Source organism: Mesorhizobium sp. M1312 (genome assembly GCF_040318115.1).
Lineage (GTDB): Bacteria > Pseudomonadota > Alphaproteobacteria > Rhizobiales > Rhizobiaceae > Mesorhizobium.
Genome location: NZ_JAMYLQ010000021.1, coordinates 1 through 55,129, shown reverse-complemented (window position 1 = coordinate 55,129; position 55,129 = coordinate 1). Strand labels below are relative to the sequence as shown.

At 60.6% G+C, this 55,129-nt stretch carries 59 protein-coding genes and 1 tRNA gene (1 of these 60 cut by a window edge); 32 read left to right on the top strand and 28 right to left on the bottom strand.

The features are described 5' to 3' along the window. On the bottom strand, nt 1-516 hold the 5' portion of the coding sequence (locus NKH36_RS22405) for a class I SAM-dependent methyltransferase (protein ID WP_352953156.1). The gene continues 261 nt to the left of window position 1, outside the view; 516 of the gene's 777 nt are visible here — the first part of the coding sequence; its start codon is at nt 514-516; the stop codon falls past the left edge of the window. Between the two features lie 351 nt (nt 517-867). Between NKH36_RS22405 and gloB the strand changes: the two genes are divergently transcribed. Both gloB and NKH36_RS22395 read left to right on the top strand, forming a co-directional pair. Further along, nucleotides 868-1,635: a hydroxyacylglutathione hydrolase gene (gloB, locus tag NKH36_RS22400; RefSeq protein ID WP_352964571.1), complete on the top strand. Its 768-nt coding sequence runs from the start codon at nt 868-870 to the stop codon at nt 1,633-1,635. 22 nt (nt 1,636-1,657) lie between these two features. Then, a complete protein-coding gene (locus tag NKH36_RS22395) occupies nt 1,658-2,086 on the top strand; it encodes a cupin domain-containing protein (protein ID WP_352962067.1) in 429 nt (142 codons plus the stop codon). A gap of 141 nt (nt 2,087-2,227) precedes the next feature. Here the strand turns inward: NKH36_RS22395 and NKH36_RS22390 are convergent, their stop codons facing one another. Genes NKH36_RS22390 through NKH36_RS22380 form a run of 3 tightly spaced genes read right to left on the bottom strand, consistent with a single transcriptional unit; the run spans nt 2,228 to nt 4,600 of the window. Beyond that, complete coding sequence (locus NKH36_RS22390) at nt 2,228-2,899, bottom strand: lysoplasmalogenase (RefSeq protein ID WP_352962070.1); 672 nt, start codon at nt 2,897-2,899, stop codon at nt 2,228-2,230. Beyond that, nucleotides 2,896-3,783, bottom strand: a complete 888-nt coding sequence (gene yddG / locus NKH36_RS22385; protein ID WP_352953142.1) for an aromatic amino acid exporter YddG — start codon at nt 3,781-3,783, stop codon at nt 2,896-2,898. Before yddG ends, NKH36_RS22390 begins: the two co-directional genes overlap by 4 nt. A gap of 28 nt (nt 3,784-3,811) precedes the next feature. Continuing rightward, on the bottom strand, nt 3,812-4,600 hold the full coding sequence (locus NKH36_RS22380) for a DUF3108 domain-containing protein (RefSeq protein ID WP_352964567.1): 789 nt from the start codon (nt 4,598-4,600) through the stop codon (nt 3,812-3,814). A gap of 255 nt (nt 4,601-4,855) precedes the next feature. On the opposite strand from NKH36_RS22380, the gene rpmB reads away from it, so the two are divergent. The 3 genes from rpmB to NKH36_RS22365 all read left to right on the top strand — a co-directional run bounded on the left by rpmB (nt 4,856) and on the right by NKH36_RS22365 (nt 6,622). Next, entirely contained in the window at nt 4,856-5,152 is a 297-nt protein-coding gene (rpmB, locus tag NKH36_RS22375; RefSeq protein ID WP_006328411.1) for a 50S ribosomal protein L28, read from the top strand. Nucleotides 5,153-5,236: 84 nt separating this feature from the next. After that, complete coding sequence (locus NKH36_RS22370) at nt 5,237-5,917, top strand: queuosine precursor transporter (RefSeq protein ID WP_352962076.1); 681 nt, start codon at nt 5,237-5,239, stop codon at nt 5,915-5,917. Between the two features lie 3 nt (nt 5,918-5,920). After that, nucleotides 5,921-6,622 (top strand): polyamine aminopropyltransferase, encoded by a 702-nt coding sequence (locus NKH36_RS22365; protein WP_352962078.1) that lies wholly within the window; start codon nt 5,921-5,923, stop codon nt 6,620-6,622. 32 nt (nt 6,623-6,654) lie between these two features. Here NKH36_RS22365 and NKH36_RS22360 read toward each other — a convergent pair whose 3' ends face one another. The 4 genes from NKH36_RS22360 to NKH36_RS22345 all read right to left on the bottom strand — a co-directional run bounded on the left by NKH36_RS22360 (nt 6,655) and on the right by NKH36_RS22345 (nt 11,379). Then, complete coding sequence (locus NKH36_RS22360; protein WP_352962080.1) at nt 6,655-7,686, bottom strand: esterase-like activity of phytase family protein; 1,032 nt, start codon at nt 7,684-7,686, stop codon at nt 6,655-6,657. Beyond that, nucleotides 7,683-9,581 carry a cobaltochelatase subunit CobT gene (cobT, locus tag NKH36_RS22355; RefSeq protein ID WP_352962082.1) on the bottom strand — a complete coding sequence of 633 codons (1,899 nt, stop codon included), beginning with the start codon at nt 9,579-9,581 and terminating at the stop codon, nt 7,683-7,685. Before cobT ends, NKH36_RS22360 begins: the two co-directional genes overlap by 4 nt. 59 nt (nt 9,582-9,640) lie before the next feature. After that, a complete protein-coding gene (cobS, locus tag NKH36_RS22350) occupies nt 9,641-10,627 on the bottom strand; it encodes a cobaltochelatase subunit CobS (protein WP_352953135.1) in 987 nt (328 codons plus the stop codon). Nucleotides 10,628-10,749: 122 nt separating this feature from the next. Further along, nucleotides 10,750-11,379 (bottom strand): J domain-containing protein, encoded by a 630-nt coding sequence (locus NKH36_RS22345; protein WP_095485929.1) that lies wholly within the window; start codon nt 11,377-11,379, stop codon nt 10,750-10,752. A gap of 193 nt (nt 11,380-11,572) precedes the next feature. On the opposite strand from NKH36_RS22345, the gene NKH36_RS22340 reads away from it, so the two are divergent. After that, a complete protein-coding gene (locus tag NKH36_RS22340) occupies nt 11,573-11,875 on the top strand; it encodes a BolA family protein (protein WP_352962085.1) in 303 nt (100 codons plus the stop codon). A gap of 72 nt (nt 11,876-11,947) precedes the next feature. Here the strand turns inward: NKH36_RS22340 and NKH36_RS22335 are convergent, their stop codons facing one another. From NKH36_RS22335 to NKH36_RS22320, 4 genes are all read right to left on the bottom strand, one after another. Next, complete coding sequence (locus tag NKH36_RS22335) at nt 11,948-12,751, bottom strand: alpha/beta hydrolase (protein ID WP_352962088.1); 804 nt, start codon at nt 12,749-12,751, stop codon at nt 11,948-11,950. A 219-nt stretch (nt 12,752-12,970) separates the two neighbouring features. Further along, nucleotides 12,971-13,864 (bottom strand): HlyC/CorC family transporter, encoded by an 894-nt coding sequence (locus NKH36_RS22330; RefSeq protein ID WP_352962091.1) that lies wholly within the window; start codon nt 13,862-13,864, stop codon nt 12,971-12,973. Continuing rightward, nucleotides 13,861-15,039: a 3-dehydroquinate synthase gene (gene aroB, locus NKH36_RS22325; RefSeq protein WP_352962094.1), complete on the bottom strand. Its 1,179-nt coding sequence runs from the start codon at nt 15,037-15,039 to the stop codon at nt 13,861-13,863. The genes NKH36_RS22330 and aroB overlap by 4 nt, the downstream gene beginning before the upstream one ends. Then, the gene (locus tag NKH36_RS22320; protein WP_352962096.1) at nt 15,036-15,641 is read right to left on the bottom strand and encodes a shikimate kinase; all 606 of its coding nucleotides are present in this window, start codon (nt 15,639-15,641) and stop codon (nt 15,036-15,038) included. The genes aroB and NKH36_RS22320 overlap by 4 nt, the downstream gene beginning before the upstream one ends. A 226-nt stretch (nt 15,642-15,867) precedes the next feature. On the opposite strand from NKH36_RS22320, the gene NKH36_RS22315 reads away from it, so the two are divergent. The 5 genes from NKH36_RS22315 (at nt 15,868) to NKH36_RS22295 (ending at nt 19,863) form a co-directional block, all read left to right on the top strand. Next, nucleotides 15,868-16,020, top strand: coding sequence for a hypothetical protein (locus tag NKH36_RS22315; RefSeq protein ID WP_029348640.1), 153 nt, complete (start codon nt 15,868-15,870; stop codon nt 16,018-16,020). Between the two features lie 28 nt (nt 16,021-16,048). Beyond that, entirely contained in the window at nt 16,049-16,966 is a 918-nt protein-coding gene (locus NKH36_RS22310) for a site-specific tyrosine recombinase XerD (RefSeq protein WP_352962099.1), read from the top strand. A gap of 99 nt (nt 16,967-17,065) precedes the next feature. Next, entirely contained in the window at nt 17,066-18,016 is a 951-nt protein-coding gene (locus NKH36_RS22305; RefSeq protein ID WP_352962100.1) for an acetyl-CoA carboxylase carboxyltransferase subunit alpha, read from the top strand. A 306-nt stretch (nt 18,017-18,322) separates the two neighbouring features. After that, nucleotides 18,323-19,615 carry a L,D-transpeptidase family protein gene (locus NKH36_RS22300; RefSeq protein WP_352962102.1) on the top strand — a complete coding sequence of 431 codons (1,293 nt, stop codon included), beginning with the start codon at nt 18,323-18,325 and terminating at the stop codon, nt 19,613-19,615. Between the two features lie 11 nt (nt 19,616-19,626). Continuing rightward, nucleotides 19,627-19,863: a sulfurtransferase TusA family protein gene (locus NKH36_RS22295; RefSeq protein ID WP_352962104.1), complete on the top strand. Its 237-nt coding sequence runs from the start codon at nt 19,627-19,629 to the stop codon at nt 19,861-19,863. Between the two features lie 214 nt (nt 19,864-20,077). On the opposite strand, the gene NKH36_RS22290 is transcribed toward NKH36_RS22295, so the two are convergent. Both NKH36_RS22290 and NKH36_RS22285 read right to left on the bottom strand, forming a co-directional pair. Further along, the gene (locus NKH36_RS22290) at nt 20,078-21,187 is read right to left on the bottom strand and encodes a CobW family GTP-binding protein (RefSeq protein WP_352962106.1); all 1,110 of its coding nucleotides are present in this window, start codon (nt 21,185-21,187) and stop codon (nt 20,078-20,080) included. Nucleotides 21,188-21,191: 4 nt separating this feature from the next. Next, nucleotides 21,192-22,358 (bottom strand): D-alanyl-D-alanine carboxypeptidase family protein, encoded by a 1,167-nt coding sequence (locus NKH36_RS22285; protein ID WP_352962108.1) that lies wholly within the window; start codon nt 22,356-22,358, stop codon nt 21,192-21,194. A gap of 232 nt (nt 22,359-22,590) precedes the next feature. Here NKH36_RS22285 and NKH36_RS22280 point away from each other — a divergent pair, with 232 nt between their 5' ends. Next, nucleotides 22,591-23,754: a M20 aminoacylase family protein gene (locus tag NKH36_RS22280; protein ID WP_352962110.1), complete on the top strand. Its 1,164-nt coding sequence runs from the start codon at nt 22,591-22,593 to the stop codon at nt 23,752-23,754. 11 nt (nt 23,755-23,765) lie between these two features. On the opposite strand, the gene NKH36_RS22275 is transcribed toward NKH36_RS22280, so the two are convergent. Then, nucleotides 23,766-24,059, bottom strand: coding sequence for a hypothetical protein (locus NKH36_RS22275; RefSeq protein WP_352962112.1), 294 nt, complete (start codon nt 24,057-24,059; stop codon nt 23,766-23,768). Between the two features lie 149 nt (nt 24,060-24,208). Between NKH36_RS22275 and NKH36_RS22270 the strand changes: the two genes are divergently transcribed. Further along, nucleotides 24,209-24,285, top strand: a tRNA-Arg gene (locus tag NKH36_RS22270). A gap of 395 nt (nt 24,286-24,680) precedes the next feature. Here NKH36_RS22270 and NKH36_RS22265 read toward each other — a convergent pair. From NKH36_RS22265 to NKH36_RS22255, 3 genes are all read right to left on the bottom strand, one after another. Beyond that, nucleotides 24,681-25,097 (bottom strand): hypothetical protein, encoded by a 417-nt coding sequence (locus NKH36_RS22265; RefSeq protein WP_352962114.1) that lies wholly within the window; start codon nt 25,095-25,097, stop codon nt 24,681-24,683. Beyond that, a complete protein-coding gene (locus NKH36_RS22260; protein WP_352962116.1) occupies nt 25,094-25,387 on the bottom strand; it encodes a DUF6074 family protein in 294 nt (97 codons plus the stop codon). The genes NKH36_RS22265 and NKH36_RS22260 overlap by 4 nt, the downstream gene beginning before the upstream one ends. Before the next feature lie 84 nt (nt 25,388-25,471). Next, nucleotides 25,472-25,996, bottom strand: coding sequence for a prepilin peptidase (locus NKH36_RS22255; RefSeq protein WP_352962118.1), 525 nt, complete (start codon nt 25,994-25,996; stop codon nt 25,472-25,474). A 315-nt stretch (nt 25,997-26,311) separates the two neighbouring features. Here NKH36_RS22255 and NKH36_RS22250 point away from each other — a divergent pair, with 315 nt between their 5' ends. The 3 genes from NKH36_RS22250 (at nt 26,312) to NKH36_RS22240 (ending at nt 28,283) form a co-directional block, all read left to right on the top strand. Continuing rightward, nucleotides 26,312-26,530 (top strand): PIN-like domain-containing protein, encoded by a 219-nt coding sequence (locus NKH36_RS22250; RefSeq protein ID WP_352962120.1) that lies wholly within the window; start codon nt 26,312-26,314, stop codon nt 26,528-26,530. A 525-nt stretch (nt 26,531-27,055) separates the two neighbouring features. Beyond that, nucleotides 27,056-27,589, top strand: a complete 534-nt coding sequence (locus NKH36_RS22245) for a DnaJ domain-containing protein (protein WP_352962123.1) — start codon at nt 27,056-27,058, stop codon at nt 27,587-27,589. 247 nt (nt 27,590-27,836) lie between these two features. Further along, nucleotides 27,837-28,283: a hypothetical protein gene (locus NKH36_RS22240; protein ID WP_352962126.1), complete on the top strand. Its 447-nt coding sequence runs from the start codon at nt 27,837-27,839 to the stop codon at nt 28,281-28,283. A 503-nt stretch (nt 28,284-28,786) separates the two neighbouring features. On the opposite strand, the gene NKH36_RS22235 is transcribed toward NKH36_RS22240, so the two are convergent. The 8 genes from NKH36_RS22235 to NKH36_RS22200 form a co-directional block, all read right to left on the bottom strand. Then, on the bottom strand, nt 28,787-29,776 hold the full coding sequence (locus NKH36_RS22235) for a phosphatase PAP2 family protein (RefSeq protein ID WP_352962129.1): 990 nt from the start codon (nt 29,774-29,776) through the stop codon (nt 28,787-28,789). A 63-nt stretch (nt 29,777-29,839) separates the two neighbouring features. Beyond that, a complete protein-coding gene (locus tag NKH36_RS22230; RefSeq protein ID WP_352962132.1) occupies nt 29,840-30,529 on the bottom strand; it encodes a methyltransferase family protein in 690 nt (229 codons plus the stop codon). Next, the gene (locus NKH36_RS22225) at nt 30,501-31,298 is read right to left on the bottom strand and encodes a sterol desaturase family protein (RefSeq protein WP_352962135.1); all 798 of its coding nucleotides are present in this window, start codon (nt 31,296-31,298) and stop codon (nt 30,501-30,503) included. The genes NKH36_RS22230 and NKH36_RS22225 overlap by 29 nt, the downstream gene beginning before the upstream one ends. A 105-nt stretch (nt 31,299-31,403) precedes the next feature. After that, nucleotides 31,404-31,928 carry a prepilin peptidase gene (locus NKH36_RS22220; RefSeq protein WP_352962137.1) on the bottom strand — a complete coding sequence of 175 codons (525 nt, stop codon included), beginning with the start codon at nt 31,926-31,928 and terminating at the stop codon, nt 31,404-31,406. A 9-nt stretch (nt 31,929-31,937) separates the two neighbouring features. Beyond that, nucleotides 31,938-32,480: a tetratricopeptide repeat protein gene (locus NKH36_RS22215; RefSeq protein ID WP_473633885.1), complete on the bottom strand. Its 543-nt coding sequence runs from the start codon at nt 32,478-32,480 to the stop codon at nt 31,938-31,940. Between the two features lie 71 nt (nt 32,481-32,551). Beyond that, the gene (locus NKH36_RS22210; RefSeq protein ID WP_352962195.1) at nt 32,552-33,502 is read right to left on the bottom strand and encodes a type II secretion system F family protein; all 951 of its coding nucleotides are present in this window, start codon (nt 33,500-33,502) and stop codon (nt 32,552-32,554) included. A gap of 18 nt (nt 33,503-33,520) precedes the next feature. Further along, a complete protein-coding gene (locus NKH36_RS22205) occupies nt 33,521-34,492 on the bottom strand; it encodes a type II secretion system F family protein (protein WP_352962141.1) in 972 nt (323 codons plus the stop codon). After that, a complete protein-coding gene (locus NKH36_RS22200) occupies nt 34,492-35,880 on the bottom strand; it encodes a TadA family conjugal transfer-associated ATPase (protein WP_352962144.1) in 1,389 nt (462 codons plus the stop codon). The genes NKH36_RS22205 and NKH36_RS22200 overlap by 1 nt, the downstream gene beginning before the upstream one ends. 532 nt (nt 35,881-36,412) lie before the next feature. Here NKH36_RS22200 and NKH36_RS22195 point away from each other — a divergent pair. The 11 genes from NKH36_RS22195 (at nt 36,413) to NKH36_RS22145 (ending at nt 44,837) form a co-directional block, all read left to right on the top strand. After that, nucleotides 36,413-36,586: a Flp family type IVb pilin gene (locus NKH36_RS22195; protein WP_352953116.1), complete on the top strand. Its 174-nt coding sequence runs from the start codon at nt 36,413-36,415 to the stop codon at nt 36,584-36,586. Between the two features lie 141 nt (nt 36,587-36,727). Continuing rightward, entirely contained in the window at nt 36,728-36,901 is a 174-nt protein-coding gene (locus NKH36_RS22190) for a Flp family type IVb pilin (protein ID WP_352953115.1), read from the top strand. 97 nt (nt 36,902-36,998) lie between these two features. Beyond that, nucleotides 36,999-38,039: a Flp pilus assembly protein CpaB gene (gene cpaB / locus NKH36_RS22185; protein ID WP_352962147.1), complete on the top strand. Its 1,041-nt coding sequence runs from the start codon at nt 36,999-37,001 to the stop codon at nt 38,037-38,039. A gap of 43 nt (nt 38,040-38,082) precedes the next feature. Next, nucleotides 38,083-39,522, top strand: a complete 1,440-nt coding sequence (locus NKH36_RS22180; protein WP_352962149.1) for a type II and III secretion system protein family protein — start codon at nt 38,083-38,085, stop codon at nt 39,520-39,522. Beyond that, entirely contained in the window at nt 39,509-39,790 is a 282-nt protein-coding gene (locus NKH36_RS22175) for a hypothetical protein (protein ID WP_352962151.1), read from the top strand. Before NKH36_RS22180 ends, NKH36_RS22175 begins: the two co-directional genes overlap by 14 nt. A gap of 64 nt (nt 39,791-39,854) precedes the next feature. Beyond that, a complete protein-coding gene (locus NKH36_RS22170; protein WP_352962153.1) occupies nt 39,855-41,339 on the top strand; it encodes a TadE/TadG family type IV pilus assembly protein in 1,485 nt (494 codons plus the stop codon). Beyond that, nucleotides 41,339-41,890, top strand: coding sequence for a TadE/TadG family type IV pilus assembly protein (locus NKH36_RS22165; RefSeq protein ID WP_352964551.1), 552 nt, complete (start codon nt 41,339-41,341; stop codon nt 41,888-41,890). Before NKH36_RS22170 ends, NKH36_RS22165 begins: the two co-directional genes overlap by 1 nt. 2 nt (nt 41,891-41,892) lie before the next feature. Next, a complete protein-coding gene (locus NKH36_RS22160; RefSeq protein ID WP_352962156.1) occupies nt 41,893-42,519 on the top strand; it encodes a TadE/TadG family type IV pilus assembly protein in 627 nt (208 codons plus the stop codon). Beyond that, nucleotides 42,516-43,679, top strand: coding sequence for a CpaE/TadZ family protein (locus NKH36_RS22155; RefSeq protein WP_352962158.1), 1,164 nt, complete (start codon nt 42,516-42,518; stop codon nt 43,677-43,679). Before NKH36_RS22160 ends, NKH36_RS22155 begins: the two co-directional genes overlap by 4 nt. Further along, nucleotides 43,663-44,253: a L,D-transpeptidase gene (locus NKH36_RS22150; protein ID WP_352962161.1), complete on the top strand. Its 591-nt coding sequence runs from the start codon at nt 43,663-43,665 to the stop codon at nt 44,251-44,253. The genes NKH36_RS22155 and NKH36_RS22150 overlap by 17 nt, the downstream gene beginning before the upstream one ends. Further along, the gene (locus NKH36_RS22145) at nt 44,250-44,837 is read left to right on the top strand and encodes a hypothetical protein (protein WP_352962164.1); all 588 of its coding nucleotides are present in this window, start codon (nt 44,250-44,252) and stop codon (nt 44,835-44,837) included. The genes NKH36_RS22150 and NKH36_RS22145 overlap by 4 nt, the downstream gene beginning before the upstream one ends. Before the next feature lie 454 nt (nt 44,838-45,291). Here the strand turns inward: NKH36_RS22145 and NKH36_RS22140 are convergent, their stop codons facing one another. Then, nucleotides 45,292-45,831 (bottom strand): hypothetical protein, encoded by a 540-nt coding sequence (locus tag NKH36_RS22140; RefSeq protein ID WP_352962166.1) that lies wholly within the window; start codon nt 45,829-45,831, stop codon nt 45,292-45,294. Nucleotides 45,832-46,172: 341 nt separating this feature from the next. Here NKH36_RS22140 and NKH36_RS22135 point away from each other — a divergent pair, with 341 nt between their 5' ends. The 4 genes from NKH36_RS22135 to NKH36_RS22120 are packed head-to-tail and all read left to right on the top strand — an operon-like array spanning nt 46,173 to nt 51,758. Continuing rightward, on the top strand, nt 46,173-47,621 hold the full coding sequence (locus NKH36_RS22135) for a TolC family protein (RefSeq protein ID WP_352962169.1): 1,449 nt from the start codon (nt 46,173-46,175) through the stop codon (nt 47,619-47,621). Between the two features lie 40 nt (nt 47,622-47,661). Then, the gene (locus NKH36_RS22130) at nt 47,662-49,791 is read left to right on the top strand and encodes a type I secretion system permease/ATPase (protein ID WP_352962172.1); all 2,130 of its coding nucleotides are present in this window, start codon (nt 47,662-47,664) and stop codon (nt 49,789-49,791) included. Between the two features lie 49 nt (nt 49,792-49,840). Continuing rightward, nucleotides 49,841-51,130 (top strand): HlyD family type I secretion periplasmic adaptor subunit, encoded by a 1,290-nt coding sequence (locus NKH36_RS22125; protein WP_352962175.1) that lies wholly within the window; start codon nt 49,841-49,843, stop codon nt 51,128-51,130. After that, a complete protein-coding gene (locus NKH36_RS22120) occupies nt 51,120-51,758 on the top strand; it encodes a ribbon-helix-helix domain-containing protein (RefSeq protein WP_352962178.1) in 639 nt (212 codons plus the stop codon). Before NKH36_RS22125 ends, NKH36_RS22120 begins: the two co-directional genes overlap by 11 nt. A gap of 197 nt (nt 51,759-51,955) precedes the next feature. On the opposite strand, the gene NKH36_RS22115 is transcribed toward NKH36_RS22120, so the two are convergent. Beyond that, nucleotides 51,956-52,906 carry a transglutaminase-like cysteine peptidase gene (locus tag NKH36_RS22115; protein WP_352962180.1) on the bottom strand — a complete coding sequence of 317 codons (951 nt, stop codon included), beginning with the start codon at nt 52,904-52,906 and terminating at the stop codon, nt 51,956-51,958. A gap of 322 nt (nt 52,907-53,228) precedes the next feature. Between NKH36_RS22115 and NKH36_RS22110 the strand changes: the two genes are divergently transcribed. Then, the coding region (locus tag NKH36_RS22110) for an Ig-like domain-containing protein (protein WP_352962183.1) at nt 53,229-55,129 on the top strand (1,901 nt) is incomplete at its 3' end.

Here is a 55,129-nt window from a genome sequence, read left to right as displayed (position 1 = left end):
CCACGCCGCGGGCGTGAAATTCGCTTCGCGCAGCAATTCGGTGAGCTGGCCGCGCGAGAAAGGCCGGCCGCTGCCGAAAGGCGTATGCTCGAAACGGGCCCAGACACCGCGCCGGTTGGGCACGACGATGACGACGCGGCCGGCAGGCGACAGCACCCGCCAGATTTCGTTCAGCGTCTCGCGAGGGTTCTCGGCATGTTCGAGCGAATGGACGAGCAGCATGCGATCGATGGAGGCATCGACCAGCGGCAATTCCTCGTCGAAGACCAGTGCGGTCGCGGTCGGCCCCGTAGCCGGCCAGACCACCGCGCCTTGCGTCGCCGGCATGAAGGCAAAGACACGCTCCGCGTCGGTGCCGAATCGCTCCAGCCACGGCAAGGTGTAACCGAGGCCGACCAGCCGCTCATTGGGCACGACAGCCCAAATCGAGGACAACGCCATAGTGATCGAGCGTTCGGCCAAGCGCCCGAGCGTGGTCGAATAGAAGGAGCGAATGTCGACGATATCGGAATGCATGCGCGGGACGGTATCTTCGATGCTGTCCAAGTTCAACAAAGGCGCCAAGTTCTACAAAGGCGCCAAGTTCTACAAAGGCGGATGACATCCGTGGGCAAGCGCCCTATGTCTGCGGCGACTACTGCATCGATTTCGATTTCGGAAAGCACGATGCAGCAGATAAAAAGTGTTAGAGCGTCCTTTGTGCGTCCAACTGGACGTGCGGCGCTCTAGAGCAATTCCAAGAAAAGTGTGAAACGGTTTTCCCGGGAAAAGCGCGTAGCACTTTCCCTAGGGAATTGCGCAAAAACAAAGAGACAAAGCGGTTCGGCGTTTCCGTGAAACGACGAACCGCTCAAGTGGAGAGACGCCATGCCGGTTGAAATCGAACAGTTCATGTGCCGCAGCGACAATTTCGGCGTGCTGGTGCATGACCCGAAAAGCGGCCAGACCGCAATCATCGACGCGCCCGAGGAGGCGCCGATCCTGGCCGCGATCGAGCGTACCGGCTGGACGCCGACGATGATCCTGACCACCCATCACCATGTCGACCATGTCGAGGCCAATCTGGCGCTGAAAGAGCGCTTCAAGCTGCGCATCGTCGGACCGGAGGCGGAAAAGGCCAAAATCCCCGGCATCGACGAAACCGTCGAGCAAGGTTCGGTCATCCACCTCGGCGACGAGAGGATCGACGTGATCGCCACGCCCGGCCACACGGCGGGCCATGTTTCCTATCATCTGCCGGCATCGAGAGTGGCGTTCACCGCCGACACGCTGTTCGCGCTCGGCTGCGGCCGGCTGTTCGAATGCAAGCCGCCGGTGATGTACGATTCGCTGAAAAAGCTCGCGGCACTTCCGGCCGAGACGGTCGTTTATTGCGGCCATGAATACACGCTTTCCAACGCCCGCTTCGCGCTGACTGTCGACCCGACCAATTCGGCGTTGAAGGAGCGCGCTGCGAAAATCGAGGCGCTGCGCGCCGACGGCAAGCCGACGCTGCCGACCACGATCGGCGAAGAACTGTCGACCAATCCGTTCCTGCGCTGGCACGACCCGGCAATCCGCAAGCATCTCGGCATGGAGAACGCCTCCGACGCCGAAGTGTTCGCCGAAATTCGCAAGCGCAAGGACAATTTCTGAGCACCATGACGTGCTGGAAATCATGACCACTTCCGCCGAAATCATCGCGACGCTCGGCCTGAAACCGCATCCGGAAGGCGGCTGGTATGCCGAAACCTTTCGTGATGGCGCGGAAGGCGCGCGCAGCCATTCGACCGCGATCTATTTCCTTTTGGAGCGGAAGCAAGTGTCGGCCTGGCACCGCGTCAAGGACGCGGCCGAGGTCTGGCATTTCTATGCCGGCGCGCCGCTGGCGCTGTCGATACATCGGGAAAACGGGCCGGTGTTCGAGCAGGTGCTCGGCACGGCATTAGCGGCAGGCGAGCGGCCGCAGATCGTCGTGCCGGCAGGCTGGTGGCAGTCGGCGCGCAGCCTCGGCGAGTGGACGCTGGTCGGCTGCACCGTGGCGCCGGGTTTCGACTTCGCCGCCTTCGAGCTGGCCGAACCGGGCTGGCAGCCGGGCACGCCCTAGGTATGTTGAGATTCAGGTCACGCCGAGCCGAAAATGGTGGATTCCGAGAACCGGAACGGAGCGTACGTTTGGGTACGTGAGTACCGGAAGCGCAAGGAAACCGCCCGTTTGCAGGCCGGCATCACCTGAATATCGACATACCTAGCCCAGTAGGAAACCCATCGTGATCGCCAGCTGGGCGGCGTAATACAGCACCCAGACCGCGTGGCGCATCCAGACGCGGTGCGGCGAGATGGCGGTCATCAGGAACTTTTCCGAGGCGAGCAGCCCGTCGGACGTCATGAACAGCACGGCGCCGCCGACGACCCAGATATTGCTCAGCGTCAGGGCTGAAATCGCCATGGCGAGGATTGCCGCGATATAGACGCTGACCGGAAGGCGCAAGGCGGGGCCGACACGTCGCCAGAGCGCAAAAAGCATGGCGAGCGCCAACACGGCCATTGCCAGGGCAATCGCCGCGCGCCACGGCTCGGCCGAGAGCAGCCCGATCCCACCGCCGGAACGCAGGAACAGCGCGATATAAAGCCCATGCGCAACGAGAAAACTGGCCAGCCCGCCGAGAAAACCTTTTTCACCCTCGCGCGACAGCAACGCATCGCCGATGGCGCTGAACGCCAGCGCCGCGACGAGCAGCCACGGACCGCCCTGCAGCGAGGCCAGCCCGGCAAGCATTGCCACGGCCAGCGTCTTGACCGCTGAGCGCGCAAGCTTCGGCGGCATGTCGATGATGAAGGCGTAGATCACCGCCGCCACCAGCGAAAACAGCAGCGTCGCATTGGCGTTGGCGTCGATGCCGCCGGGAAACGGCATCATGCCTCGGCCTCGCTCGTTGCCCTCTTGCGCAAGAACAGCGATTTCGCCGCAAGCGCTGCCCCGCCGGTGATCAGCACGCAGGCGGCGAGGATGCGCAGGGACGGCTCGGCGAAACCGGCCGATATCAGCACCAGCGTCGACAGCAGTGGGGCGGCATAGCTCGCCGCGCCCAGCACCTGGATATTGCCGCGCTTGACCCCGATATCCCAGGCGTAGAAGGCCGCGCCCACCGGCATCAGGCCGAGGCCGAGCACGGCCAGCCACTGGCCGGCGCCGACAGGCAGCACCGTCTCTTCCAGCATGAGATGGCAGATAAGGGAAAGCGCTGCCGTGGCCGCACAGAACCAGGTGACAATGCTGGTCGGCACCGACGGGAAGCGCCGCGACAACAGCGAATAGCAGGACCATAGCACGGCGCAAACGCCGGCCATCGCATAGCCGAAGGCATAATTTGCGTCAAAGGCAATCCCGCCGCCCTTGGTGACGATCAGGACAGTGCCGGCAAGGCCGAGCAGCGCGCCGACGACATGGTTCCAGGCCAGCCGCTCGCCCGGCATCAGCGCCGATCCGAGCACGATCAGCAGCGGCCAGAGATAGGCGATGAGGCTCGCCTCGACCGCCGGCGCGTTGCGCAGCGCGGTGAAGTAGAAAAAGTGATAACCGAACAGGCCGGCAATACCGATCACCCACACTTGCGGCGGTATCTTCTCGCTGCTGGCGGCGGCCGGCATGAACAGCCGCGCGACGAGCCCGACGCCGGTGCCGATCGTGAAGGTGATCGCCGAAAGCAGGAATGGCGGCACCGCACCGGAAGCGTCCGTAAGCAGCGCCAGCAGCGCCCACATGGCGATCGCCGAGAAGCCGATCAATGTTGCGCGCCCCATGTCCGTCTCCGGCGGCGCGCCATCGCGCCTATTCTGTTGCTTCGAACCGCTCCGCGCTGACGGTGAGAGTGCCGATTTTCGTACTGATCGTAGCGTGGATCGGCGCATATACGCCGGTTTGGCCGACCGGTGCAAACGTCACCATGATGCGGCTGCGATTCTTCAGGTAATCCAAGGCTTTGCGGTTCTTGCGGTAACCCGCCACCGGCTCGAAACCCAGCCTGCAAGTGACGGTATCGCCCTTGTAGCCGCGCACCGAGGTCGAGCCTTTCGAATCGTAGGTCAGCCTCAGATTGGCGCGCATCTCGCCATCATAGAGTTTCACCGTGCGCCCACAGACCTTGTCGAGGCTATCGGCATGGATGACGGTGGCGGCCATCGGATCAAGTACCGACGCGAGGTGGCTCGCGCCCAGCGGTATCCAATTCTTGGGATTGCGCTTCTTCGGCGCAGGCACGATCTTCGTCGCCGTAACAGTGCCATTGGCGAACCGGATATCGATCATCGACGCCTTGTCGCCCGACTTGTAGTCGGCGCGGAACGCTTGCGGCTGCAATTGCTTGCCGGAAATCTTGCCTTTTGACGAGATCGTGCCACGTGTGTCGTCGAAGATTGTGGCGAGGCCGGCGCTGGAGACGCTGCCGTCTATAGAATAGGTATCGCCTTCGTAACTGCTGGAAAAGGTGGCCTTCGCCACCGAGAGCCCGAGGATCGATACCGTATACTCACCCTTGAAGGATTGTGGCGTGGCGGCAGACGTTGCCGTCGGCAGCGCAACGGCAAGCGAGGCAAAGAGAGCATGAGACGAACGAAGCATGGCGGGATCGATCCTCGATTTTTAGCGGAAGCGGACAACTCCGGCCTGGCATCTCCTGGTGCGACCGCTTATAGGCTGAATTCCGGCCTTTATGTGAAAGGCGTCGTCACACCCGCGCGCAAGCCGGAGCTTGACGCATCGGCGAAATGCAACTATGGAACGCCAACTTTTTCCATAAGGCCGCCTGACCGAAACCGCGCGCCACCCGGCGCGGGTCGAATGTTTGGCCAGACCGAGAACTGAAGGTTTAGAACCATGTCCCGCACCTGCGAACTCACTGCCAAGGCAGTCATGTCCGGCAACAATGTGAGCCACGCCAACAACAAGACCAAGCGTCGCTTCCTGCCCAATCTCGTCAATGTGACGCTGATCTCGGAAGCGCTGAACCAGAATGTGCGCCTGCGCATCTCGGCCAACGCGCTGCGTTCGGTCGAGCACCGCGGCGGCCTCGATGCGTTCCTGGCCAAGGCCGACGCCAAGGAGCTGTCGCAGCGCGCGCGCCTGCTGAAGAAGCAGATCGCCAAGAAGCTTGCCGAACAGCCGGCCGCTTAATTTTTTTTCAGGCAACCGCCTTCCAAGGAGTGTCGTCCGAACTCGGCATGACACCCCGCTGGTTCCATTACCCAGGATAAAAAAATGAGTTTTTTCTCCCGATATCTGCCCTTTGTTGCGGCCATGGCGCTTGTCGTGGTGGCGTCGAACATCCTTGTGCAGTTCCCGCTGCAAGGTACGATCGGCGGCCTGTCTCTGGCCGACATTCTGACCTGGGGCGCCTTCACCTATCCCTTCTCTTTCCTGGTCACCGACCTTGCCAACCGCCGCTACGGCCCGGCCGTGGCGCGCCGGATCGTGTTTGTCGGCTTCACAGCGGCGGTGATCTGCTCGGTCGTCATCCCGCCCTTGCTGTTCCGCTACGGCCTGATCGAGTTCGAAACGGCCGCCGACCGGCTGGTGCGCATTGCGGCGGCTTCCGGCACCGCGTTCCTGATCGCGCAACTGCTCGACGTGACCGTGTTCAACCGGCTGCGCCGGCAGAGCTGGTGGCGGGCGCCGATCGTCGGCACGCTGGTCGGCTCGGTGTTCGACACCGCCGTGTTCTTCACCGTCGCCTTTTCAGCGGCCTTCGCCTTCGCTGGCCCGAACGATGGCTTCGCGCTCGAAGCCGCGCCGCTGATGGGCGTGCTGCCGGTCCAGACCATGCGCTGGGTGTCCTGGGCGCTCGGCGACCTCGGCGTGAAGCTGATCATCGCCGTAGTGGCGCTGATCCCCTACCGGCTGCTTGCAGCTCGCTGGAGCCAGCCTGCACTGGCGGCATAGAGTATGACCCCATGGGTCCAGATCGATACCGCGAAAACGCCTGACGGCGACCACGAGCTTCGCCTGAAACAACGCGGCGCCGAATTCTCGATCATGCTCGGCTCGAACGAACTGATGAACAGCCGCCTCAGCGGCTCCGAGGAAGCGCTGGCCAGGCTGTCCTGCCAAAGGATTGCCGGCCGCCGGCAGCCGAAAATCCTGATCGGCGGGCTGGGCATGGGTTTTACGCTGCGTGCCGCCCTTACCGAGCTTGGCGCCGATGCCGGTGTCGTTGTCGCCGAGTTGATGCCCGCCGTCGTGGCGTGGGCAGGCGGCCCGATGGCGGCCGTGTTCGGTGGCTGTCTCGACGATCCGCGCGTGACTATTCGCGAGATGGATGTTGGGCAGCTCATACGATCCGAAGCCTCGGTCTGGGATGCCATCCTGCTCGATGTCGACAACGGGCCGGAAGGGATCGTCCACAAGGCCAACGATGCTCTTTACAGTACAGCCGGGCTGATCAGCGCAAGAGCGGCACTCAAGCCCGGCGGCGTGCTGGCGGTCTGGTCGCAGGGACCCGACAGTGGCTTTACTCGCAGGCTCAAACAGACGGGCTTCGCGGTCGAGGAGGCCAAGGTCCGCGCCAATGGCAAGCGCGGGGCACGCCACGTCATCTGGATCGCGACCAACGGACCCCACCCTGCAGAAACCGGCGCGAAGCAGTAGACTTGTTATCAGCCGTCCCTTGCCGACGCCTCTCAATCCTCGTGCAGGATGAATTCCAGATAGAGATTACGCTGTAGCACCGAGTGGTTGTCGTCCGAGATCAGCGACACCATCCGCGCGCCGTCGTCGCGGGTCCAGACGTCTAGGCCTTCCATGTTGTCGATCTGGTAGGCCATGTCGGCTTCCATCAGCACCGGCCCGTCGGCAACGGCGCCCTTCTCAACGCTTTCCCCATAGATGCGCCGCAGCCGCATCTTGACGCCGCCGGCCATCGAAAAGCTGCGCTCCAAAAGCAAGAGGTCCCCGTCCGGCAGGAAGGCGCCGTCGGTGATGTCGAAATTGCCGTTGCGCTTGACGGTGAAGACGCCCTTGTGCGGCCCTTCGATAACAGCCGCATAGATGTTGCCGGCCTGGTCGAGGCTCTTTTCCGACACCACGACCAGCCCGCCTTCGTGCTGGCCGTTAGGATTTGCGTGGGTGACGGTCTCAAAGCCGCGATTCCGGCGAAGCTCCCAGGCTGGAATCAGGAAGTCCAATTGCTTGAACGGCGGCTCCATATCGTGCGGGTCGATCTTGAATTGGGAAACGCGGTGGTTGCGCTCGAAGCCGACCGTGGCAATGCCGTCCTTGACCGCAAGGCCTTCGGCATCGACCTCCCATTTCTCGTCGATCAGCTGGCCCGCCTCGTCGACCATCTGCTGCATGCGGAAATTCCGCATGCCCGATGGGCGCTTGTCGGCATCATGGGTAACGGTGCCGAAGAACCAGAAACCGGTGTCGGCAACGCCGATGAAATCACTGCCGGGCTTGAGGAAGCGAAACGCCGACAGCGCGCCGAAATCGCGTGACGGCGAGGTCATTTCCAGCCCGCCGACAAATTCGAGCGGGCCGAACCGCTTTTCGTCACGGCCGATGTGAAACCGGTCTAACAGCCGTGCCGAGATTTCGATCGGCTCGACCGAACCGCTGCCGGCGGCGATGCAAGGCGACAAGGCGATGCCGGCAACGAACAGCGCTGTGGCGGCGAAAAGCGTCTGCCGAAAGCCGCCCCGCGAAAAAATCATCCGGCGCGCCGCATGCCGCCGCGTCGCGTGTCCCGCGTATTTTCCTCGCCGAACAGCGAGGCCAGTTGCTCGGTCATGGCGCCGGCCAGTTCCTCGGCATCGACGATGGTGACGGCGCGGCGATAGTAGCGGGTAACGTCGTGACCGATGCCGATGGCCAAAAGCTCGACCGGCGAGCGCGTCTCGATCAGTTCGATCACCGCGCGCAGATGCCGTTCGAGATAGTTGCCCGGATTGACCGACAGTGTCGAATCGTCGACCGGCGCGCCATCCGAGATCATCATCAGGATCTTGCGCTGCTCCGGCCGGGCGATCAAGCGGTTGTGCGCCCACAGCAGCGCCTCGCCGTCGATGTTTTCCTTGAGCAGGCCCTCGCGCATCATCAGGCCGAGATTGCGACGCGCCCGCCGCCACGGATGGTCGGCGGACTTGTAGATGATGTGGCGCAGATCGTTGAGCCGCCCGGGATTCGGCGGCTTGCCTTCCTTCAGCCATTTCTCGCGTGCCTGCCCGCCCTTCCAGGCGCGGGTGGTGAAGCCGAGTATCTCGACCGAGACGCCGCAGCGTTCCAGCGTGCGCGCCAGAATGTCAGCGCAGGTGGCGGCGACCGTGATCGGCCGGCCGCGCATCGAGCCCGAATTGTCGAGCACCAGCGTCACCACCGTGTCGCGGAATTTGGTGTCACGTTCCTGCTTGAAGGAAAGCGGCTGCATCGGATCGATGACGACGCGCACCAGCCGCGCCGGATCGAGATAACCCTCTTCGAGATCGAAATCCCAGGACCGGTTCTGCTGCGCCATCAGGCGCCGCTGCAGCCGGTTGGCCAGCCGGCCGACGACGCCGGACAGGTTGGCAAGCTGCTTGTCGAGGAAGGCGCGCAGCCGATCTAATTCCTCTTCCTCGCACAGGTCCTCCGCACCCACCGTCTCGTCGAAGGCGGTGGTGAAGACCTTGTAGTCGATCTCCTTCGACAGATTGGTGAAGGGATTGTCGTTGCGGCGCGCCTCGCCGGGCGTCTCGGCATCGGCGTCGTCATCATCGGACAGGTCGTCGGCGGTGGCATCGGATGCCTCCGTCTCGGCCGACTGCTCGTCGTCGGACGACGCCTCGGTATCATCGGACTGCGACTGCTCGGAGCCGGAATCGTCCTCGCCGCCCTCCTCGCTCTGTTCCTCGCCTTGCGGCTGGTTGTCGTCATTGTCCTCGCTATCTTCCGTCTCCTGGTCGTCGCCGAGTTCCTCGGCCATTTCCATGGAAGCCAGCATCTCGCGCACGACGCGGGCGAAGGCCTGCTGGTCGTCGAGCTTTGCCGACAGCCCGTCGAGATCGGCACTTGCCTTCTCCTCGACCCACGGGCGCCAGAGGTCGACCAGCCGCTCGCCGCTCTTCGGCACGGCGCGGCCGGTCAGCTTTTCGCGCACCATCAGGGCCAGCGCTTCCTCGATGGGCGCATCCGCCTTGTCCTTGACGTCGATGAGGTTGGCCCTGGCGTATTTGTCCTCGAGCATCGAGCCGATGTTGTCGGCGACGCCCTGCATGGCTCGGGAGCCGATCGCCTCGACGCGGGCCTGCTCGACCGCATCGTAGATGGCGCGGGCCTGTTTGCCCTCCGGCGCCAGCCTGGTGTGGATGCGCGTGTCGTGGCAGGCGCGCTTCAACGCCATGGAATCGCCGAGGCCGCGGGTGATGGCGATATCGGCCTTCGAAGCTTTTTTCGGCAGTTCAGGGAGCCGGGCGCGGCTGCCGGCGAGCGCCGGCCGATCCTTGGCGAAACCGACTTCGAGGTCCTTGTCGCCGGCAATCGCGCGCATGCAGACGGTGACGGCGCGCTTGAAGCTGTCGGCTTCAGAACCCGTCTTCGACTTGTTGCGCGTGTTGTCGCCCGGACCCGCCATCGATCATCCCTTGACGCACGACCTTATCCGAAAAGCGTTGCGACTTTTCAGAGCCATGCTTAGCCCAGAACTACGTTTGCGGCCGATTCGGGCAGATCCTGGCCGAAGGCGCGCTGGTAGAACTCGGCCACGAGCGAGCGTTCCAGCTCGTCGCACTTGTTGAGGAAGGTCAGCCTGAATGCCATGCCGATATCGCCGAAGATCTCGGCATTCTCGGCCCAGGTGATGACCGTGCGCGGGCTCATGACGGTCGACAGATCGCCATTGATGAAGGCCGAACGCGTCATGTCGGCGACGCGCACCATCTTGTTGACAATCTCCTTGCCCTTGACGTCGCGATAGTGCTTGGCCTTGGCCAGCACGATGTTCACCTCATTGTCGTGCGGCAGATAGTTCAGCGTGGTGACAATCGACCAGCGGTCCATCTGCGCCTGGTTGATCTGCTGGGTGCCGTGATAGAGGCCGGTGGTGTCGCCGAGGCCGACGGTGTTGGCGGTCGAAAACAGCCGGAACGCCGGATGCGGGCGGATGACCCGGCTCTGGTCGAGCAGCGTCAGCCGGCCGGACGATTCCAGCACGCGCTGGATGACGAACATCACGTCCGGACGGCCGGCATCGTACTCGTCGAAGCACAGCGCGACATTGTGCTGGTACGCCCAGGGCAGGATGCCGTCGCGGAATTCGGTGATCTGCAGCCCTTCCTTGACGACGATGGCGTCTTTGCCCACGAGGTCGATGCGGCTGACATGACTGTCGAGATTGACGCGCACCATAGGCCAGTTGAGGCGGGCGGCGACCTGCTCGATATGCGTCGACTTGCCGGTGCCGTGATAGCCCGACACCATGACGCGGCGGTTGTAGGCAAAGCCGGCGAGGATCGCCATCGTCGTGTTCTTGTCAAACAGATAGTCGGGATCGATGTCGGGCACATGCTCGCTCGTCACCGAATAGGCCGGCACCACCATCTTGGACTCGAAGCCGAATTTCTCCTTCACCGACACGGTGCTGTCGGGCAGGTTGGCGATGTCGCGATCGACCTTGTTCATCTTTATCAACGTCTCCACGGGCGAACGCCGCGTTTCGCCGGCAATCGATTTTGTTCGGGGGCGGTCTTAAAGCCTTTTCCAACCTTATGAAAGTTGGAAAACGACACCGACCGTAAGGTCGCTCAGCACAATCCTGCCTGCTTGAGCACGCGATAGGCCTGGAGCACATCGCGGAACCGGTCTTCCGAACCTCTGTCGCCGCCATTCGCATCCGGATGGTGGCGTTTCACCAGTTCCTTATAACGCGCCTTGATATCCTTGCCAGTCGCCTTTGTATCAAGGCCAAGCGTTTCCAGCGCCTTGGCCTCAAGCGGCTTGGCCTTGCGCTCACGCACTTCGCGCGGATCCTTCGGACCTTTGAACAGGTCGAACGGATCGCGCATACGGTTGTAGTAGCCGGCGCGGCCGGAACGCTGCTGGGCGAAATCGGGCGAGGAGCGCGTCGAGGCGCCGTTGACGCCCATCTTCCAGGTTGGCCGGTGGCCGGTCATCGCTTCCTTCTGGAAGCGGGCGATCTCGGTATCCGGCACACCGGAGAAATAGTTGAAGCCCTTATTGTACTCGCGCACATGATCGAAGCAGAACTGAAAATACTCGCCCTCCTTCATGCGTCCGACCGGCGCGCGATGGGTGCCGGCCTCCTTGCAACCGTCCCACTGGCAGATCGGCGAACGCGACTTCAGTTCCGCATCCTTCTCCGGGCGGATGCGAATTTTTTCGAAATATTTGGGGTACGGTTTCATCTCACCCATTTATGGGCTGTTCGCTGGTGCGAAACAAGAATTGACATTTTCGCAATGATCGCCCTAACCGCTGAATCGCGGCATAAAGCGGGCGATCGGCGAATTTTGTCGCGTCGGCGCCCTTGGCGCGTCCTCCTGGACGCGCCAAGGGCACCGATTTTCGGGGTCATGCGCCCGCCATATGTGGTGAAGGGAAGTACGAATGTCCATACAGTCAACGATGGAAGGCAAGTTGAAGAAGGCGTTCTCGCCGGAGCGGCTGGTCATCATTAACGAAAGCCATCTGCATGCCGGCCATCATCATCAGGACTCCGATCATCACGGCACCTATGACGGCACCGGTGAGACGCATTTCCGCGTCCGCATCGTCTCCTCAGCCTTTGCCGGCATGAGCCGCATCGAACGCCACCGCGCGGTCAACGCATTGCTGGCCGACGAATTGAAGGCTGTTGTCCATGCGCTGGCGATCGAGCCGGCCGCGCCGGATGAAAAGACCAGGTGGTAGGCCTCAGAGCAATTCCAGGAAAAGTGCAAAGAGATAGAGCGGTTCGGCGTTTCCGTGAAACGATGAACCACTCTATCCGAGCGCTGCCTTCAGGAAAGTCATCACCGCACGGGTCAAGGCGTCGCCTTCATCACCGAAATCGCGATTGATCGACATGTGCGAATAGGCGCTGCCGTCGAACAGTGTCACCTCCGTTCCGGTCGCCCGCAGGCGCTCGGCGAAGGCCCGTGAGGCTGCCGCACGACCCGCTGCGCGCGAATAGGCGATGAAGGTCGGCGGATGTTTGCGGCTCCCGACATGGGTGGCCGGTGACAGCCCGCGCCACTGCGCCGGGTCGGGAAAGGCCCGGGCATAGGCCGGTGTCATGCCGCCGCTTCTCGCAAGCGCCTCCAGATCATAGGCCCTGGTATCGTTCAGAACCAGCGCCGCGACGCCGGGCAGACCGCCGCGCAGCCCGGTCAGTGCGGCGAGATGGCTGCCGGCCGAATGGCCCATCACCGCTATCCGGTTCGGATCGCCGCCGTATCTGGCGATGTTGGCGCGCACGTAACGATATGCCCGCTCGACATCGTCGGCCTGGGTGGCGACATCAGCCTCAGGCAGCATCCGATAGTCGATCGAGACGAAGCAGAAGCCATTGGCGAGCAGGAAGCGCGGCTTGACGTCGACGTGGGTGCGATTGCCGGCTCGCCAGGCACCGCCATGGATGAAAAAGACCACAGGCAAGGAGCCTGCGCCATCGCGCGCGTAGATGTCGAGCCTGGCCGGTCCGTAGTCGAAGGTTCGCGGAGACGGCGAACGCCGAGACGATGCCGCCGAAGCGCTGGCCGGCAACAAAGCCACCGACATCAAAAGCAGGGTTCGCCGATCGATCACTGTCATCTCCAGACAGCCCAGTCGAAAGTGCACGCCGGCGCGGCGAGCGTCCAGTCAAGGATTGGTCAGCCGGGACAGAACCTACCAGAACTATTGCATGTCGCCCAAAAGCATGCCCTCGGGCCTGACCCGAGGGTGCGCAGCGGTTTTGGGACACCGACATGCATAAAAACAAAAATTTAAAGCGCGTTGCGTGAATCTTGTCAGGCGCCACGCGCTTTAAATGTCGCCGGCCGGCCTGATCCTCAGCCTTGCGATCCGGTTCTTATCGCGCTTCATTACGACGAAGCGCTTGCCGTGAAAGGTGAAAGCCTGCTTCTCGTCCGGGATCAATTGTGTCTCGTGGATGACGAGACCGGCAATGGTGGTGGCTTCTTCGTCCGGCAGGTTCCAGTCGAGCGCCCGGTTCAGGTCGCGGATGGACACAGTGCCGTCGACGACGACGGAGCCGTCGGCTTCCTGCTTGACGCCCTGCACGTCGATATCGTGCTCGTCGGCGATCTCGCCGACGATCTCCTCGATGATGTCCTCCAGCGTCACCAGCCCCTCGACCTCGCCATACTCGTCGACGACGATAGCGAAATGCGCCTTGCGGCGCAGGAAGGCGTTGAGCTGTTCCTGCAGTGTCGTGGTATCGGGCACGAACCACGGTTTTGAAGCGATCTTCATCACGTCGATCTTGGAAAAGTCGTTGCCGACGTCGTTCAGCGCGCGCAGCAGGTCCTTGGCATGCAGCACGCCGACGATGTTGTCGAGCGAGCCCTTCCACAGGGGCATGCGGGTATGCGGGCTCTGCAGGATCTCGCGCACCACCGCTTCCGGCGGATTGTCGGCATTGACTGAGCGCATGTTGGTGCGGTGGACCATGACGTCGGACACTTCGAGCTCGTCGAGATCGGACAGGCGACCGAGGCGGGCGCGATCCTCGCGCACCACCTGGCCATCGCGTCGAAAATCATCGACGGCGCCGCGCGCTTCATCATGGTTCGAATGCTTCGGCCCGATGCGCTGCAGTTCATAGCCGAAGGCGGCGAGCAGGCGCGCGCGCAATGCGAAAGCGAGCAGGCCGAACCCGGCAAGGACAGCAGCGGCAATCCAGCCGGCCTCGTTCATCCCGGGCGGCCTTTCGGCTGACCCGGGCTGCCTTTCGGCTGACCCGGGCGGCTTTGCTGACCCGGATGGTTATCCCTCAGAAACGACAGCACTTCCGACGCCGGCACATCCCTGGCGATGAAGGCCTGGCCGATGCCGCGCGTCAGGATGAAGGTCAGCGCGCCGCGCGACACCTTCTTGTCCTGGGTGATGAAGGCGAGCAGCGCTTCGGCATCAGGCAATTCACCCGGAATATCGGCCATGCACCAGGGCAGGCCAACAGCGCGAAGATGCGCCTCGACGCGCGCCGCATCGTCGGGACTTGCCAGATTGAGGCGTGACGAAAAGCGGTAAGCCAGCGCCATACCGATGGCGACCCCCTCGCCGTGGACGAGTCGGGCGCCGTCATAATGGGTGGCGGCCTCCAGCGCATGGCCGAACGTATGGCCGAGATTGAGCAGCGCGCGGTCGCCGGTCTCGAACTCGTCGCGGGCGACGACATCGGCCTTGGCGCGGCAGGCCTCGGCGATGGCCTCGGCCCGCTCGGGGCCGCCGGCGAACACTTGGCCCCAGTTTTCCTCAAGCCAGGCGAAGAAGTCGGGGCGGTCGATGAGCCCGTATTTGGCGAGTTCGGCGTAACCCGCCCGGAATTCCCGGATCGGCAGCGTGTCGAGCACTTCGGTGTCGGCCAGCACCAGTTTCGGCTGATGGAAGACGCCGACGAGGTTCTTGCCGCGCGCACTGTTGATGCCGGTCTTGCCGCCGACCGAGGAATCGACCTGCGCCAGCAGCGAAGTCGGGATCTGCACGAAATTCATGCCGCGGCGCACGACGCCGGCGGCAAAGCCGGCCAGATCGCCGACGACACCGCCGCCGAGCGCGATGACGACATCGCCGCGCTCAAGCCTGGCTGCGAGCACGCCGTCCACCACCTCCTCGAGATGCGCAAAACTCTTGGTCTTTTCCCCAGCCGGCAGCGTGATGACGGCAGGCTGGATGCCGCCCTTTTCGAGGCCGGCCTTCAAAGTATCGAGGTGTGCTGCGGCGACATTGACGTCGGTGACCACCGCGGCGCGTGTGCCGGGCAGGCGGCGCGAAATCTCGCTGCCGGCGCGCAAAAGCAGGCCGGAGCCGATCAATATGTCATAGGCACGATCGCCGAGCCCGACTTCGACGGTGACTGTCGCATTGCTCACGAGCGCACCTCGCCTGTCGCGGCCGCAACGCCGAAATACCCGCAAAGCGCATTCACCACCTCGGCGGCGATGACCTCCTTGCGATCGTCGCGGGTCGGCACGGTGACATCGGCGGCTGCGTAGACCGGATAGCGCTCAGCCATCAACCGCTCGATCACGGCGCGGGGATCGGCGCTTTTCAGGAGCGGCCGGTTCTGCTTCTTGGAAACGCGGTCCATCAAGAGGTCGATCTCGGCCTTCAGCCATACCGACACGCCATGGCCGGCAATGGCCTCCCGCGTCTGCGCACTCATGAAGGCGCCGCCGCCCGTCGACAGCACCTGCGGGCCATGTTCCAGCACGCGCAGGATGACGCGCTGCTCCAGCGCCCGGAACTCGGGCTCGCCATAGCGTTCGAACAGTTCCGGGACGCTCATGCGCGACACGCTTTCGATCTCCTGGTCGCTGTCGATGAAAGGCAGCCCCAGGAACCCCGCCACCTTGCGGCCGATCGCCGTCTTGCCGGCGCCCATAAGGCCGACAAAGACGATGGAACGGCTGCCCAGCCGGCCGAGCAGCGCGGCATGGCTCTCATCGGGAGGATTTGCTGGTAGTGCGTTCATGACACCATGATGTTTCTAAGCAGGTTCCGCAAAGTGTCCCACGTTTTGCGACAAAACCTGCGACAAGCCAAAGAATCTAGCAGGCACTCTTTGCCGGCGTATCGACATCAAAAGCCTGATTGCGTCAAGCGCGGCGGCGCCGAGCTTCGCCCTTGAATTGGCCGGATTGGCGTCTCATAAGGGCACAGGGTTTGGAAACGCAGAACAAGAAGACGGGCGAAAATTGATGCCGACACTATTCCGCTTTGTCGTGACGCTCACGATACTGGCCGGCATTGTCTATGGCACGATGTTCGCTCTGGCGATGTTCGTCGAGCCGAGAAAGACCGAAATGAGCGTACGCATTCCTCCCGAAAAGCTGAACCCCAAGAAAAACTGACCCAAAAGAGAAAAACTGACCCAAAGAAATGAATAGCGCGGCCCGCATCGAAGCCTTTCTGGAAATGATGAGTGCCGAGCGCGGCGCTGCCGAAAACACGCTTTCCAGCTATCGCCGCGACCTCGAAGACGCTTCGGCCGAGATCGACGGCGGGCTCGCGGGTGCCGCCGCCGCCGATATCCGCGCCTATCTCGACGAGATCGCCGCGCGTGGCTTTGCCGCCACCTCGCAGGCACGCAAACTGTCGGCGATCCGCCAGTTCTTCAAGTTCCTCTATGCTGAAGGCCTGCGCGGCGACGACCCGACCGGAACCTTGGACAGTCCGAGGAAAGGCCGGCCGCTGCCGAAGACGATGAGCGAGGCCGACACCGGCCGTCTGATCGACCGTGCGGCGCAAGAGGCAGCTGACGCCTCGCTGAACGATGGCGACAACCTCGCGGCGCTGCGCCTGCACGCGCTGGTCGAGGTGCTCTACGCCACCGGCCTGCGCGTTTCCGAACTGGTCGGCCTGCCGGTAACGGTGGCGCTGCGCGACGATCGTTTCTTCATGGTGCGCGGCAAGGGCGACAACGAACGTATGGTTCCGCTGTCGGCAAAGGCGCGCACGGCGATGCGGGTCTGGCTCGCTGCCCGGGCAACGGTGCCGGCTTTCGCAGATAACCCATTCCTGTTTCCGGCAGCAAGCGACAGCGGCTATCTCTCCAGGCAGGTCTTCGCCCGTGACCTGAAGGGCCTTGCCGCGCGCGCCGGCATCGCATCGGCGAAAATATCGCCGCATGTGCTGCGCCATGCTTTCGCCAGCCATCTCCTGCAGAACGGCGCCGATCTCAGGGCGGTGCAGCAGTTGCTTGGCCATGCCGATATTTCAACGACGCAGATTTACACGCATGTGCTGGAGGAGCGGCTGGTGCGGCTGGTCAACGATCATCACCCGCTTGCCGACTAGACGTCATATCGCTATGTGAGGACGACGTTCCACCGCCCGGAGCCTCTATTTCCCAGGTTCCGTCAGTCATTGCCTCCCGGCTTATCGGTCCGCTCAAGAATGTACAATTACCTCGATTTCGAAAAGCCGGTTGCCGATCTCGAAGGCAAGATTGTCGAGTTGAAGAAGCTCGCCGAGAATGGCGAGGCGGTCGATGTCGGCGATGAGATCAGCCGTCTCGAGAAACGCGTGCGCGACGCATTGCGCGACACTTATAGGGCGCTGACCCCGTGGCAGAAGGTGCAGGTGGCGCGCCATCCGGACAGGCCGCATTGCGTCGACTACATCAAGGGCCTGTTCAACGATTTCACGCCGCTTGCCGGCGACCGCAATTTCGGGGAGGACCAGGCGATCGTCGGCGGCTTCGCCCGCTTCCGCGGCGAGCCGGTGGCGATCATCGGCCAGGAAAAGGGCTCAGACACGGCCAGCCGGCTGAAGCATAATTTCGGCTCGGTGCGGCCGGAGGGCTACCGCAAGGCGGTGCGGCTGATGGAACTCGCCGACCGCTTCAACATCCCGTTGCTGACGCTGGTCGACACGGCCGGCGCCTATCCCGGCGTCAATGCCGAGGAGCGCGGCCAGGCGGAGGCCATCGCCCGCTCGACCTCGGCCTGTCTCGGTCTGAAGGTGCCGTCGATCTCGGTGGTCATCGGCGAAGGCGGCTCAGGCGGTGCGATCGCGATCGCCACCGCCAACCGCGTCTACATGCTCGAGCATGCCATCTATTCGGTGATCTCGCCGGAGGGCGCCGCCTCGATCCTGTGGCGCGACACCACCCGCTCGAAGGATGCGGCGACCAACATGAAAATCACCGCCCAGGATCTGCTGGAGTTGAAGATCATCGACGCCATCATTCCCGAACCGCTCGGCGGCGCCCATCGTGGCCCGGAAGCGGTGATTGCCGCCACCGGCGACCTCATCGCGAAGACGATGAAGGAGTTCTCCGGCGCCAACACCGATTTTCGCGAGCAACGCCGCGAGAAATACCTGGCCATGGGGCGAAACCTCTAGACCATGACCCCGAACCGAAGGTCAGCGTAGCAAAAAGTGGGAACCGGTTTTCGGAAAAGATCATGGTCACACAAGAGGATTCAGGCCGTCCGATTCAATCGGACGGACCGCGAGATGGGTGTCCGCGCCGCAATGTGGCAAGATTGAGCGCTTCCGCCACAAAAATGCCGCGGCATTCGGTTCAATCAAATTGCTGTAAGGGGATGCGTCCGGCGCTTGCGGTAAGGAATTTTCAAGGTTAACGAGCTTAGGGTTGGCCCTGACGGCGCTGATGCCTGCGGTCCGAAAGAAAAGACATAGCCATCCATGTTTGCCAAGCTTGCCCGCACCGGACTTCTGATTGCCGCGATAGGCGTCGCCGGCTGCAATGATTCTTCAATGAAGGATTTTGCCCCCCACGCCAATAAGCCGCTGCCCGACAAGATCCTGGCCAGCATGAAGGCCAAGGGCATGACCCGCACCTCACCGGTGATGGCCCGCATCTTCAAGGAAGAGGGCAAGCTCGAAATCTGGAAGGCCAAGACCAACGGCCGCTACGACCTGGTCGCCAGCTACGATATCTGCAAATGGTCGGGCAAGCTGGGTCCCAAATTCACCGAAGGCGACCGCCAGGCGCCGGAAGGCTTCTATACGGTCCGACCGGCGCAGATGAATCCGCGGTCGAGCTACCACCTTGCCTTCAACATCGGCTATCCCAACGCCTACGACCGCGCCAATGGCCGCACCGGTTCCCACCTGATGGTCCATGGCGCCTGCTCGTCGTCGGGCTGCTATTCGATGACCGACGCACAGATCGAGCAAATCTATGCCTTCGGCCGCGACGCTTTCCAGGGTGGCCAGACCGAATTCCAGATCCAGGCCTTTCCGTTCCGCATGACCGCCGCCAACATGGCGCGCTATCGCAAAGATCCGAACTACGAATTCTGGAAGATGCTGAAGGTCGGCTACGACAATTTCGAGATCACCAAAGTGCCGCCGAAGGTCAACGTCTGCGAGAAGCGCTATGTCTTCAACCAGGTCGCGCCCGACGGCGCGACCTTCGATCCGACCGGCGCCTGCCCCGCGACCACGCAGCCGGATTCGCTGAAGAGCGCCTTCAATGCCTATCAGAGCACCTACGAATCGGCTTTTAACGGCGCGGTTAAGGCTAGCGTGCCGGCGCCCAAACCGACCATCGCCGGGATCAAGGAAGCCAGCATCGTCTCCGAGTGGTCGAAGAAGCGCGCCCGTGGCGAACGCGTGCCGATCGAGCCGCCCTCGCTCAACGCCGATGGCTCGTTGACGGCGACGGCGCGCATGGGCCGCATCGATTCGCCGGCGGGCCGCAAGATGGCCGCGCTCGACGCCGAGAAAGCCGCCAAGCAGAAGGCCGAGGAGCAAAAGCTTGCCGCCATAGAAGCAGCCAAGGTCGAGAAAGAGGCGGCTAAGGCGCAAGCACTGGCGGAGAAGGAAGCTGCCAAGGTCGCCGCAGAAACGCCTGTCGTCACCGCCACCGTAGCGCCATCGGAGGCCGCCGCGGCAGTCGAAACGCAGGCGGCGGATGCCGAAAGCACGGCGACAAGGTTGAAGAAGAAGCTGCTCGGCATGTTCGGCGGCTGAGGTTCTCAGCCTTGGCCAGGCGCGTTGCTACTTACGATCTCAAGGGGCTGAACTGTCCCCTGCCGGTGCTCAAGGCGAAGAAACGGCTGGCGGCGATGCAGCCTGGCAACCGGCTTTGGCTGGAAACCACCGACCCGCTCGCCGTCATCGACATTCCCGCTTTTTGTGCCGAGAGCGGCCATCAGTTGCTTGAAACTTCGGCGATGTCCGGTGGCCATCGTTTCCTGGTCGAGCGGGGCGGCATCTGAGAGCAATTCCGCTCTGTCTGAGCTGCCCCTCATCTGCCTGCCGGCACCTTCTCCCCGTAGAACGGGGAGAAGGGAACTGGCCGCAAGCTTGGCGCTGTTTCTGCAACGTTGCTGATTGGCGAAAGCATCGGTGAGGGCGCCCTTCTCCCCGTCACTATACAGGGGAAGATGCCGGCAGGCAGATGAGGGACTGTGCGGCGTTCGGAAATTGAAGCTACCGCCCGGCGATGGCCAGCGGGTTGTTTTCCAGCGCTGCGCGGTCCGGTGTGTCGATCGACGGCCGGTTGGTGAAGGCGGCAAACAGCCGGCGGACGTATTCTTCCGGCATATCCAGCGTGATCAGCACCAGCCTTGTGCCGCGTTGACCGTCCGGCCAGGACGGCAGCCGGACCGGCGGGTGCAGGATCTTCTGTACGCCGTGGACGACCAGCGGCCGCGACGGGTCTTCCAGCAATTCGATGACGCCCTTCATGCGCAACAGGCGCTCGCCATGCGCCGATCGCAACAGGTCGAGGAACATCTCGATGGCCGAAAACGGCACCGGCCCTTCATGAACCAACGAGTAGGAGCGCACGCGGGAATCGTGCCGATGGTCGTGATCGTGGTCATGGTCGCCGTGGTCATGATCGCCATGGTGGTGATCATGGGCGGCTTCCTCGCCCAGCCAGCGCCGCACGTCGGCGGACTTGGTGGCCGGGTTGTAGAGGCCGCAATCGAACAGCGCCGCTACATCGGTCCTTCCGTCACCCGCATCGAGCAGCTCGGCACCCGGATTGATCTGCCGCAGCCGGGCCTGCAGGGCCTCGACGTCGCGCGGATCGGTGGCCAGATCGGCTTTCGTCAGCACGATGCGATCGGCGACAGCCACCTGCTTCACCGCCTCGACATGGGCGTCGAGCGTCGCATTGCCGTTGACCGCGTCGACCAGCGTGATGACGCCGTCGAGCCGGAAGGCATGGACCAGCGCCGGATGCGCCATGATCGACTGCAGCACCGGCGCCGGATCGGCGAGGCCGGTGGTTTCGATGACGACACGGGCAAGCCGGGCGATGCGGCCGGTCTGCAGCCGGTCGACGAGATCGGCCAGCGTGTCGACCAGTTCGCCGCGCACCGTGCAGCAGAGGCAGCCTTCGGAAAGCTGGATGATGCCGTCGGAGGCCTGTTCGACCAGGAGGTGGTCGATCGCCACCTCGCCGAACTCGTTGATGATGACCGCGGTGTCGGCGAGCGCGGGATCCCTGAGCAGCCGGTTGAGCAGCGTCGTCTTGCCGGCGCCGAGAAAGCCGGTCAGCACCGAGACGGCGATGGGAAAGCCGCTGCTCATCAGGCTAGTTCACGGCCTTGGCCGGCTCCCGGGCCGCGGTGGCGGAACCGATCACTGTCGGCTCGGCGCCGGGCGGCGGCGGCAGGTCGGGCCGCCAGCTCGGCAGCGGCACGTCGGCATATTCCCGGCCCGATGCATCGAGCATCGCCTTCGGCTTCGGCCCGGTGGCGCCGCCAAGGCCGACGGCGACCAATGTCGGCACATGGTCGAGCTTTTCCCGATAAGGAGATTTTGGCGCATTCTTATCGCCGACGGGGACGGCAGCTTCCGACTGCTCCTTAGCCGGCTTCTTCCTGCAAATCTCGTCATTGAGGTTGTTGACCGATGTGGTGTCGCCATAGGAAGGCAGCGCCGCCACCGTCAACCAGCCCGGTGTCGGCGTGGCAAAGCCGTGGTCGAGCAGCCTGGCGACAGTCTCGGCGCGGGTGACGGCCGACTTCTCGCCAAGCACCACCGCCACCAGCGTGCGCCCGTCGCGTGTTGCCGAGCCGATCATGTTGAACCCCGAGGGGCAGACGAAACCGGTTTTCATGCCGTCGGCGCCGGGATAGCGGCCGATCAGAAGATTGTAGTTCGGGATCTGCTTCTTGCCGACGGCCAGGCCCTCGATCGAGAACCAAGGGGCATATTGCGGAAATTCCGTGCGGATCGCCATCACCAGTAAGCCGAGGTCGCGCGCCGTCGTATACTGGTCCGGCGAAAAGAGCCCGTTCGGGTTGACGAAATGCGTTCCGGTCATGCCGAGCCGGCGCGCCTCGGTGTTCATGCGTTCGGCGAAAGCGGCCTGCGAACCGCCGATGTTCTCGCCGACGGCCATGGCGACGTCGTTGGCCGATTTGACCAGCATCATCTTCAGCGCGTTGTCGAGCCGCATGACCGAGCCCGGCTTGAAGCCCATTTTGCTCGGCGGTTCGCCGGCGGAACGTTTCGTGACCTTGATCGGAGAATCGAGCTGGACCTCGCCCGCGGCAATCGCACGAAACGCCACATAGGCGGTCATCAGCTTGGTCAGCGAGGCAGGATACCAGCGCTTGAAAGCCTCCTGGTGCTGGAGGATCTTGCCATTCCCCAGTTCGAACACGATCGTCGGATTGGCGAGAGCCGGTCCGGCCAGCGCCGGAAGCGCCACGGTGCCCGCCAGCAATAGTTTGAGGAAACGCCTGTACCGCATGGTGGAATCCGAAATCGCCTCTTGCCGCAGTCGCCTCTGGCTCCGTAAGATTTGTTACGCGATCGCCAGCATGGTGATCCGGTCCCTCTATCCGGATCGCAATCTTGCGGTGCTATTTAGCCTATGTGACGTCAAGATGGCAAAGTGCCTGAATGACAATTGTAAAACAGCAGGCACAATTTGCAAAGCAGCAGGCAGAGCCCGTCTGCTCCAACAGCGAGATTTAACCATCATGCCGATCCTGAACCGCGCCGCCGAAATGCAAGACGAGGTCGCCGGCTGGCGCCGCCATCTGCACCAGACGCCAGAGCTGAATTTCGACGTCTTCAAGACCGCCGCCTTCGTCACCGACAAGCTGAACGCCTTCGGTTGCGACGACGTGGTGACCGGCCTCGGCAAGACCGGTGTCGTCGGCATCATCCGCGGCCGCCTGGGCGAAGGCACGACCATCGGCCTGCGCGCCGACATGGACGCGCTGCCGCTCAATGAGATCCCCGGAAAACCCTACGCCTCAACCGTTCCGGGCAAGATGCACGCCTGCGGCCATGATGGCCACACCGCGATGCTGCTGGGTGCTGCCAAATATCTTGCCGAGACGCGCAATTTCGCCGGCTCCGTTGCTGTGATCTTCCAGCCGGCCGAAGAAGGCGGCGGCGGCGGCAACGAGATGGTCAAGGACGGCATGATGGAGCGCTTCGGCATCTCGAAGGTATTCGGCATGCACAACATGCCGGGCCTGCCGGTCGGGCAATTCGCCATCAAACCGGGCCCGATCATGGCGGCGACCGCTGAATTCACCATCACCGTCAAGGGCCGGGGCGGGCATGCGGCCATGCCGCACGGCACGATCGACCCGATCGTCATCACCAGCCAGCTCGTCGGCGCTTTGCAGACGATCGCCTCGCGCAGCACCGATCCGGTCGAAGCTGTCGTGGTGTCGGTGACGAAATTCCACGCCGGCGACGCCTACAACGTCATTCCAGAAAGCGCAGAGATCGCCGGCACCGTGCGCACGCTGAAGGGGGAGGTCGCCAGGAAGGCCGAGCAGCGTGTGCGCGCCATCTGCGAGGGCGTGGGCGCGGCCTTCGGCGCAACGATCGAGGTCGACTACAACGCCAACTATCCCGTCACCTTCAACCATCCGGAGGAGACGGCCTTTGCCAGCGACGTCGCGGCTGATGTCGCCGGCGAGGCCCATGTGCATCGCGCCATCCAGCCGGTGATGGGCGGCGAGGATTTCTCCTATATGCTGGAGGCGCGGCCCGGCGCCTTCATCTTCATCGGCAATGGCGACACCGCCGGTCTCCACAATCCGGCCTACGACTTCAACGACGAGGTCATCCCGCACGGCATGAGCTATTGGGTGAAGCTGGCGGAGGCGGCGCTGGCAGCCTGATTGCCGGACCGCTACGGTCCGCTCTTCGGGTCGTCGATCTCCAGCGCCTCCATGACGGGCGCCAGATCACTCTCTTCGGCCGTAGCCTGCGGCTCTTCGCCTGCCCTGGCCTTGCTCAGGGCTTCCGCAATAGCCTCTTCAATGTCGCCGATCTCGTCTTCGCGCACCTCGTGACCATAGCCGGCGGCGTCGGCATCTTGTTCGAATTGCTGAGCCAGCACCGCCACGCTCACCTCGCTTTCAGCGGGCATGTTACCGACGTTCTCCTGGAGCCAGGTTTCAAAGAACTCTTTCGTAGCACTCATGCGGCATCTCCTTCGGCACACTAAAGCGCGGCGGGGGTCCGAAGTTCCGCGATCCCCAGCTCATCTTTGCGATCCACTCGCAACCGGCCGATTGCATCGAGCCGGCCTCTTGGCGAAATGGTCCGAAGCGGTTATGTGTCGGGCCGCGTGGTCCCGTAGCTCAGTAGGATAGAGCGGCAGATTCCTAATCTGTAGGTCACAGGTTCGATTCCTGTCGGGATCACCAACATTTCTGACCAGCAACGAAACGCGCTGTTAACGCCGTTCGCGGGTGACAGGATGTAGGCCGCAGTTCGAAAGTGTAGTCTGCATTTCGCTGTCAGCCGCGGAGGCGGAAATGAAGTTGCTTCGGATTGCGCTCCTGTGCACGGCCATGATCGGCCTTGGAATGCCGCCCGTTCGAGCTGAGGATCAGCCGGCTCCGCCGAACAGCGAAGCGGCAACAGAGCAGCCGCCAGTTCATTGCGAGGGGCAAAACTGTCTCCCGCTGGCGGATAACCCTGTGCAGGAATGCACCGGACAAGACTGCATGCCAGCTCCGCCGACTGAACCGGGTCCGGAGATTGAGCAGGTCGAGTGAGCAGCATCAGCCGACGATCTCTCTTTTGGCAGGGATACGGCTCATTGGTTCCCGCCCTTCCGGCCAGCAGCGCCACCACTGGCGTTCCAGACTGTACCAACCAAATCGACGCCTAGGCTGCACGTTCGCGAACAGCCGGAACCAACGGCGACGACAAGCGGTTTACCAATCGAAGGGACTACAATGGATGCAGGATAATGGAATTTCTGGATTTGGAATTGGCGAGGGCCCGACAGCGGCTCAGCCGAGCGGAGCTCTCCCTTAGGCGTGCGAATGAAATGCTGGATGAAGACTGCGGTGTCGGCATCAATATTGCGTTGTGCAGCAGGATACGGGCTGCGCAACGTCGCGTGGCCGAGGCCAGATCGCGGTTGATGAAGATCGATCCAACCAGGGCTGACGGTTTTCGCGCGGATTGAACCATCCCGCCCGTCGACGCCGCGATAGGTCGGGGTCAAGCGGCATTACCTCCTGGCCGCTGCCCGTGCCCACTTCGCAAGCAAAGCTCGCGCTGAACAGCGTCATGAAACGCTCGCAGTTCGCGGTTGATGGTGTCACGATCGAACCCGGCACGTTGCGTCTGTCCGTCCAAGGTCGCAACCACCTGCTTCCAGCAGTTCGTCGCAGCGGCGCCGCGCTTGACCGAAAGCACCTCGGCAACATGTTGGACTTTGCCGACACGCTTCGCCATCGGGAAGGCGATCACCAGACAGGACGGGTTCCAATCCAGAAGTTCGAGCTGCTTCATGCAACCCTCCTCTTGGCTCGCGCGTAAGCGCCTAGTTCTTCACCTTCATCGCCTGCCCCCGCAAGGGTCCAAAGCCGCCCTCCGTCAAACCGATAGCCCGGCTTGAACCATCATGTTGGTATAAATCTGAAACACTGTCGTGCAGATCGCTGCGAGCGAGATCGGCACGCCAAACGGCACGACGCCTTTGCGGTCCAGGTGCTGGACGTAGAGGCGGAAAGCGCCCGCGGGCAGCATGAACGGATTTTTGACGACCATCGCTGTGGCGAGAACGAAAACCAGCAGCAGCACTGAAAATACGACGAGGCCGCTGCCGCCGATCAGCAACGGCACCACCGCAATCAGCTTGACATCGCCGGCCCCGATCTTGCGCATGGCCCAGAACGGAAAGAGCGCAACAAACAGCAAAAGGCCGGCAAGCGCGCTCAGGCCCATGTCCCACCACGACCCGGATTGCACCGACAGGAGCTGCAGCGAGCCCAAACCCAGGCAAAGCAGCAGCAGCACATTCTGGTTGGATATCTTCTGGGTGGTGAAGTCGAGCCAGGCGATCCTTACCAGCAAAGGAATGGCTAGTCCCTTCAGCAGCACCGATGCGGCGAGCAACATGCTACCGCCTTACCGCTCGAGATTCTTCACGCTGGACGACAGGAGTTGCAGATTGTTGGCCACGGTCGGATCGTTGGGCGCCAGCTCATATGACCCTGCTGTCAGGATGTCACCGTTCCCAGAGTTTCCGAACGTGATAATTGATCCGCGGTATGCAATGGGACGTCCCGTAGTCGATCGCGGCTACATCCCGACCGAAACTCTCGCGTCGGCCTACTTGGCAGAGGGGGACTTGGAAGACGTGGCGTCGTGGTATGAAACCGACGCAGCTTTGGTGTCACAAGCGATCGGCTTCGAGACGAGGCTTGCCGCTGCTTGAAGATCAAGTTCGACGCCAACATCTCACCCAAGATTGTGAGGGCAGTTCGAGCCTTGGAAGACGATCCGCCAATCGAAATCGGATCGGTGCACGAGGACTACCAGGCGGGCGTCAGTGATCCTGACTGGATGTTTAAGTTCAGCGCCGACGGCGGCGCAGCCATGATCTCCGGTGACCACAACATCCTTCACAAGCCAGAGAACTTGGTCCCCTAAATCGAGTCCGGCTTGGTATCGGTATGGCCTTCAGCTGGGTGGCCGGACCTCAGACGGTTCGGCCAAGCCGCATTGTTATTCGATGGTGGATCACAACGAAGGAACGCATCTCGATCTCTGGCAAAGGCGACCGCTGGCGACTGCCGATGATCTGGACGCCAGGAGTTGAGAAGTTCACGCCGATCAAAGACCCGCGGGTCGACAGTTAATAGGGAATAGCCGTTGGGCTGGCATTGGCGGGCTGATCCCGGCCTCACTTCAGCAGAATGATCGCCGACGTATATCGGCGGATGATCGGAATGAGGGCAGCCCTTTGCAGGGGCGAAGCTTGCGCGCTAGTATCTGCAAAACGGGAGGGGGACTAATGCCACGAATTGAGCGGTAGAAACCCGCAAGCGCGGATTTCTGGCCTTCAACGTGTTGATGGGCATCCTCGAGCGCACCATCGACTAACTATGACCGCAAGACACTCCGGCGACGTTCTCTCGACTGTGTGCGCAATAGCGATGTTGTGGGAGCACCACTTTGTTCATTGACTACTACGAGCTCCTGGAAATCAGCCCGAACGCCAATTCGGAAACGATAGAACGGGTATTTCGTTATTTTGCTATGCGCTACCATCCCGACAATCAGGATACTGGCGATGCATCACGCTTCAGTGAAATCGCGGAGGCCCATAATACCCTTAAAGATTTGGTGAAGCGAGCGCAGTACGACATTCAGTATAAAGACCATTTGAAACTTCGTCGCGGGTTGATTGAGGAAACCAGCAATAATAGCATCGAACGTGACGTCGTCATTCAGGCTAAATTGCTCTCGCTCCTTTATGTAAAACGCCGACAGGACGTCAACAATCCTGGCATTGGTGATTCCGAGCTCGAACGCTTATCAGGTTGTCCGCGTGAACATCTGGAGTTTCATCTTTGGTATCTAAAAGCAAAAGGCTGGATAGGAAGGGTTGAAAACGGGATGTTCGCGATCACCGTAGAAGGCATCGATCGCGCCAATACTGAACATCGTCGTGACACCACCACCAGACTACTGGACGACAGAGGCTGAGGCGCGAGCAGCCGGTTGGAGGAAGGGCGAAAAGATGAAAGGAAAGGCCACAACCGCTACAGATATGGCCGAAGCGGTACGCATCGAACCCAAGGCATTTCGGCGAGCTCTCAGGGCTGAGCATTTCGATTGGCACAGCCGATATTCTGCCTGGGAGGTGGACGTCAAAAGCCCGCAGCATCTAGCGATGCAAAAGGTGCTAGTGGCTCTTCTGACCAACAAGGCTCCGAACTAAGGAAATGCGGCTTTGACCGGCGAGCCCGTGAAGAAGAAGCTGATTCCCGGAGTGGGCGTGACCCCTTTTGGCATCTATCAGATGGCGCAGTGCTATCGTGCGAATGCCGATGCGCTTGAAGCCGCTGCCATACACATTCTTACGCGCTTTTCGGACCATCCGAGAAGGCTGCTCTACTTCCAGGCGTTGGAGCATTTTCTCCGGAGCTTCCTCCGGCTCAATAGCCTCGACCCAGGACAGATTCGTGACTACCAACACAAATTCGCCGCCATGCTTGATTGCGGCAAGGGCTACGGCCTACGGATCTCCGACGAGGCTGAGGCATTCATCCGATCGACCACGCTGCGAAACGCCTACGTGCGAATCCGTTATGACTTTCGTCTTGAGGACGACGACTGGACCTCTAAATTCAATGGGACCTCGACCCTGAAGACCTTAAGCGGGCATCTATGTCCCTGAAGAAAGCGGTCTTCGAACTCGAAATGGCCGCTGGTCTGGCACTACAGGCCGCAGGGCGAGAGGTTATGCTGCCGAAGACCACGTCAGATGCGACACCGGTATGAAGACGATGCGGTGCCCACTGATGATCGCGCTGCGCTGCTTTCAGTGATCTGCTATATCCCCCGGCGACGTAATCGTTGCGTCCACAGCAAGCCACCATCGGTCGCCGCTCTCTTGAAGATGACCGTGCCCGCCCGTTCGAAGATCGCGATCGAATAAGGCTCGCAGGTTGCGGGGGCGATGTCGCGAACGCCAGCCGTGGAATCGGCACTGGTCTTCCGAAACGTCTTCGATGGAGTGACCAACACCGTGGTCACAACGGACAACGCGACGCTGCCATCACGGCGTCGATCTGGTCAAGGATCCGGACGCGCTGCTCGACCCGGTGGTCGGCATCAGGGCGGCAATCGCGTTCTGGAGCAAAAGCGGCTGCAACAAGCCGGCAACGCCCCGTGGCCGACTCAGCGGCCCGCTTCCGATCCCACCGCTGATCTCGCGACGCTGTCGACCTTTCCGCGCTCATAAGCGCCAATCATTCTTACGGCAAAGATCGAAGCCACGCCAACCATTGCGCCAGCAAGCACATCAATCAGGTGATGCCCACCCTCGGGAAGGGTGGCGATGATCATCAGAGCATTCAAAACAGTTATCGGCCACATCAGCCAGCGATAGTCGCGAAGCGCATAGACGACTATTATACCGAGAGCTGTATGGTAGGACGGGAAGGTAACCAGTCCGTTGCTTCTGGTCATGATCAGATCGAACGGTTCGCCGGATCGCAGTGCCATCAAAGTCTCGTGATGCCACATGCCTGCCTGGGCGGTGAAATGGTTGAACTGTTCTGCAGTTGGCTTGAAGTACGCATAGGCCCCTTCAGCCGGCACGAGCGCCATTATTGCTCCAGCGAGCACCGATGAGACGGCTAGCATCGCGATGAACTGCAAGCTCCTGTCATTTCTGTTTGTGGCTATATTCAACAATAGGACAAACGGCACCTGTGGTCCGAGCGCATGGTAGGCAAAGATCAGCACAGGAGCTACCAGCTGGTTATTTGTGACGGAGAGGAACCAAAGCCAATCGAAGCCCATTCGCGCATCGATAGCGGCGAGCACCGGGTCGGCAAGGGGGCGCCCAGTGGCGCTGGCCACATGCATTAAAACAGTCGTGCAGATCAGCAGTGGGACAAAGGCTGCCGCGACAAGCACCAAGCTTCCAAGGAAATCGGATGCCCGGCGAACAAATTGGCCTGCCCGCGAGCAATCATCCCGTAGGCGCCGCGTGACAAGCCACGAAACCAAACCAGCCAAGCAGATGCATAGTGCCACTGCTCTAATGTCATGCCAGTTAAGTGGCGAAAAGCGGACGGTCGAATAGGGCAGCCACAGCAGGTCAACAGCCCCAAGCAGGCCTGAAGTGATCAACGTCGCGTAAAGGTAGTTTCTTGCGCCCATAATCCTCACCGCAGTATTGGATGAATTTACCCGCCTTGGGCGTGTTTTGAGATGCGACATATTCTATCGCGGGTCAGGCGCCGGCAAAGATGCGCCAGCGAAACGAGGCAAGAGCATCGGAACGCGTTGGGCGTATTCATGATATTCGGAAAACGTCGCTCGCAAGACCCTCTCCTCGTTGATTATCCGCCGATATTGAAAAGCGAGGGCGATCGCGCAGATTGCGATCGTCGCCCACGTCGGATTACCGAGAAGAATGCCAAGCAGGACGATCGCTTCGCAGGCGTAGAGAGGGTGCCGCACGATTTGATAGGGGCCTGCGGTGACGAGCCGTCTGGCCTGAGCAGAGATGCTGAACGATCTGCCGAGCCACCATAGGCACCAAACGCAAAGCGCGAAGCCGATGATGGTAATCAGGTTGGCAGTGAGCTCAATCTGCGGAAGTATCTCGACTCGAGGGACAGCAATCAAAGTTACGGTGGCAAAGCATCCGATCAGCGCCGAGATTCGGGGTTCAAGCCCCTGCGCTGTCTTCAGCGGCGGAAGACGCGCCACTGTCGTTGCAACAACGAGAACGAGGAAGCCGAGAGCGGCAACGTCCGCTACGACCCCGATAATTCGCGCTATTGGCCATTCTGCGCCGCGAAGAGCTATAACCAATGCTCCGGCCTTCAAAGTCGCGCAGACCGTGAAGTAGAGTATCATCGTCGCGCGCCCGATGAAATCACGCGTCGCTGCTGGTGGGAGCTTCATGGATTTTGCCCTTCGGAATAAACGGATAGGCGAGTTGCTCGACGTAAGTTGGTGGAATGGGATCATCGACGCCATAGCGCTCCGGCACAGCTTTGCCAGGCAGGTGCATCGTTCCAAACAGCGCATCGATGAATGAAAGTTGGCCAGCGAAATTCTTGTCATATGCAGCGCGCTCGTGAGCGTGATGCCAGTGATGGAACTGAGGTGAGGCGATCAGCCATCGAAGCGGCCCGATGTTCAGCTTGACGTTGGCGTGAAGCAACAGCGCGTGGGCGTGAAAAACGAACGCGAAAAGGGCGATCGACTGACTGCTAAAGCCCAACAAATACACAGGCACAAAGGAAGCGCTCTTCGTCAGAATTTGATCAACAGGATGGATCCTGTGCCCTGCCAACCAATCAAGCTCTTCTATGCTGTGATGGATTGAATGAAAGCGCCACAGAAACGGGACAGCGTGAAAAGCACGGTGCGCGAAGTAAAAGCCAATGTCCGCGATGACTATGATTTCTATAACCTGCAGCCAAACCGGCTGCGATGACACTGCTCTGCCGACATACTCCGGCACCAGCCGCCCAACCGTGCTCGTTGCCAGTGTAACAGCCGCAATCAGGCCAAGCATTATCGGTACGCCATTGAATACGGCATAGATCAGGTCGTTGAAGAAGGCTTTCCTGAAAATCTTCTGGCTAGGTCGAAGGCCAAATAGGCGTTCGATCGGCACGAAGATCAGAGCCGTAATCAATAGCGCTTTGAGATTTAAAACGTCCATACGGCACCCCGCCGACAAGACCCAATGCAAGCACTTCATCGGTTTTAGCGCAAGCTAATGGTTTCCAGAAGGTTAATCTCGACTCTGGCAGCCCGGAGTTCGGCGCTAAAGCGGTGGCGCACCGAGAGCGTCGAGGCTGTATGCGATCTGGAATACTATCGTGCAAATCGCCGCTGCTGAAATAGGCACGCCAAACGGCACCACGCCTTTCCTATCCAGATGCTGGACGTAAACGCGAAAGGCGCCTGCCGGCAGCAGGAATGGATTCTTGACAAGCAGTGCCGCGACTAGCGCAAAAACCAGCAGCAGCACGGAAAACACGGCTAGGCCGCTGCCGCCGATCAGCAACGGCACCACCGCCATCAGCTTGACATCGCCGGCCCCGATCTTGCGCATGGCCCAGAACGGAAAGAGCGCGACAAACAGCAAAAGACCGGCAAGCCCGCTCAGGCCCATGTCCCACCACGACCCGGATTGCACCGACAGGAGCTGCAGCGAGCCCAGACCCAGGCAAAGCAGCAGCAGCACATTCTGGTTGGATATCTTCTGGGTGGTGAAGTCGAGCCAGGCGATCCTTACCAGCAAAGGAATGGCTAGTCCCTTCAGCAGCACCGATGCGGCGAGCAACATGCTACCGCCTTACCGCTCGAGATTCTTCACGCTGGACGACAGGAGTTGCAGATTGTTGGCCACGGTCGGATCGTTGGGCGCCAGCTCGTAAGCCTTGAGGAAATTGCTGCGCGCGTCCTGCAGCTTGCCGCGCAGCAGATAGGAATAGCCGACATTGTTGTAATATTCGGGTGTCCCGCCGACCAGCCGGAAGGCTTGGCGATAGGCCAGGTCGGAGAGGTCGAAGCGGCGGATGCGATCGCTAGAGGCGGCCAGGCCCATCCAGGCACCACCATCATTGGGCGCAAGTTGCGTCGCCTTGTAGAACAGGGCGCCGGCATTGCCATAGTTTTCCGCGCGGAACTGGTTCTTGGCTTCGGCGACGGCCTGGTCCGAGGCATAGTATTCGACGTCGCTGACCGTCTTCAGCCCGTCGAAGGCATCGCCAAAGGCTGTGACGTCACCTTTCGAGGGCTCGTTGGTGCGGACGACGCCGCTATCAGCCGTCTGACAGCCGGAAAGCACGATAAGCAGCAGGCTGGCTATGGCTGCGAGGCGCATTGGCCCTGTCATTGCGTCGGCCCTGTCATTATCGTCCCCCTAGAGTCCTCCGACTCTGTATTTCGACCAAAGCATATACCTGCCTAGAAGAAAATGCCCTTCATTCGGATAATAACAGGCAGCATGACAACCATCATCACCACTGGAAAGATGCACAGCCCCAATGGGATCATCATCTTGACGGGCAAAGCATTGGCGCGTTCCTCGGCGCGAAGGATTCTCTGTCCACGCATTTCGTCGCTGTAGACGCGCAGGGCTTCGGTCAAACTTGTACCGAGCTCCTCGGATTGCCGGAACAGAACCGCCAGCGCCCGCGCCTCCTCAAGCCCGATACGATCAGACAGTTCGCGCAGCGCCTCGCGCAGCGGCTTGCCGGCGCGCAACTGCAGAGTCATGATCGAAAGCTGGATACCGAGCCATTTATGGGTGCCGGCCAGTTCGTTGCTGACGCGCTCGACGGCTGCCTCGAGGCTCATGCCCGCATCGGCGCAGGTGATCATCATATCCATGAAATCCGGAAAGCCGCGACGATAGATCTGCTTTTGTCCATTCTCGAACCGATCGAGCGCGATACTTGGAATCACGATACATCCCAACCCAAGCAAGGCTGAACCTCCAAAGGCGACAAGGCTGGGTAATTGGGGCGGCAAAATCCTGGACAAGAGTGCATACGTCACAACAAAGCCGACGCAGACTGCGCCGAGCCGCGACAGAGTATAAATCAGCGGCGCACCTGACTGGTAGAAGCCGGCGCGAAAGAGCTTCGCGTCCAGGGCGCTGGGCTCGTCCCGCTCCTTCTCGATCGATCGAAAATACGCCTCGACCGGCCGCTGCGCTGAAATCCTGGCCCGTTCTTCCTGTCCTACAAGTGAGCGGCGGTTGGGAATACCCTGTGCCATTAGGCTTTGCGCAACCAACCTCCGCGTCTGCAGTGCCGGCATGATGACAAGCGCGCCTAAGAGGAATAGCGCCACCGCCGCAAGGAAAACCGCAATGGAGACCAGAAGGCTCAGATCCTGGGTAGTCGAAAACAGGTTTATGGCTGGCTCCCGTCAAAAATCAAAATTGACCATGCGATACATGATGAAGTCACCCAGTAGGGCCCATAGCCCGAAAATCAGGAACACAGGCATGATCAGCGGGCTATTCCAGACATCGCCATAGTAGCTCGGGGCGAGGCCCGTGAGGATGGCGAGCATCAACAGCGGAAACAGGGAAATGATCCACGCGGACATTCGCCCCTCGGCCGAGAGCGCCTTGATCTTCAATCTGAGTTTCTGCCTTTCGCGCAGCACCGATGCGAGGTTCGACAGGATCTCGGTCAAATTGCCACCGGTCTTGGCCTGAATCGACAGCGACACAGACAGCAGTTGAAGGCCCTCGAAGCCGACGCGTTGCGAGAGTTTCCGCACCGCGTTTTCAAGGCTAAGGCCGAAGGTGATTTCGTCGGAAACGATGCCGAACTCGGTGCCGAGCGGATCAGGCATTTCACGGGCGACAAGACCTATCGCCACGGAAGTCGGATGACCGGCGCGCAGCGAACGCACGATCATGTCAAGTGCATCCGGCAATTGTTTCGCGAATTTCTGGATTCGCTTGGCGCGCGCGCGGCGGAGAACCAGAAACGGCAGGACGAATCCGATGAGAAGAAAGACGATACACGAAACCACCGCGGAGAAGTGCAGCAGGAAAGCCAATACCAGTGCCAGTACCAGTCCTGCGAGAATAAATGTTGCGACAAACGACAGCGGATTCCCGGTAATACCCGATTGGGTGTATAGCCTGTTCAGCCCGACCGCATTGAAAAGAAAATCGCCCGAGCCGGTAAGCCCACGTTCTCGCAGCAATCCCTGCAAGGTCTGTTCGGCCGGAACCTCGTCAGCGAGCCGCTTCAGCCGACGGTTGATCGTGCTGACCGTTGAGCGGCGCTTGGCGTAGGTCACGTACAGAGCCTCGGCCGCGAGAATGACCGACGCCGCCACCATCACATAGATGAGGTAAAGCAATGTCTGGCCCGACGGCATCAAAGCGGAACCTGCGGATTGAAGGCATCCTTGGCGAAGTGGTGGCCGAGCGTCGCCGCTTCCTGGGCAAAGCGCGGACGGATGCCGGTGGCGCGAAATTCACCGACGATCTGACCCTCCGCACTCACATCTCGGCGAACGAAATGGTAAAGTTCCTGAAGCTGGACGACATTACCTTCCATACCGGTCAGTTCCGATATGGAAACAACCCTCCTTCCCCCGTCGGAGAGGCGTTGCGTCTGCACGATGATGTCGATCGCCGACGCGATTTGCGCCCGGATTGAATCATGGCTCATCGGCATGCCCGCCATGCCGACCATCTGTTCCAATCGCGATATCGCGTCCCGCGGCGTGTTGGCATGGATCGTGGTCATCGAACCTTCATGGCCGGTGTTCATCGCCTGCAGCATGTCAAAAGCTTCCTCCCCACGCACCTCGCCGACGATGATGCGGTCGGGCCGCATGCGCAACGCGTTCTTGAGCAGTTCGCGCTGGCGGACCTCGCCCTTGCCCTCGACATTCGGGGGGCGCGTCTCCAGCCGGCCGACATGCGGCTGCTGCAACTGCAGTTCCGCGGCGTCTTCGATGGTGATCAGGCGCTCCCGAGACGGGATGTAGCTCGACAGCGCGTTGAGCAGCGTCGTCTTGCCGCTGCCGGTGCCGCCTGAAACCAGGATCGACTTGCGTGCCTGCACGGCGATCCGCAGAAGGTCGATCATCGGCTGTCGGATCGAATTGAACGCCATCAGGCGCTCGAGCGAATAGGGATTCTTGGAGAATTTGCGGATCGATACCAGCGGGCCATCCACCGAGATCGGCCGCACCGCGATGTTGACACGCGACCCATCTTCCAGCCGCGCATCGACCATCGGCGCGGATTCATCGACGCGTCGGCCGATGGCCGAGACGATCTTGTTGATGACACGCAGCAGATGCGCCTCGTCGCGGAAACGGATCGAGGTCTCCTCGATCACGCCGCGCCGCTCTATGAAAACGCGATTGTGCGTGTTGATCAGTATGTCGGAAATTGAATCGTCTTTCAGCAGCGGCTCGATCGGCCCCAGGCCGAGCATCTCGTCGGCGGTGTCGCTGGTCAATTGATCGAGCTCGCGAGCATTCAGCGGCACGTTGCGAGCGCGGACAAATTCCCGCACGATCGGCCGGATCTCATTCAGGATTTCATCCTTGGACGCGTTTTCAAGGGCGGTCAGGTTGAAGCGATCAATGAGGTGGCGGTGGAGCTCGACTTTGAGCGACAGGAAATCGTCACCATGCGGTTGGAAGTCGACAACAGGAGAAAGCGCCGGGGCAGCGGGCAAAACCGCCATCGGCTCGAGCTTTGGCTCGACTCGCACGTCGCTTGGCCCTTTGGTGAACCGCCCCAGCATATCGCGTTATACTCCCCCGTAAAATCCGTCGCCACGGAAACTAAACGTTAACCACGCAGGGCACAAGCGCCAGTCGCGCACCATGCAATTTAATACTTCAGACATAGTTAAGATCAAGCGTCAGAAAACGCGACGTTTATTTGGTCAGCGGCGTTGTCCTAATGGAACGCGAGGACTCGCTTTTCAATGCAAGTGCCTTTTTTTGCTACAAAGCCGTCATGGAGCGCACCTAAGGCCTTAGATATAAAGGAATATGCACTATCGCTAATACCGCCCCACTTCCGCCTTACCCACGGCCAAATTGTGAACGAATGGTTAAGATGGGTTGAAAAACGAGCCGAATCAATGCTTTGGTCCGCCTGAGATCGGCAGTATTCTTGCCAGATCATGTATAGGAAAGTTAAGAAACCCTTAATCCCGTTTGACTCTGATTTTCGTCGGGACTTAGATCGAGATGACGGGGGATGCTTGGGTATGGATTTCATCCTTGGCTCGTCTCGTCGGGTTCAAACCTCCAAGGGGAGAAATTGGCATGAAGAAGCTCATGACGATGACCCGGCAGTTCCGCGACGACGAAAACGGCGCTGCCATGGTCGAATACACTATTTTGCTCGGCATCATCACCGTAGCTGTGATTGCATCGATCATAGTCGTCGGCGCCTGGGTCGGCACTCGGTGGACGACGCTGTCGGCAGCGTTGCCGTGATATCTTGACGCTGTCATCGACGCCGGAGACACCTGCGGCGTCGATGGACTAAGGTTTCGATTAAAGATGACGGGGGATGCTACGGTATGGATTTCATCCTTGGCTCGTCTCGTCGGGTTCAGACTCTAAGGGAGAATTGGCATGAACAAGCTCATGACGAGGACCCGGCAGTTCCGCGATGACGAAAACGGCGCTGCGATGGTCGAATATACCATCTTGCTCGGCATCATTACCGTAGCTGTGATCGCATCGATCATAATCGTCGGCGCATGGGTCGGCACCCAGTGGACGACGCTGTCGGGAGCGTTGCCGTGATATCGTGACGCTGATCATCGACGCCGCGACTATCTGCGGCGTCGATGATCAAGAATAATACAGCAAGCTGTGCAAACGCAGTCGGGTGGGGCAAGAAATGCGCGCAAACAGTGTCATCATGATCGTTCTCGCCGGCGTGTTCGGCGTGGTGGCGGTGGTGCTCGCCAATATTTGGCTGGCTAGCCAGCGCAGTGCAATGGCGCGGACGGATGATGTCCAGCGCGACACGGTCGTGGTGGCCGCGATGCCGTTGAAGTTCGGCGACACGCTGACGGCAGACAAGCTGCGCGAAGTCGCCTGGCCGGCAGGTGCGGTCCCGACCGGGGCGTTCAAGACAACGAAAGAAATGCTGGAGGGAGAAGGCGCCAAGCAGGCATTGCAGGCGATCGGTGTCAACGAGCCTGTTCTCGCCACCAAGATCACTGGCCCCGGCCAACGCGCCACACTTTCGGCGATACTCGGCGAAGGCATGAAGGCCGTTTCTATCAGGGTCAACGACGTGCTCGGCGTCGCCGGATTTGTCTTTCCGGGCGACCGGGTCGATGTGCTGCTGACGCGCAAGGTGCGCACCGCTCAGGGGGCGGACCAGAGTTTTGTCGACGTGCTTTTGCAGAGCATGAAGGTGCTCGCCGTCGATCAAGTCGCCGATGAAAGCACCGAAAACCCGACGGTCGTGAAGGCGGTCACGCTCGAGGTCAGCACCAGGGACGCCCAGAAGCTTACTCTCGCCGCCGACGCCGGCCAACTGTCGCTGGCGCTTCGCCAAGCCGCCGCCAGCGATGGCGAAACGATCGAACGCATTACGCTTTCAGACTTGACTGGTGATACGCCGGACGATGTCGCCGCCAGGCAGGCCGAACTCGCCAAGCAGGCACTAGCCGAGGCTGAAGCGGCAGTCGAGCGCAAGCGCGCGGACGACAAGATCAATGGGCTGACCCAGGCTGTGGAACGAGTAGGAAGCAGGCTCGACCTGTTGAGCAGCGCAAAACCTGTTCCGGCAGTGGCCTCAGCACCCCACGTGCAAGAAGTGGTTAAGGAAGTGGTCAAATATGTGCAGCCGGAGCCGCCGTCGCGTGCGACGATCGGCGTCTTCAGGGGTGTGAAGCTCGAATCTTACGACGTGCCGCGACAAAAATAATGCTAGAGTATTGCCGAACGGATCGGCAAGGGGGGTAGTCTAGATGCGTATGTTCCGGGGACCACTGGCGGCTGCCGCGCTGGCGTGTTCGGTCATGTCATTGCCGATCGATCTTGCTGCTCATGCAGCCGACCGCAGGATCGATGTATCGAACCCCAGCGTCCACCGTATTTTCTTGCCCATGTCGCAGTCGGTGACGATCCAGGTGAACGCCACGCTTGGCGACATCGTCGTCGGCGACGAAAAGATCGCCGACGCCCAGCCAATGACCGACCGGACGCTCTATGTCATTGGCAAGAGCGCCGGCACCACCACCGTCAACCTCTTTTCAGAAGACAAGCGCTCACTTGGCGTGATCCAGATCGAGGTTGGCGTCGACGTGAGCGACATGGCGCAAGCGATCCGGCAGGTGGCGCCCAGGTCGCGCATCGATATCGGTTCGATCAACGGCAAGGTCAGGCTTGGCGGCCACGTCAAGGACGGCGCCACGCTGGCGGCGATCATGCAGGTTGCCCAGCAATATGGCCCCGACGCGATCATAAACGCAGTGACCGTCGACGACAGCCAGCAGGTTAACCTGGAAGTTCGCGTACTGGAGGCCAAGCGCAATGCCGGCCGCGATCTTGGGGTCTCGATCAGAAGCAACAGCGGCTCGACCCGAACCGCAACCGGAATTGCCGCCGTCGACGAGGATGGTGTCGTGCTGGGGCCGGGCAATCTGCTTACCGGCCTTCTTTCGAACACCAGCCCGTTCGCGGCGCTGATCACCCGCGTCATCGACAGCAACATCAAGGTCGACCTGATCATTGAGGCGCTCGAGGCCAAGGGCGTGGTGCGCACGCTTGCCGAACCCAACCTCACCACTCTTTCCGGTGAGGTTGCCAGCTTCAATGCCGGCGGCGAAGTACCTATCCGCGTCGACGACGGTGATGGCGAGATCAGCATCGAATACAAGCAGTTCGGCGTCAATCTGCTGTTCACGCCGGTCGTCCTCGAAGACGACAAGATCAACATCAGGCTGGCGCCGGAAGTCAGCGACTTGACCGGTTTCACCACCGCCGGAGACCCGATCTTCACCAACCGCAAGCTGTCTACCGTCGTCGAGTTGCGCGACGGCCAGAGCTTCGCGGTCGGCGGGCTTTTGTCCAGCAAGAACACCAAGATCCAGAGGCAGGTGCCGTGGCTCGGCCAGGTGCCGATCGTCGGGACGCTGTTCCGGAATTCGAGCAACCAGAAGGAAGAGACCGAACTGGTCGTGATCGTAACGCCGCGTATCGTGCGGCCGGTAAAGCCTGGCGAGCAGCTGGCGACGCCGTTCGACAAGACGCGGCCCGCCAACGACCCGGAGTTCTTCATCCTCGGTCAGCTCGAAGTGACCAAGGACATGGTTCGCAAATATGAACTGGGCCAAGGCGTGGTCGGCCCCTACGGCCACATGCTCGACCTGAAATCCAAGGACAAGATGATCTATGTCAAGAAATAGCGCGTTGATCATCATCCTGTGTGCCGCCCCGCTGACTGGCTGCGCCGATTATCTTAACCGCTACGAAACGGTAACACTGGCTGCCGGCGACACGCAGAAATACAATTCTCTGCTGCAGACGGTCGATCCGCTCAATCCCGCGTCGAAGAACACAACGATCGAGGGCGATGGCGCGCGCGCTGCCGCTGTTGCCCAGAATTACAAATTTCCACCACCACCGCCGCCTCCGCCGGCCATAACGGTCAATGTCGGCGACACCGGGGATTAAACAGAAGGATGCGGGTTCAGCGTCAGGCAAAGTGACTGGCGTCAGGGGAGCTAAGAGTAAGACCATGCTGCGGATTGTTCGCGCGTTCTGGCACGATCAACGGGGAATAGCGCTGATACTGGTCAGCATCATGCTGCCGGCAATCATCGGTTTTTCCCTGCTGGCGATCGATATGAGCCGGGTCAACAACCTTCACAACGATCTTCAGAAGGGGGCGGATGCGTTTGCTCTAGCAGGCGCGGCTGAGCTGGATGGGACGTCGGGCGCTATCATCCGTGCTGACAGGGCGATCGCTACGCTGGTAAGCAATCGATATACCTTCTCGACCTCCGGCCCCCCTCAAACGCTAGCCGCCGCCGGAGTAACACGCCGCTATCTTCGCTCGTTGCCGGCCACCGACGATCTCCCGATCGTGGCCGCCAATGTGATCACCGACGAACTGAACGACGCCAGACTTGCCCGTTTTGTGGAAGTCACGGTAACCCCGGTCGGATTTGCCGCGATCTTTCCGGCTTCCTTCTTGTCATCCGGCGCCAGCAACAGTTTCAATGTCGGGGCAGTCGCCGTGGCGGGCTTCACCTCCGGCGTCTGCGATTTTACACCTGTCTTTATGTGCAATCCCTATGAGATGGTGAACGGGACAAACAATGCCGGGGGTTATACGCTTGAGCAGGCTGTTTCCAATCCGGCTGTCCATCGTCGGTTGATCGAACTGCGGAAAGTTGGAAATGGGGCTGCTGCTGGTCCAGGTAATTTCGGCTTCCTCGAGCCTCCGCCAAGTGTGGGAAATGGTGCTCAAGCGCTGGCTCAGACGATCGCGACATCAAGGCCGATTGGCTGCTATAACTCCGCGAACGTTACCACCAAGACCGGTCAGAACGCCGGCCCGGTGCAGGATGCCTTCAACGTTCGTTTCGGAATTGGAGCCAACGGTAACCACTTCGATAGTCCTGAATACGGCCCAGCCGCCAATGTCCGAAAAGGGGCTATACGGACCACAGGTAGCGTCAATCAATGCGCTGCGATGAACCAGCTTTCATTCACCGAAGCCGGAACGATGGGCCTTCCGCGCGATGCGACAACGCCGTATCAGGGCGGCAGGATGGGCGACGGAGATTGGAATTTTTCCGGATATTGGAGCACCAACTTCGGTTCCGCTTCCTATCCATCGTCATGGGATACGACCAAGCCGACGCGCTATGAGGTCTACCGCTACGAGATATCGGCCGGGTTGGTGAGCACCGCATCGACAGGTGGAGAGATCGGAACGCCGTCGGCAGCTTGCCAGCCGCCGGTCACCTCAGTCGATCGTCGGTTGATTTATGGCGCGATCCTGAACTGCACTGCACTCGAAGCTGCGGGCAACGGCCTGTCCGGCCACAGCACCAATCTGCCGGTCGAAGCCTTCGGCAGCTTCTTCCTCACTGAACCGGTTGCGTCACCATCGGATGATGCGTCGGTGATGGTTGAACTTGTCGACATTACCGGTCGCGGCGGCCAGGGAACACTCGACAACTTCCTTCGCGACGAAGCCCAGCTTTATCGGTGATGGCGATGATCAGAACGCTATGCCGCCACCTCGACAGATTTCGACGCGACAGCCGTGGTGCGGTCCTCGTCGAAATGACGCTGATCACGCCGCTGATGCTGATCTTGTCGGCAGGTGTGTTCGAGTTCGGCAATCTGATCCACAAAAAGCTGCTGATGGAGGCCGGTCTGTCGGACGCGGCACGCTTTGCCGCGCGCTGCAACAGCCAACTATATACTAGCTACCCTGGGTTCACGGCGATCAACTGCGCCGATATCGCAGCAAACATCGCGGTGTTCGGCAATGTGGCAATGACAGGCAGTCCGCGCATCAGCGACTGGGAGAAATCGGGGGGGGCATCCAATAATGCGACGGTGACCATCGCCGCCCCCGCTTCCTGTCGCGACGCCGTCGTCGCCGGCGTCACCCAATATCGCTCCACCACTGCACAAGTCTGTATCGTCCGAGCGGTCGGCAACTATCCATATGCCGGCGTCGGCATGCTGTCGTTCATCGGAATCGGTCCGATCACGCTGACCGGCTCTCACGAGGAGCGGTTGATCCGATTCTGATCATGATCACGCGTTTTGCGAAATCGGAAGACGGCGCGGCGATGGTAGAAATGACCATCGTGGCGACGCTGCTGTTTGCCCTTGTTCTCGGTTTCGTCGATTTCGGCAATGCCTTCTATCAATGGAATTCGGCCACCAAGGCCGTACAGATCGGCGCAAGGCTGGCCTCCATCTCCGATCCAGTCGCGCCGCAGATTTCCACAGCTGGCCCGACTACGACGCCGGGAGCGCCAGTAGTCGCGGGTTCTTTTTCCTACGTTTGCAACGGCGCAACGTCGACCTGCAGCTGCACAGGCGCCTATTGTGTCGCCGGCGTGTGGTCAGCAGCAAATTTCACCAGAATTTATGCAGGTGACGATGGGGTATGTGGTCCCGTGGCCGGCAGTCGTCTCGGCATGTGCGACTTCTACCCCTATCTGCAGCCGGCGAACGTCGTCGTCCGCTACTCGGCTACAGGGCTTGGCTACCAGACCCGGCTGGGCGGTCCTGTACCGACAATAACAGTCAGCCTCCAGAACGTGAACTTCCAGTTTTTCTTTTTGCAAGGGTTGATGGGTTTTACGAATATCACCATGCCCTCGATGCTCAGCACGGTCACGGGCGAAGACCTGAGGAGTACATCGCCATGAACGCCATCAACACCAAGGTACTCCCGACCAAACGAAAGCAGGTGGCGCTGTTTTCGTCGGATCCGCAATTCAAGCGCGAGGTGGCGACGCGGCTGGACGCGCTGGCCATCTACGATGTCAGGATCTCCGAGACGGCTGACTTCCTCAAGGGCCCGCCCGCTGAGACGCGGCCGGGCATCGTCATCCTCGACCTGGCCAATGGCGAGCTGCTCGGCGAGCCCGGCATCGTCGCGGCGCGCGCCTTGTGGGCGACCGTGCCGTTGATCGCGGTTTCCGACGAATTGACCTCCGAAAAGACGCGTATCCTCGTTCGCATGAACGCCTCGGACTGGTTGCACAAGCCGCTCGACGCCAAGGAGCTGCTGAACGCGGTCACCTTCCACGACACCGGCAACCAGGGCACCAAGAGCCGCATCATCACTTTCATCAGCGCCAGCGGCGGCGCCGGCGCCACGACGATGGCTCTGTCGGCGGCGGAGTTCCTTGCGTCGAAATCCACCGAACGTGCGGCTTCGACCTGCCTCGTCGACCTCGATTTCCAGAGCGCCAATTGCGGCGCCTATCTCAACCTGTTCAACCAGTTCGACCTGGCCGGCATCATCGGCCAGCCGGAAAGGCTCGATGTCGAACTGATGGACGTCATCAAGCTTTCGCGTCCGTCCGGCCTGACCCTCTATTCGTTCGAGAGGCCGCAGCTGCCGTTTGAGCCGCAGGGCGCCGATTTCGTGTTCCGGCTGCTGGACCTCGTCGCCTACCGGTTCGACGACATCGTCATCGACCTGCCGAATATCGAAACCCCCTGGCAGAATTCCGTGCTTTCGACGAGCGACGAGATCTTCATCGTCTTCGAGCTCAACGTCGCCTCGCTGCGGCAAGGCAAGCGGCTCTACACGAAGATCCGCGAGCTGCGCGGCAATTCGGTGAGCATCACGCTGGTCGCCAACAAGCATAAGCGCAAATGGTTCGGCAACCACTTTTCGCGCAGCGAACTCGAGAAGATCTTCAAGGCGCCGCACATCAAGTCGGTCGGCCTGGACAATGCGCTGCTGACCGACGCGCTGAACCGGGCCATCCTGCCTTCCGAAGTGGACGGGCGGGCGCGCTTCAACAAGGACCTGAAGCGGATGTTCAAAGAGCGGCTCGATGTCGCAGCCCGGTAGATACCGCATCGTCCCGAGGCTTGCCGGCGCCTGCATCATCGGCCTGGCCGTGGGGATGCCGGCAGGAGAATTCGCCCAAGCCCGATCCGCGTTGTCGGATCGGCCGCCGCTGCCGGCAATGGGCCCCAGCCTGCGCAAGGCGGTTGCTCTCCAAACCGTGGAACAGCCCGGCACGATCATCATCCGCAAGGACGAGAAGGCGCTCTATCTGGTAACCCGGCAGGGCCATGCGCTGCGCTACCAGATCAGCGTCGGACGCGACGGCTTTGGCTGGACCGGCATCGTCAAGGTGGGAGCGAAAACGGAATGGCCGGAATGGCGCCCGCCCAGGGAAATGCGCGCCCGCCAGCCGGAGCTGCCGGAAATGGTGCCCGCCGGTCCCTACAATCCGCTCGGCGCCAGGGCACTCTATCTGCTGCGGGACGGGCGCGACACGCTCTACCGCATCCACGGCACCAACGATCCCAAGGGCATCGGCTTCGACGGAACATCGGGATGTTTCCGTCTTACCAACACTGATGTGATCGATCTCTTCAAGCGCGTCCCGGTCGGCGCAAAGGTGGTGGTCCAATGACGATGATCAGCGACCCGGATATCCCGGCAATCGACATTGGGCCGGCAACCCACACTGAAGAGCAAGCTGCAGTGGGGAAACCGAGCAATGCAAGGATGATCGGCGTTGTCGCCGCCGGCGCCTTGCTGATCACGGCGGTGAACATAACGGCCGCGATCTATTTCTACCGCGGCATCAACGATCTGCGTCTTGTCGAACGGCGGTTGGAACAGCTCGGATCGTTCGAGCAACGGATCGCAGCCCGGCTTGATACGGTCAACAACGGCTTCCAAAGCCGGTTTGAAAAACTGGACAGTCAACTGCAGGGCAGCTTCAACGAAGTCAAAGGCAGTATTGCCCGGCTTGAACAGGTGCTGCCCCTGGACAGTGACGACGACATGTCGAGCATCGCGGAGCCTTCCGTGATCACGACCAGCACCATGGCGGAAGCAGCCGCCGATCTCGAAGAAGCAACCGAACCCAGTATCATCGAAGCGCCGCGCCCGCCCAAAAAGAGGGTCGCGGCGGCGCCCCCTCCTCCAAACTCGTCCTACCAGCGCATAGTGCAGCCTGACGGCAAGGTCCACTACAAGAAAATCAACTAGAAGCGACAGACATCGAGAGACGGGTTTTTGCGTTCAGCTTTGTGCAGAGCTGCCGTCGTCTTGTTGGCAATGCCGATCGGGAGCGCGACGGCTGCGACCTGCTACCGTGTTGTCAATGTCGACTTTTGGGATGTTCTCTATATCCGATCGCAGCCAAGCCACCTCTCCAGGGCTACGGGCGCAATCGCTTCTGATCACAACGGCATCCTCGTGGCCACAGGCCCATGCCGGCCGGCCGGGGCGCACCGAAAGCGGCAATGGTGCCCGGTCACCTACTATCCCTTGCCGTCAGTCAGCCTGGACGGCTACGTGAAGGCCCATTTCGTGAAAACCACGGCGTGCCCTGGGTCCTAAATCGCGTCGCGTTTGAATGGATTCATGCGACGCGCTTTAAGTTCCTGTTCTTATGCATGTCGTTATCGCAAAACCGCTGCGCACTTTTGCGCGACATGCATTAGAGATCCCGCTGCACAGCAATAAGCCGTATGGCGAGCGCCCGGGAACGCTGTCGCGCTTCGCCGAGAAACGCAACATGACAGTAGGCGCAGGCTGCAGTGCCCAGAAACAGCACCAGGCTGTTTTGCCATGTGAAATCGAGGATCAGCGAGAACGGATGACCGCTCGGCGCGGTGAATGCCGCAATCGTGCTCGCTGTTTCAGAATGGCTGCTGGAAGCCATCATCAACCCGGCGAAAAGCAGAGCGGCGTGGTTGGCAAGGAAGAAGAACGCGGCCGATTTTCGCGTCCGGCAAGCCATCCAGCAGAGGATCGATGCGGCGGTCAGGATGGCGGCATCAGGGGCCATTGAACCGCTGAGATAGAGGTCGACCTGCTGCCAGAACATCAACGACAATGGGCGCAGTTCAAGCCAGATCCGCCACAGGGTGGGGCTGGCCGGATAGGTTCCCAGCAGGAACGTCGCTGCTCGCCCGCCTGCAAGAATGAGAAGAATGAGAGCCGGGAAGGCAAAAAGCAGTAGCGGCTTGCGCGTCATGTTCCCTCGCCAATCGACAAGCAGAATGGACTGCAAAGATTGCGCGAAGCTTAATGGAAGGCGCGTCCTTCCCGAACAGAGGCGCTTTTGCGCCAAGCCCCCGAGGAGTCGCGGCGAGCAACATTGATCATCGGCGCAGCCCACAACCGTGGCGAGCCGCCCGTTTATGTGCCATTTTTGCTACATCCCCGAAACTTTATGGCCCAGACCCTATTTAAAGCCGGTGCTAAATCAATAAACACTCACGTATTCGAAGAATTTATCGGATAACTTGTCAAAGCTTCGGTGAGAAGGCTTGGCCATACAAAAAGTACCAGGCAGAAGCGTGGGTGGGGTAGACCATGAATACGACAATCAAAGTGGCCATTGGCAAGCGCCTTGGCCTGCTCTTCACATTTTCGATGCTGGCTTGCGGGAGCGCTAGTGCCCTCACGCTCAAGGAAGCGATGGCCGTGGCCGTCGAGTCCAATCCGGAGATCGGCCAAGCGGTCGAAAACCGCGAAGCAATCGAATTCGAACTGCGTCAAGCGAAAGGGCTCTATCTTCCCAGCATCGATCTCGAGGCATCCGCGGGAGCCCGCCGCCTCGACAATTCGTCCCGACGAGCGCTCTCCATAGAGGAGGACGGGCTCTATCCGGCGGAAGCGGGTGTCGTGATATCGCAAACGCTCTACGACAGTGGAGCACGACGGGCCGAACTGAACCATCAGGCGTCGCGGGTCGATGGGGCTTCTTTCAGAGTTCTGGAGCGATCTGAATTCATCGGGCTCTCTGTCGTCCAGGATTATCTTGAATACATGCTGCAGGCCTCGATCGTTTCAGAGGCGAAAAAGAACCTGGGCTTCCATCAGGGGATTCTCGGAGATATCCGGCAAGGCATCGCGGGTGGTGCGCTGAACGATGCCGACGGCCAACAAGCCCAGGAGCGGCTTTTAGCAGCCAAGGCACGCTTGCAGGAAGCCTCCGAAGAGCTGGAGCAGGCCAAAATACGATTCTTCAAGACCGTCGGCAAGCCGCTGACCAACGCCACAAGGCCAGGCAGTGTTGGCGGCGCGCTGCCAAGGTCGCTTGACGAGGCGCTGGGACTGGCGCGCGAGAACAATCCGCGCGTTCACATGGCCAACAGCGATATCGACGCCGCTGCTTCACTGGTGGATGCAGCCCGGGCCAAATTCGGACCCGCTATTGTCGCCGAAGGCCGTGCGCGGGCCGGATATGATGTTGATGGCGATGACGGCGACGCCAGCGACCTGCAAGCGCGGCTCGTGCTGCGCTGGAACCTCTATCGCGGAGGTATCGACAAGGCCAACGAACAAGAACAGATCCGCCGCACCAGCGAACAGCGACTCGGATTGCATCAGGTCTTGCGGGAGATCGAGGAAGCGGTCCGCACCTCATGGGATCGCCGCTTCCGGCAAGCCGACCTCGCAAAAACTCTGCGGCTGCAGGCTTCCGAGAGCGCAAAACTCGTCGTCTCCTATCGCGAACAATTCAAGGTCGGACAGCGGTCGCTGCTCGACGTGCTTGATGCGCAAAATACGCGGTTCAACACAGCAACGCTGGCGGATACTGCCTCCTACGCATCGCTGTTCGCCGAGTATCGGCTGTTGGCGGCGACCGGGCAGTTGCTGAAAACGATGAACCTTCAGCCGGCAAAACAGGCGGCGGCTTATGCCAGGACCGAGTTTGCAACGCCGGAGACTGCTGACACCGAAACCTATGCGCGCACCCCGTCGGAACAGAAAAATGATCTGCCTTTCGACATCCTCGCCCCGGTCAGGAAAAAGTAGCTCGGTTTAAGGATCGATCGAGAGTCCTTGCGGGCAGATCGTGAATCAGAAACCCAACATCCTCTCCCCTAAAGAGGCATTCAAGGCCTGCTTTTCGGCTGTTGCCGGATATCTCGGCAGACCGAGCGCCGAAACCGTCCTGTTCGCCGGGGTTCCGCTTTCAGAGACGCGAATAGAGGTGGAGGACATCAGGCATCTTGCCGAACGGATCGGTCTGGAGGTCCAGGAATTCAGCCACCGGGATTTTCTGCGCGGTCGTGTCGATCTTCCCGCCATTCTCTTTCGCGTCAGCCAGTTGCCTGTTGCCCTGCTGGCGGAGATGCAAGACGGCGCATATGCGACCGCCCCGCAGGAAGATGGCCGCACGATCATCGCCAAAGCCGAGCTTGCCGCCGGTTTCATCAGTGGCGGCGTATCCTTTTCGATAACCTATGCCAATGCCGCCGAAGGAATGAAGGTCGGTTCGGCGGCGAAGATAGAAAGGCGTCACTGGCTGACGGGAACGATGGGCGCCTTCTGGCGCACCTATTCGAAAGTGGTCCTGTCGGCGATATTCATCAATCTGCTGGCCATCGCCTCGCCGATCTTCACCATGAACGTCTACGACAGAATCCTGCCGAACAAGGCGACATCAACGCTGTGGGTTCTGGCAATCGGCATCGGCGCCGTCATTTTGTTCGATCTGCTTTTGAAGACCGCCAGGGCGTCTCTCATCGACTATGCCGGGCGCAAAGCAGATCTGCGAATATCATATCTTCTGTTCGAAAAAGTCCTCAACTCGTCTCTGTCAGCGCGCCCTGGCTCGACCGGTGAATACGCAAATCGCGTGACCCAATATGAGTTCGTGAGGGAGTTCTTCACCTCCAATACCATCAGCGTCTTTATCGATACGGCTTTTGTGTTCGTCTTTCTTCTGGTCATCTATGCGATAGGCGGCTGGCTGGTGGTGATACCGGCATTGGCCTTCGTGGCGTCGGTCATCGTCGGGCTGATTACGCAGCGACGTATCGGCAAGCGAGTCGCCGCCTCGATGAATGAAGCTTCTCAGCGCCAGGCCTTGCTGGTCGAATCCATTTCGACGCTGGAGACGATCAAATCGCTGCGGGCCGAAGCGTATCTGCTGCGGAAATGGGGTGAGCACTCCAAGAACGCTGCCAATACGTCGGAAAAGATCAAGCAGCTTTCGGCCGCCGCCGGCAACATCACCCAGGCCATACAGCAGCTTGTGACCGTCGCCCTGGTCGTAGCCGGCGCGTATGCCTTCTCGGAAGGCCATATTTCTACGGGAGCAATAATAGGCACGGTCATGCTGGCGAGCCGCGCGGTTGCTCCACTTGGCCAGATCGCCATCACGCTTTCGAGACTGCGGCAAGCCATGCTCTCGTTGAGAATCGTCAATTCGATCATGGCTCAACCGGAAGACCGGCCGGACACGGTGGGCTTCGTCAACCGCCCCATCCGCAACGGTGCGATGGTGTTCAGGAATGTCGGGTTCGTCTATCCCGGTTCGGAAAACGAGGTTCTGACCGGCCTCAATTTTTCGGTCAAACCGGGAGAACGGATCGGCATCATCGGCCGCATAGGGTCCGGCAAGACAACGATGGGTCGCCTGATCGGCAGGCTTTTTCTTCCGACCTCGGGAGAGCTTTTGCTCGACGGCATCGACATCCGCCAATACCACCCGTCGGAGGTTCGCGCTGCGGTAGGAATCGTCGCCCAGGCCGGCGATCTGTTTTCAGGCACCATCAAGGAAAATCTCCTGATGGCGTGCCCCGAGGCGACCGATGAGGAAATCATCGACGCCGCAAAGGCCGCCGGCGTCGACGAGTTCGTCTCTCGCCACCCGCGCGGCTATGACATGAATGTCGGCGAGCGGGGTACCAATCTCTCGGGGGGGCAGCGACAGACGGTGGCAATTGCGCGCCTGCTGCTGACCAAGCCGAAAATCGTCTTCCTGGACGAGCCGTCAGGCTCAATGGATCTCGCCTCGGAAAGACAGTTGATCAAACAGCTCAAAGTGGCCTTCGATGAAAAAACGACGCTGATCGTGTCAACCCACCGCTACAGCATGCTTGAGCTGGCGGATCGGCTTATCGTTGTCGAACAAGGCAGGATAGTTGCAGACGGGCCAAAGGAACAGGTCGTAAAGGCACTGCAGAAAAGTGGCTGATAAAAAATAGATTATATTGAGCGAGTTCAATATAATGGGGCGTAAGGAAATGCTTGCCAAAGAAGATCGTCCGCCGCTTTTCGCGTCGGCGTCCATATTCATCATAGGAGCGCTCTTCGTCGTTTTTGTTGCTTGGGCAGCTTTTGCCGAAGTCGACGAAATCGCACGCGGCGACGGCAAGGTCATCCCGGCGTCCAAGACCCAAATCATACAGGCCAGCGAAGCCGGCGTCGTCCAAGAAATCGCCGTCAAGATTGGGCAGGTCGTCAGGAAAAACGACCTGATCATTCGCCTCGACAACACGCTGAATACGTCCAGCCTTGGCGAGCAGCAGGCCAAGTCTCGCGCGCTTGAAGTGCGGATCGCAAGGCTCAAATACGAACAAAGCGGCAATCTCGCAGGGCCTTTTCCGTGCCCGGCCGACATTCAGTCGATCGCTCCGCAAATCTGCGAGAATGAACAAAAGCTTCTCACAGCCCGGCGCGAAAACTTCGACAATAAATTGTCGGTTCTCAAATCGCGCCTCGACCAGCGCGAGAAGGAACTGGACGAAGCAGCCGCCAATTCCGACCGCCTCACCAGGAATCTGGCCGTTAGTGACCAAGAGGCAAAACTGGTTGGATCAATGGTCAAAAAGGGGCTGATGGCCAGGACAGAGCAAATCCGGGTTGAACGGGAGCAGACCGAACTCAATGGTCAGCTGAACCTGTCCGGCGAGACAGTCAAGAAGATCAGGTCAACGATCACCGAAGCCCAACTCCAGGTCGAGGAGCTTGGCCTCCAGCTGCAGCAGGAAGCACTGGATGAACTGACGCAGGCGCTGGCAGAGCTTTCGGTCGTGGACGAAACCATTCGTGGGGCCACCGACAAGGTAGCGCGCACCGATATCCGTTCGCCGGTGGACGGCATCGTCAATACACTGGAGCTAAACACGGTTGGCGCCTTCGTGCAGCCTGGCTCGGTTGTGGCAGGCATCGTGCCCACCTCCGAAACCTTGCTGATCGAAGCGCGCGTCTCGCCACGCGATGTCGCTTTCATTCGTCCCGACCAGGAGGCGCTGATAAAAGTCACCGCTTATGACTTCTCGATCTTCGGCGGCATCGAAGGCAAGGTCTCCAACATCACCGCCGACAGCCTGGTCGACGAGAAAACGGGTGAGCCCTTTTACCAGGTGCGTGTCGCGACGGACAAGTCGACCCTCGAAAGGGACGGCAAGGCCTATTCGATCATCCCCGGCATGATCTGTTCAGTCGACATCAAGACAGGACGCAAGACGATCCTCAGTTACCTTTTGAAGCCGATCAACAAGGCGCGTCAGGAGGCCATGAGTGAGCGCTAGCGCCAACTCTCCTCCCACCACCGATGATCGGTTGCTTCTGCCGATCACCAGAGAGGATTTCGGGCTGGAGTTCCGGGTTGTCGCGCGTGGCGGCATACGCCGCGGCATTCGTCTGGAAAAGGCTTTCTGGATGTCGCTGAAGCAGATGGCTGAAAATAGGAAATGCACGATCGGCATGCTGATCGACGAGATCGCCAAAAATCAAACCAAGACTGGTAATCTGACGTCGGCGATACGGGTGGCCTGCATACTCGGGCTGGCGGATGAAAACCTGATCCTACGAAAGCTTGCATCGATCAGAACGATCAATGCCATATTGGTTGCCTGCCCCTCGCCCGCTTTTGCCTTGGCGTCATCGAAGAAGATCCTGACTTTCAATGCTCCGTTCCAGCAACTGGTCAAGCGTCAGTTGCCGACCGGACCAAACAATGATGCCCGACAAGATCTCAAGCTGGCGCTGGATCTCAATGTCGCTGACATTTTTGCCCGACTCGATGCCAATGGCGAAGTTCCGATCGCCAGCGGCTTCGTCATCGGCGCCGGCGAACGTCGGTATCGAGGTCAATTGAATGCAGTGCGGGCGCCCGTACCCGAAATGGAGCTGCTGATGGCGTTCGTCAACGGCTGATGCATGTCGCGCAAAAGCTTGCCCTTGGGCTTGACCCGGGGCTTGACCCGAGGGTGCGCAGCGGTTTTGCGATAACGACATGCGTAAAAACAAGAACTTAAAGCGCGTCGCATGAATCCGTTCAAATGCGACGCGCTTTAGAGCTGCCGCTCCAGGCAGTGCAGCTCAATCCTGGGTGACGATGCTTCGCGTAATTTTCAGTGGAATATATCCGGCTCCGAACCTTCGCCAGGAGCAACCGTTGGGAAAGCGCCTTTGATGTCTGCTATTTGCGCGCCTCCTGGTTTTGCGCCATGGATCCACGCCCGGTCAGTGCTGAAGGAATACAGCGGCAGATAGTCAGGGAGATCGCTGTCTTTCAAAACAGTGTTGTTGAGACTGTCGAGGATGAATGTGCCGCTACCCGTACTCACCGACAGCACGGCATGAAAGAATTTTCTGCGGCGATCCTGGAGAACAACGAGCGACATGCTCTGCGCCGGGATGCCGGCCCGCAGCAGAGCCGCCATCTTGAGGATGGCAAAATCCTCACAGTCGCCAGCCCGCCGCTCGAGGATTTCCGAAGGCTTCGCCCAATAGTCGAGCCTGCTGTAAACTGCACTGTCTTTCTTGTAGGCAATTGCACGGTTTATGCTGCTGTTGACGAAGGACAGCTTGTCGCTGAATCGCCGGTCTTTGACAGCGTTAACGATCTCGGCAAAAGCAGCGCTCTTGCGCTCGCACGCACTGCTTGCAGAGCAGCCGGCGATGGCCCTGTAGACAGGTGCCCAGCGCGCCGAGACGGGAGAGTTGCGCATGGACAAGGCAACCGATCCGAACACACCGGGGATTATCGCCGCCGTCTGCACAGGATCTATGCCGGCATCGCCTCGCGACGTCGAAAGAGCCTCCCCGTTATAAGCAACAGCTGGCCCGTAGCTGCCGGGAAACACATCTGTGCGGTAAGTTCCAGCAGGCCGCCAAGGCTGAAATCTCGCCAGCGAAACGCCGCCGAGGCATGGCGGCGCCTGCACCTTTTCCAGCGCGCCGCCCGCAGCGACATCCGCCACAATGGCATTCGCGAGTGCTGGCTGCGACAGGCCGACAAGGCCGACCGCCAGCAAAAGCATTTTGAGCCCGGTTGCCAGGCCAGCCTTTTCTTTTTTCATAACGCCCACCTTTGACTGTGGACGCTACCAATCTTGTCTCAAATTATTGGAAAGGAAGGTAGATAACATTGTCGCAAAGGGCTTCGTCTGTTTTGTACAAAATTTTATATATATTTATGCTTATTGTTTCGCGTCATTGTCGTAAGCGTTGCCAACAAATCGGCTTGCGGCCCCAACATATATTGGGTTATATAAATGTGGTTTACCATGCGTAAAAAATAGTGGCAGATGCATATTAGGATATATGGAATAGATTACGAGACTGTTGCAAAGCCGAGGTGACCGCTGTCTCTTCCAGAGAAATACCGGAGGGGTTTCAGCTATGGCGACAATTACCGAATTGGACAATGTTTCAGGTTCTTCGGACGAACATTCTGCTTCTAATGAACACAGCGCCCTGGCATCGGCGGCAGGAATCCAGGTCGCGCAAGCAGACTCGACCGAGCAACCGGCAGCAGCCGAGCCGGTGCCGGCGGATGTGGGCAACGGCGCACCAGTGCAAACGGAAGCGCCGGCAGCGGCCAATGCACCAGCGGCTGCGGCGCCGCATGAATATGTAGCCGACGCCAGCAACACCGTGAGATTTCCGGCCAACGTCGCCATCGACAATATCCGAGTCGATGGCCGCCACCTTCTGCTCGAACAGCCAGACGGCTCGGTGGTCGTCATCAAGGACGGTGCCCTGAACGTGCCGACCTTTATTCTCGGCGACATTGAGGTGCCGCGCGTCGCCTTGCTGGCGGCGCTTGAAGCTAGCCATGTCGACATTGCCTTCGGCGCCGACGGCTCGATCTCGGCGGGGCCGGGAAACGGGACGCCAGGCAGCGCCGGCGGAAACTTCGCGGTTCCGGTCGGCGGGATCGGCAATGGATTCGATCTGTCGGCGTTGCTGCCGCCGACGGCCTTGCAGTTTGGCCGTTTGGAGCCGCGGGAACTGACGATTGGCGTCAGGGAGAAAGACTCTACCCCTTCGATTGATCCTGTGGCCTCGACCACGGTCTATGAGGCTGGCCTGCCGGCACGCAGCGGCGAGTCACAAGGCTCGAACGAGCCTGCGACCTCGGAGACGACCTCCGGCACGATCGGCTTCAGTTCGCCGGACGGCGTGTCGGAAGTCTCGCTGGGCGGCCATGTGCTGACCGGTGTGCCCCAGACCTTCACCGACGCGACCGGCTCGCTGACAGCGAGCTATGTCTATGATCCCGCGACCGGCCTCGGCACGATCAGCTATTCCTATACTCTCATCGACAACACCTCCGGAGACACCACCAGCGTAAACCTCCCGGTCGCGGTGACGGACGCCGACGGCGATCCGGCAGCGCCAGGCAACCTGGCCATCAACATCGTCGACGACGCGCCGACGGCGATTGCCGACACGGACAGCATCGCGGCGGGTCAGTTCGGCCCCGCGACGGGTAATGTGCTTGCTGGCGGGACAGACGGCCTTGACGTCAACGTGACTGACGGGGCGGCCGACACGCAGGGCGCCGATGGTGCGACCGTGGTCGGCGTCACGGGCGGCACGACGAATTCCGATCTGGACGACGCTGGTACGCTTGGCGTGCAGATCCAGGGGACTTACGGCAAGCTGACGCTGAACGCGGACGGCACCTACAGCTATGCGCGCGATGCCGGCACGCCCGGCGGCGTCGACGACGTGTTCACCTACACCATCAAGGATGGCGACGGCGACCTGTCGCACACGACACTGACAATCTCGATCGGCGATGCACCGCCGGTGATCAGCGACCTGACGCCCGAGGCCCGTGGCGGCGACGTGACGGTGAATGAAGAGGCGTTAAATGTCGGGACGCCGGGCGGGCCCGGGTCGAACCCGTCAAGCACGGCCGAGACCGGTACGGGCACCTTCACCATCTCCTCGCCCGACGGCATTGCCTCGCTGACGATTGGTGGTCAGGCCTTCATCACCAATGGCGTGTTCACGGCGGGCTCGTTCACGACGCCGGAGGGCAACACGCTGGCTGTGACGGCCTACGATGCCGCGACAGGTCAGGTGAGCTACACCTACACGCTCCTCGACAACGAGGCACATCCCACCGCCCTCGGTGAGAACAGCCTGTTCGAGAACTTTGCAGTGGTGCTGACCGACCAGGACGGGCAGAGCGCCAACGATACACTCACCATCGACGTCGTCGACGACGTGCCGACGGCGAACGCCGACACCAACAGCGTGGCCGAGGGCGCCATCGCCACCGGCAACGT

What these genes read in the sequence shown, in the direction of transcription:
- NKH36_RS22140 (WP_352962166.1), bottom strand. Translation starts at nt 45,831, where the DNA reads ATGACGCGCAAGCCGCTACTGCTTTTTGCCTTCCCGGCTCTCATTCTT.
- NKH36_RS22190 (WP_352953115.1), top strand. Translation starts at nt 36,728, where the DNA reads ATGAACAAGCTCATGACGAGGACCCGGCAGTTCCGCGATGACGAAAAC.
- NKH36_RS22170 (WP_352962153.1), top strand. Translation starts at nt 39,855, where the DNA reads ATGCTGCGGATTGTTCGCGCGTTCTGGCACGATCAACGGGGAATAGCG.
- NKH36_RS22360 (WP_352962080.1), bottom strand. Translation starts at nt 7,686, where the DNA reads ATGATTTTTTCGCGGGGCGGCTTTCGGCAGACGCTTTTCGCCGCCACA.
- NKH36_RS22135 (WP_352962169.1), top strand. Translation starts at nt 46,173, where the DNA reads ATGAATACGACAATCAAAGTGGCCATTGGCAAGCGCCTTGGCCTGCTC.
- NKH36_RS22370 (WP_352962076.1), top strand. Translation starts at nt 5,237, where the DNA reads ATGAGTTTTTTCTCCCGATATCTGCCCTTTGTTGCGGCCATGGCGCTT.
- NKH36_RS22165 (WP_352964551.1), top strand. Translation starts at nt 41,339, where the DNA reads ATGGCGATGATCAGAACGCTATGCCGCCACCTCGACAGATTTCGACGC.
- NKH36_RS22205 (WP_352962141.1), bottom strand. Translation starts at nt 34,492, where the DNA reads ATGCCGTCGGGCCAGACATTGCTTTACCTCATCTATGTGATGGTGGCG.
- NKH36_RS22255 (WP_352962118.1), bottom strand. Translation starts at nt 25,996, where the DNA reads ATGTTGCTCGCCGCATCGGTGCTGCTGAAGGGACTAGCCATTCCTTTG.
- NKH36_RS22235 (WP_352962129.1), bottom strand. Translation starts at nt 29,776, where the DNA reads ATGGGCGCAAGAAACTACCTTTACGCGACGTTGATCACTTCAGGCCTG.
- NKH36_RS22285 (WP_352962108.1), bottom strand. Translation starts at nt 22,358, where the DNA reads ATGCGGTACAGGCGTTTCCTCAAACTATTGCTGGCGGGCACCGTGGCG.
- NKH36_RS22215 (WP_473633885.1), bottom strand. Translation starts at nt 32,480, where the DNA reads ATGACAGGGCCAATGCGCCTCGCAGCCATAGCCAGCCTGCTGCTTATC.
- NKH36_RS22365 (WP_352962078.1), top strand. Translation starts at nt 5,921, where the DNA reads ATGACCCCATGGGTCCAGATCGATACCGCGAAAACGCCTGACGGCGAC.
- NKH36_RS22340 (WP_352962085.1), top strand. Translation starts at nt 11,573, where the DNA reads ATGTCCATACAGTCAACGATGGAAGGCAAGTTGAAGAAGGCGTTCTCG.
- NKH36_RS22300 (WP_352962102.1), top strand. Translation starts at nt 18,323, where the DNA reads ATGTTTGCCAAGCTTGCCCGCACCGGACTTCTGATTGCCGCGATAGGC.
- NKH36_RS22200 (WP_352962144.1), bottom strand. Translation starts at nt 35,880, where the DNA reads ATGCTGGGGCGGTTCACCAAAGGGCCAAGCGACGTGCGAGTCGAGCCA.
- NKH36_RS22280 (WP_352962110.1), top strand. Translation starts at nt 22,591, where the DNA reads ATGCCGATCCTGAACCGCGCCGCCGAAATGCAAGACGAGGTCGCCGGC.
- NKH36_RS22225 (WP_352962135.1), bottom strand. Translation starts at nt 31,298, where the DNA reads ATGGACGTTTTAAATCTCAAAGCGCTATTGATTACGGCTCTGATCTTC.
- NKH36_RS22145 (WP_352962164.1), top strand. Translation starts at nt 44,250, where the DNA reads ATGACGATGATCAGCGACCCGGATATCCCGGCAATCGACATTGGGCCG.
- NKH36_RS22390 (WP_352962070.1), bottom strand. Translation starts at nt 2,899, where the DNA reads ATGATGCCGTTTCCCGGCGGCATCGACGCCAACGCCAATGCGACGCTG.
- NKH36_RS22175 (WP_352962151.1), top strand. Translation starts at nt 39,509, where the DNA reads ATGTCAAGAAATAGCGCGTTGATCATCATCCTGTGTGCCGCCCCGCTG.
- NKH36_RS22320 (WP_352962096.1), bottom strand. Translation starts at nt 15,641, where the DNA reads ATGAACGCACTACCAGCAAATCCTCCCGATGAGAGCCATGCCGCGCTG.
- NKH36_RS22160 (WP_352962156.1), top strand. Translation starts at nt 41,893, where the DNA reads ATGATCACGCGTTTTGCGAAATCGGAAGACGGCGCGGCGATGGTAGAA.
- NKH36_RS22125 (WP_352962175.1), top strand. Translation starts at nt 49,841, where the DNA reads ATGCTTGCCAAAGAAGATCGTCCGCCGCTTTTCGCGTCGGCGTCCATA.
- NKH36_RS22305 (WP_352962100.1), top strand. Translation starts at nt 17,066, where the DNA reads ATGTACAATTACCTCGATTTCGAAAAGCCGGTTGCCGATCTCGAAGGC.
- NKH36_RS22275 (WP_352962112.1), bottom strand. Translation starts at nt 24,059, where the DNA reads ATGAGTGCTACGAAAGAGTTCTTTGAAACCTGGCTCCAGGAGAACGTC.
- yddG (WP_352953142.1), bottom strand. Translation starts at nt 3,783, where the DNA reads ATGGGGCGCGCAACATTGATCGGCTTCTCGGCGATCGCCATGTGGGCG.
- NKH36_RS22260 (WP_352962116.1), bottom strand. Translation starts at nt 25,387, where the DNA reads ATGAAGCAGCTCGAACTTCTGGATTGGAACCCGTCCTGTCTGGTGATC.
- NKH36_RS22330 (WP_352962091.1), bottom strand. Translation starts at nt 13,864, where the DNA reads ATGAACGAGGCCGGCTGGATTGCCGCTGCTGTCCTTGCCGGGTTCGGC.
- cobS (WP_352953135.1), bottom strand. Translation starts at nt 10,627, where the DNA reads ATGAACAAGGTCGATCGCGACATCGCCAACCTGCCCGACAGCACCGTG.
- NKH36_RS22195 (WP_352953116.1), top strand. Translation starts at nt 36,413, where the DNA reads ATGAAGAAGCTCATGACGATGACCCGGCAGTTCCGCGACGACGAAAAC.
- NKH36_RS22220 (WP_352962137.1), bottom strand. Translation starts at nt 31,928, where the DNA reads ATGTTGCTCGCCGCATCGGTGCTGCTGAAGGGACTAGCCATTCCTTTG.
- NKH36_RS22150 (WP_352962161.1), top strand. Translation starts at nt 43,663, where the DNA reads ATGTCGCAGCCCGGTAGATACCGCATCGTCCCGAGGCTTGCCGGCGCC.
- gloB (WP_352964571.1), top strand. Translation starts at nt 868, where the DNA reads ATGCCGGTTGAAATCGAACAGTTCATGTGCCGCAGCGACAATTTCGGC.
- cobT (WP_352962082.1), bottom strand. Translation starts at nt 9,581, where the DNA reads ATGGCGGGTCCGGGCGACAACACGCGCAACAAGTCGAAGACGGGTTCT.
- NKH36_RS22310 (WP_352962099.1), top strand. Translation starts at nt 16,049, where the DNA reads ATGAATAGCGCGGCCCGCATCGAAGCCTTTCTGGAAATGATGAGTGCC.
- cpaB (WP_352962147.1), top strand. Translation starts at nt 36,999, where the DNA reads ATGCGCGCAAACAGTGTCATCATGATCGTTCTCGCCGGCGTGTTCGGC.
- NKH36_RS22395 (WP_352962067.1), top strand. Translation starts at nt 1,658, where the DNA reads ATGACCACTTCCGCCGAAATCATCGCGACGCTCGGCCTGAAACCGCAT.
- NKH36_RS22155 (WP_352962158.1), top strand. Translation starts at nt 42,516, where the DNA reads ATGAACGCCATCAACACCAAGGTACTCCCGACCAAACGAAAGCAGGTG.
- rpmB (WP_006328411.1), top strand. Translation starts at nt 4,856, where the DNA reads ATGTCCCGCACCTGCGAACTCACTGCCAAGGCAGTCATGTCCGGCAAC.
- NKH36_RS22315 (WP_029348640.1), top strand. Translation starts at nt 15,868, where the DNA reads ATGCCGACACTATTCCGCTTTGTCGTGACGCTCACGATACTGGCCGGC.
- NKH36_RS22380 (WP_352964567.1), bottom strand. Translation starts at nt 4,600, where the DNA reads ATGCTTCGTTCGTCTCATGCTCTCTTTGCCTCGCTTGCCGTTGCGCTG.
- NKH36_RS22230 (WP_352962132.1), bottom strand. Translation starts at nt 30,529, where the DNA reads ATGAAGCTCCCACCAGCAGCGACGCGTGATTTCATCGGGCGCGCGACG.
- NKH36_RS22345 (WP_095485929.1), bottom strand. Translation starts at nt 11,379, where the DNA reads ATGGGTGAGATGAAACCGTACCCCAAATATTTCGAAAAAATTCGCATC.
- NKH36_RS22115 (WP_352962180.1), bottom strand. Translation starts at nt 52,906, where the DNA reads ATGAAAAAAGAAAAGGCTGGCCTGGCAACCGGGCTCAAAATGCTTTTG.
- NKH36_RS22290 (WP_352962106.1), bottom strand. Translation starts at nt 21,187, where the DNA reads ATGAGCAGCGGCTTTCCCATCGCCGTCTCGGTGCTGACCGGCTTTCTC.
- NKH36_RS22180 (WP_352962149.1), top strand. Translation starts at nt 38,083, where the DNA reads ATGCGTATGTTCCGGGGACCACTGGCGGCTGCCGCGCTGGCGTGTTCG.